At 67.1% G+C, this 56820-nt stretch carries 51 protein-coding genes (1 of these 51 running past the window's edge); 16 read left to right on the forward strand and 35 right to left on the reverse strand.

Going from position 1 to position 56820, the window contains the following annotated elements:
- Positions 1-33: 33 nt before the first annotated feature.
- The gene (locus WS95_RS02825; RefSeq protein WP_059783138.1) at positions 34-408 is read left to right on the forward strand and encodes a hypothetical protein; all 375 of its coding nucleotides are present in this window, start codon (positions 34-36) and stop codon (positions 406-408) included.
- Positions 409-510: 102 nt separating this feature from the next.
- On the opposite strand, the gene WS95_RS02830 is transcribed toward WS95_RS02825, so the two are convergent.
- The 3 genes from WS95_RS02830 to WS95_RS02840 form a co-directional block, all read right to left on the reverse strand.
- On the reverse strand, positions 511-1269 hold the full coding sequence (locus tag WS95_RS02830) for an SDR family oxidoreductase (protein WP_059822171.1): 759 nt from the start codon (positions 1267-1269) through the stop codon (positions 511-513).
- Between the two features lie 182 nt (positions 1270-1451).
- On the reverse strand, positions 1452-2390 hold the full coding sequence (locus WS95_RS02835) for an alpha/beta hydrolase (protein WP_059822172.1): 939 nt from the start codon (positions 2388-2390) through the stop codon (positions 1452-1454).
- A 61-nt stretch (positions 2391-2451) separates the two neighbouring features.
- Positions 2452-3549, reverse strand: coding sequence for an OpgC domain-containing protein (locus WS95_RS02840; protein ID WP_034206162.1), 1098 nt, complete (start codon positions 3547-3549; stop codon positions 2452-2454).
- 380 nt (positions 3550-3929) lie between these two features.
- On the opposite strand from WS95_RS02840, the gene WS95_RS02845 reads away from it, so the two are divergent.
- Entirely contained in the window at positions 3930-5084 is a 1155-nt protein-coding gene (locus WS95_RS02845; RefSeq protein ID WP_034204645.1) for a porin, read from the forward strand.
- 45 nt (positions 5085-5129) lie between these two features.
- Here the strand turns inward: WS95_RS02845 and WS95_RS02850 are convergent, their stop codons facing one another.
- Complete coding sequence (locus WS95_RS02850; RefSeq protein WP_034204646.1) at positions 5130-6035, reverse strand: LysR family transcriptional regulator; 906 nt, start codon at positions 6033-6035, stop codon at positions 5130-5132.
- Between the two features lie 141 nt (positions 6036-6176).
- On the opposite strand from WS95_RS02850, the gene WS95_RS02855 reads away from it, so the two are divergent.
- Entirely contained in the window at positions 6177-7178 is a 1002-nt protein-coding gene (locus WS95_RS02855) for an aldo/keto reductase (RefSeq protein ID WP_034204647.1), read from the forward strand.
- 131 nt (positions 7179-7309) lie between these two features.
- Positions 7310-8050 carry a sulfite exporter TauE/SafE family protein gene (locus WS95_RS02860; protein ID WP_059822174.1) on the forward strand — a complete coding sequence of 247 codons (741 nt, stop codon included), beginning with the start codon at positions 7310-7312 and terminating at the stop codon, positions 8048-8050.
- Positions 8051-8134: 84 nt separating this feature from the next.
- On the opposite strand, the gene WS95_RS02865 is transcribed toward WS95_RS02860, so the two are convergent.
- The gene (locus WS95_RS02865; RefSeq protein WP_059822176.1) at positions 8135-10297 is read right to left on the reverse strand and encodes a hypothetical protein; all 2163 of its coding nucleotides are present in this window, start codon (positions 10295-10297) and stop codon (positions 8135-8137) included.
- A gap of 39 nt (positions 10298-10336) precedes the next feature.
- Between WS95_RS02865 and WS95_RS34605 the strand changes: the two genes are divergently transcribed.
- Positions 10337-10729, forward strand: coding sequence for a hypothetical protein (locus tag WS95_RS34605; protein ID WP_156444424.1), 393 nt, complete (start codon positions 10337-10339; stop codon positions 10727-10729).
- A 77-nt stretch (positions 10730-10806) separates the two neighbouring features.
- Here the strand turns inward: WS95_RS34605 and WS95_RS02870 are convergent, their stop codons facing one another.
- On the reverse strand, positions 10807-11193 hold the full coding sequence (locus tag WS95_RS02870) for an ester cyclase (RefSeq protein ID WP_034204650.1): 387 nt from the start codon (positions 11191-11193) through the stop codon (positions 10807-10809).
- Between the two features lie 46 nt (positions 11194-11239).
- A complete protein-coding gene (locus WS95_RS02875) occupies positions 11240-12136 on the reverse strand; it encodes a LysR substrate-binding domain-containing protein (RefSeq protein WP_059822178.1) in 897 nt (298 codons plus the stop codon).
- A gap of 499 nt (positions 12137-12635) precedes the next feature.
- On the opposite strand from WS95_RS02875, the gene WS95_RS02880 reads away from it, so the two are divergent.
- The 3 genes from WS95_RS02880 to WS95_RS02890 all read left to right on the forward strand — a co-directional run bounded on the left by WS95_RS02880 (position 12636) and on the right by WS95_RS02890 (position 15581).
- Entirely contained in the window at positions 12636-13493 is an 858-nt protein-coding gene (locus WS95_RS02880; RefSeq protein ID WP_059822180.1) for a peptidoglycan DD-metalloendopeptidase family protein, read from the forward strand.
- 199 nt (positions 13494-13692) lie between these two features.
- Positions 13693-14592, forward strand: coding sequence for a class A beta-lactamase (gene bla, locus WS95_RS02885; RefSeq protein ID WP_059822181.1), 900 nt, complete (start codon positions 13693-13695; stop codon positions 14590-14592).
- 116 nt (positions 14593-14708) lie between these two features.
- Positions 14709-15581: a LysR substrate-binding domain-containing protein gene (locus WS95_RS02890; RefSeq protein ID WP_059822183.1), complete on the forward strand. Its 873-nt coding sequence runs from the start codon at positions 14709-14711 to the stop codon at positions 15579-15581.
- A gap of 64 nt (positions 15582-15645) precedes the next feature.
- Here the strand turns inward: WS95_RS02890 and WS95_RS02895 are convergent, their stop codons facing one another.
- The 13 genes from WS95_RS02895 to sapR all read right to left on the reverse strand — a co-directional run bounded on the left by WS95_RS02895 (position 15646) and on the right by sapR (position 30158).
- A complete protein-coding gene (locus WS95_RS02895; protein ID WP_059822185.1) occupies positions 15646-15981 on the reverse strand; it encodes a hypothetical protein in 336 nt (111 codons plus the stop codon).
- Between the two features lie 577 nt (positions 15982-16558).
- Positions 16559-17545: a fimbrial protein gene (locus WS95_RS02900; RefSeq protein WP_059822187.1), complete on the reverse strand. Its 987-nt coding sequence runs from the start codon at positions 17543-17545 to the stop codon at positions 16559-16561.
- A gap of 352 nt (positions 17546-17897) precedes the next feature.
- Positions 17898-20546, reverse strand: coding sequence for a fimbria/pilus outer membrane usher protein (locus WS95_RS02905; protein WP_059822189.1), 2649 nt, complete (start codon positions 20544-20546; stop codon positions 17898-17900).
- A 214-nt stretch (positions 20547-20760) separates the two neighbouring features.
- Complete coding sequence (locus WS95_RS02910) at positions 20761-21516, reverse strand: fimbrial biogenesis chaperone (RefSeq protein ID WP_059783158.1); 756 nt, start codon at positions 21514-21516, stop codon at positions 20761-20763.
- 134 nt (positions 21517-21650) lie between these two features.
- The gene (locus WS95_RS02915; RefSeq protein WP_059822191.1) at positions 21651-22193 is read right to left on the reverse strand and encodes a fimbrial protein; all 543 of its coding nucleotides are present in this window, start codon (positions 22191-22193) and stop codon (positions 21651-21653) included.
- Positions 22194-22893: 700 nt separating this feature from the next.
- Complete coding sequence (locus WS95_RS02920; RefSeq protein ID WP_034204657.1) at positions 22894-23148, reverse strand: GlsB/YeaQ/YmgE family stress response membrane protein; 255 nt, start codon at positions 23146-23148, stop codon at positions 22894-22896.
- A 129-nt stretch (positions 23149-23277) separates the two neighbouring features.
- The gene (locus tag WS95_RS02925; protein WP_034204658.1) at positions 23278-24054 is read right to left on the reverse strand and encodes an ABC transporter ATP-binding protein; all 777 of its coding nucleotides are present in this window, start codon (positions 24052-24054) and stop codon (positions 23278-23280) included.
- Positions 24051-24965 (reverse strand): ABC transporter ATP-binding protein, encoded by a 915-nt coding sequence (locus tag WS95_RS02930; protein ID WP_059822193.1) that lies wholly within the window; start codon positions 24963-24965, stop codon positions 24051-24053. Before WS95_RS02930 ends, WS95_RS02925 begins: the two co-directional genes overlap by 4 nt.
- Before the next feature lies 1 nt (position 24966).
- Entirely contained in the window at positions 24967-25881 is a 915-nt protein-coding gene (gene nikC / locus WS95_RS02935; RefSeq protein WP_034204660.1) for a nickel transporter permease, read from the reverse strand.
- Between the two features lie 66 nt (positions 25882-25947).
- Entirely contained in the window at positions 25948-27018 is a 1071-nt protein-coding gene (locus WS95_RS02940; protein WP_034204661.1) for an ABC transporter permease, read from the reverse strand.
- 10 nt (positions 27019-27028) lie between these two features.
- A complete protein-coding gene (locus tag WS95_RS02945) occupies positions 27029-28630 on the reverse strand; it encodes an ABC transporter substrate-binding protein (protein WP_059822195.1) in 1602 nt (533 codons plus the stop codon).
- A 62-nt stretch (positions 28631-28692) separates the two neighbouring features.
- Positions 28693-29256: a D-alanyl-D-alanine dipeptidase gene (ddpX, locus tag WS95_RS02950; protein WP_059822774.1), complete on the reverse strand. Its 564-nt coding sequence runs from the start codon at positions 29254-29256 to the stop codon at positions 28693-28695.
- A 17-nt stretch (positions 29257-29273) separates the two neighbouring features.
- The gene (gene sapR, locus WS95_RS02955; RefSeq protein ID WP_034204663.1) at positions 29274-30158 is read right to left on the reverse strand and encodes a sap1 transcriptional regulator SapR; all 885 of its coding nucleotides are present in this window, start codon (positions 30156-30158) and stop codon (positions 29274-29276) included.
- 247 nt (positions 30159-30405) lie between these two features.
- On the opposite strand from sapR, the gene WS95_RS02960 reads away from it, so the two are divergent.
- The 4 genes from WS95_RS02960 to WS95_RS02975 all read left to right on the forward strand — a co-directional run bounded on the left by WS95_RS02960 (position 30406) and on the right by WS95_RS02975 (position 35060).
- The gene (locus tag WS95_RS02960; RefSeq protein ID WP_059822198.1) at positions 30406-30651 is read left to right on the forward strand and encodes a helix-turn-helix domain-containing protein; all 246 of its coding nucleotides are present in this window, start codon (positions 30406-30408) and stop codon (positions 30649-30651) included.
- A gap of 3 nt (positions 30652-30654) precedes the next feature.
- Positions 30655-31989: a type II toxin-antitoxin system HipA family toxin gene (locus tag WS95_RS02965; RefSeq protein WP_059822200.1), complete on the forward strand. Its 1335-nt coding sequence runs from the start codon at positions 30655-30657 to the stop codon at positions 31987-31989.
- Between the two features lie 412 nt (positions 31990-32401).
- The gene (locus WS95_RS02970; protein ID WP_059822202.1) at positions 32402-33658 is read left to right on the forward strand and encodes an oxalate decarboxylase family bicupin; all 1257 of its coding nucleotides are present in this window, start codon (positions 32402-32404) and stop codon (positions 33656-33658) included.
- A 94-nt stretch (positions 33659-33752) separates the two neighbouring features.
- Positions 33753-35060 carry an Nramp family divalent metal transporter gene (locus WS95_RS02975; RefSeq protein WP_059822204.1) on the forward strand — a complete coding sequence of 436 codons (1308 nt, stop codon included), beginning with the start codon at positions 33753-33755 and terminating at the stop codon, positions 35058-35060.
- 18 nt (positions 35061-35078) lie between these two features.
- Here WS95_RS02975 and WS95_RS02980 read toward each other — a convergent pair whose 3' ends face one another.
- The 5 genes from WS95_RS02980 to WS95_RS03000 all read right to left on the reverse strand — a co-directional run bounded on the left by WS95_RS02980 (position 35079) and on the right by WS95_RS03000 (position 41683).
- Complete coding sequence (locus tag WS95_RS02980) at positions 35079-36332, reverse strand: hypothetical protein (protein WP_059822207.1); 1254 nt, start codon at positions 36330-36332, stop codon at positions 35079-35081.
- A 146-nt stretch (positions 36333-36478) separates the two neighbouring features.
- Positions 36479-38068, reverse strand: a complete 1590-nt coding sequence (locus tag WS95_RS02985) for an ABC transporter substrate-binding protein (protein ID WP_034204669.1) — start codon at positions 38066-38068, stop codon at positions 36479-36481.
- A gap of 135 nt (positions 38069-38203) precedes the next feature.
- Positions 38204-38536, reverse strand: coding sequence for a hypothetical protein (locus tag WS95_RS02990; RefSeq protein WP_034204670.1), 333 nt, complete (start codon positions 38534-38536; stop codon positions 38204-38206).
- A gap of 280 nt (positions 38537-38816) precedes the next feature.
- Positions 38817-40376: a DHA2 family efflux MFS transporter permease subunit gene (locus WS95_RS02995; protein WP_059822210.1), complete on the reverse strand. Its 1560-nt coding sequence runs from the start codon at positions 40374-40376 to the stop codon at positions 38817-38819.
- Positions 40377-40780: 404 nt separating this feature from the next.
- A complete protein-coding gene (locus WS95_RS03000; RefSeq protein WP_034204672.1) occupies positions 40781-41683 on the reverse strand; it encodes a LysR family transcriptional regulator in 903 nt (300 codons plus the stop codon).
- Positions 41684-41829: 146 nt separating this feature from the next.
- Here WS95_RS03000 and WS95_RS03005 point away from each other — a divergent pair, with 146 nt between their 5' ends.
- Positions 41830-43881, forward strand: coding sequence for an FUSC family protein (locus tag WS95_RS03005; RefSeq protein ID WP_059822212.1), 2052 nt, complete (start codon positions 41830-41832; stop codon positions 43879-43881).
- Here WS95_RS03005 and WS95_RS03010 read toward each other — a convergent pair.
- Positions 43874-44794, reverse strand: a complete 921-nt coding sequence (locus tag WS95_RS03010) for a bestrophin family protein (protein ID WP_059822215.1) — start codon at positions 44792-44794, stop codon at positions 43874-43876. The two genes, WS95_RS03005 and WS95_RS03010, sit on opposite strands and share 8 nt — an antisense overlap.
- A gap of 12 nt (positions 44795-44806) precedes the next feature.
- A complete protein-coding gene (locus WS95_RS03015; RefSeq protein ID WP_059783279.1) occupies positions 44807-47131 on the reverse strand; it encodes an FdhF/YdeP family oxidoreductase in 2325 nt (774 codons plus the stop codon).
- Positions 47132-47282: 151 nt separating this feature from the next.
- On the opposite strand from WS95_RS03015, the gene WS95_RS03020 reads away from it, so the two are divergent.
- The gene (locus WS95_RS03020; protein WP_059822217.1) at positions 47283-48704 is read left to right on the forward strand and encodes an aminotransferase-like domain-containing protein; all 1422 of its coding nucleotides are present in this window, start codon (positions 47283-47285) and stop codon (positions 48702-48704) included.
- Positions 48705-48752: 48 nt separating this feature from the next.
- Here WS95_RS03020 and WS95_RS03025 read toward each other — a convergent pair whose 3' ends face one another.
- Positions 48753-49994, reverse strand: coding sequence for a mechanosensitive ion channel family protein (locus WS95_RS03025; RefSeq protein ID WP_059822219.1), 1242 nt, complete (start codon positions 49992-49994; stop codon positions 48753-48755).
- A 201-nt stretch (positions 49995-50195) separates the two neighbouring features.
- Complete coding sequence (locus WS95_RS03030; protein ID WP_156444425.1) at positions 50196-50483, reverse strand: hypothetical protein; 288 nt, start codon at positions 50481-50483, stop codon at positions 50196-50198.
- Here WS95_RS03030 and WS95_RS03035 point away from each other — a divergent pair.
- A complete protein-coding gene (locus WS95_RS03035; RefSeq protein ID WP_059822224.1) occupies positions 50482-52200 on the forward strand; it encodes a SulP family inorganic anion transporter in 1719 nt (572 codons plus the stop codon). The two genes, WS95_RS03030 and WS95_RS03035, sit on opposite strands and share 2 nt — an antisense overlap.
- 12 nt (positions 52201-52212) lie before the next feature.
- Here WS95_RS03035 and WS95_RS03040 read toward each other — a convergent pair whose 3' ends face one another.
- A complete protein-coding gene (locus WS95_RS03040; RefSeq protein WP_059822226.1) occupies positions 52213-53088 on the reverse strand; it encodes a LysR substrate-binding domain-containing protein in 876 nt (291 codons plus the stop codon).
- A gap of 96 nt (positions 53089-53184) precedes the next feature.
- Between WS95_RS03040 and WS95_RS03045 the strand changes: the two genes are divergently transcribed.
- Positions 53185-53784: a LysE family translocator gene (locus tag WS95_RS03045; protein ID WP_082746839.1), complete on the forward strand. Its 600-nt coding sequence runs from the start codon at positions 53185-53187 to the stop codon at positions 53782-53784.
- 31 nt (positions 53785-53815) lie between these two features.
- Here the strand turns inward: WS95_RS03045 and WS95_RS03050 are convergent, their stop codons facing one another.
- From WS95_RS03050 to WS95_RS03070, 5 genes are all read right to left on the reverse strand, one after another.
- Complete coding sequence (locus tag WS95_RS03050) at positions 53816-55273, reverse strand: DHA2 family efflux MFS transporter permease subunit (protein ID WP_059822228.1); 1458 nt, start codon at positions 55271-55273, stop codon at positions 53816-53818.
- On the reverse strand, positions 55270-55833 hold the full coding sequence (locus WS95_RS03055; RefSeq protein WP_059822230.1) for an isochorismatase family cysteine hydrolase: 564 nt from the start codon (positions 55831-55833) through the stop codon (positions 55270-55272). The genes WS95_RS03050 and WS95_RS03055 overlap by 4 nt, the downstream gene beginning before the upstream one ends.
- Positions 55834-55898: 65 nt before the next feature.
- Positions 55899-56354: a MarR family winged helix-turn-helix transcriptional regulator gene (locus tag WS95_RS03060; RefSeq protein ID WP_059822232.1), complete on the reverse strand. Its 456-nt coding sequence runs from the start codon at positions 56352-56354 to the stop codon at positions 55899-55901.
- 79 nt (positions 56355-56433) lie between these two features.
- Entirely contained in the window at positions 56434-56667 is a 234-nt protein-coding gene (locus WS95_RS03065) for a DUF7661 family protein (protein WP_034204682.1), read from the reverse strand.
- A 44-nt stretch (positions 56668-56711) separates the two neighbouring features.
- Positions 56712-56820: the final stretch of a serine hydrolase gene (locus WS95_RS03070; RefSeq protein ID WP_059822234.1), read on the reverse strand. Its footprint extends 974 nt past the window's final position; the window shows 109 of its 1083 coding nt (coding positions 975-1083); the start codon falls outside the window, past its right edge; it ends in the stop codon at positions 56712-56714.

The following is a 56820-nucleotide window of genomic DNA, read 5'->3' on the forward strand; positions in this document are numbered from 1 at the left end:
TGGGATCACGTAACCGCGGCAAGGACGACAGAAATGGCACAACCGTTGAGCATCAAGATGATCGAAGAGCGCGGCAAGCCCGTCGTGTTGATGTCGATCGAACGGGGCGCGGCGGTGCTCGATCCGGAAGACGTGGACGCAGTCATCCAGTACCTGAGCCTGTTGCGCGCGTCGATGCAGCCTGCGGTGCCGGAACGTCCGCCGCACGCGCAGCAATTCGTGACGGAGATGGATCCTTGCTGGTATGCCGAGCGCCATCCGCTGGAGGGCGGCGTGGTGCTGTTGCTGCGTCATAGCGGGCTTGGCTGGGCCAGCTTCGCACTCCCGCCGCGCAGCCTCGAGCGGTTGCAGGGTTCGCTGACGCAGCTGCTCGAGGACGAGCAGCAAGCGATCGGCCTGCCTCACTGAATGTGCGTCGCGAACGCGCGGGCATTCGGCGCCGTCGCCAGGGATCGGTTTGGCAGCGGCCCGTGCGTGAACGCCGTCGTCCGCGCGGGCGCGCACCACGCGCTATCCGCGCCCGACGAACGGCATCGCGGTCGCCATGATCGTCATGTTGAGGATGTTCGCGTCGAGCGGCAGATTCGCCATCTGGACGACCGCATTCGCGACATGCGCGACGTCCATCCGCGCCTCGGGCGCGAGGCTGCCGTCCGCTTGCGGGACGCCTTGCGTCATCCGTTCGGTGAGCGCGGTGGCCGCGTTGCCGATGTCGATCTGGCCGCACGCGATGTTGTACCGGCGGCCATCCAGCGCGAGCGACTTCGTGATCCCGGTGACCGCGTGCTTGGTGGCCGTGTACGCGATCGTGTCGGGGCGCGGCGCGTGTGCCGAGATCGAGCCGTTGTTGATGATGCGGCCGCCCTGCGGCGTCTGCGTTTTCATCAGTCGCCACGCGGCCCGCGCGCACAGAAAGACGCCGGTCAGGTTCGTCGCGACGACGCTGTTCCACACGTCGAGTTCGTATTCGTCGAGAGAAACGACCGGAGCATTGCGGCCGGCGTTGTTGAACAGCACATCGAGCCGGCCGAACCGTTGCGCGATCTGCGCGAACGCGTGATCGACCGAGGCTTCGTCGGTGACGTCGACGGGAAACACGTCGGCGTCGCCGTCGGCGGCGCGGATGGCGTCGTGCGTGTCGCGCAGCGACGCCTCCGTGCGTCCGAGCAGCGCGACGGTGAAGCCGGCCCGGGCGAGCGCGATGGCCGCGGCGCGACCGATGCCGGAGCCGGCGCCCGTGACGGCGGCGAATTTCTTCGAGTCGGACATGGCTGGATTCCCTGCGGATTGAGTGACGGGAGAGGTGGCCGGTCGATGCCGTCGCCACTTCGGCACTGTAGTCGAAATGCGCGATGCCCCGGATTCGGGCGACATCGTGAAACGTGCTCCACGAGACGGCGGCGCCCCTTTCTTCCGGCCGGGCGCGGCTTTCCTGCCACGCCCGCCGGCCGTCACTTCACGCACTCCAGCGCATACTTCAACCCCTGCCCGAGCAGCCCGCGCCAGACGTCCCACGTATGCCCGCCGTCGACGATGCGCAGCTCGGCCGGGTTCTGTGCACGGCGCAGGTGCGTGTACAGCACGCTCGATTCCGCCTGGATCGTCAGGTCGTCGTCGCCGGCCGCGATGAACATCGGCACGCGCCAGTTGCGCGCGAAATAGCCGCGCAGCAGCGCCGGATAATTGAGCTCGTGCCACACGCGCGAATCGAACTGGCGGTCGCCGAACACGCCGACGTAGCGCGCGGCGGAATTGAGCGGCGGCTCGTTCGCATAGATCGCGGGGCTCAGCAGCATCGCGCCGCAGAACAGGCCCGGTTCGAGCAGCGAGAAGCGCAGCGCGCCGAAGCCGCCCATCGACACGCCGCCGATCGCGCGGCCCGCGCGCTGGTTCGACACCGCGAAGTGCGCTTCGACTTCGGGCAGCAGGTCGTTGAGGAACGCGCTCTGCATCTTCTCCTTGCGATCGACGTACCAGTCGGTGCCGCCCTGCGGCATCACGATCACGACGGGCGGGATGTCGTGGCGCTCGATCAGCGTGTCGGCGGTGGCCTGCAGCCGGCCCTGCGTGACCCAGTCGTTCGCGTTGCCCGCGTTGCCGTGCAGCAGGTACATCACCGGGTAGCGGGCGCCTTCCGCGTTGTAGCCGGGCGGCAGGTAGACCGTGTACGACCAGTCGCGCTTCAGCGACGCCGACCGGAACGTGCGCAGCACGACGCTGCTGCCCGGATTGACGGACGGCTCCGGCGCGGAGGACGGCGTCGTCGCGGTCTGGACGGCCGGTGGCGCGGTCGATACGGCCGGAGCAGGCGCCGCCGGCGGCGCGGCATGGGCGGTGGCGATGGCGCCGGCGAACAGGGCGAGGGCGAACGGAAGGGCAAGTCGGCGCATGGCGAATCGTTTCAGAAGAGGCGCCGGCTATCGTAGCAGCGGCGCGTGACGGCGCGGCGCGTCATTGCCGCGAACGGAACGACAGCCGCGCGACGAGCGGCCCGTAGAGCTTGGCGACGAGATACAGCAGCCCCATCGCGACGGCGTCGGCGGTCAGGCCCAGCGGCACGTCGAGATAGCCTTCGGTCGCCTGGTAGAGCAGCGAATCGACCGCGAGCGAGATGCCGGTGCCCGCGACGAAGCACAGCAGCCCCTGCCGGCCGATCGTGCCGATCCACGGCATCGCGTGCGCGACCTTCTTCATCCAGCCGAGGTGCACGAGCTTGGCGGCGAGCCACGCGATCGCGAGGAAGTTCACGAGCCGCAGCACGCCGAGGTTCTGCTTGATCGACGGATCGGTGGGGAACGGCTCGATACGCAGCCGGTAGTACGCGCCGGCCGCGACGATCGCGAGCGACGCGGCCGTCAGCAGCCAGCCCTGCGGCTTGGGCGAGAGCGTCTGGTAGACGGGCTGGCAGCGTGCGATCACGCCGAGCACGAACAGGAATTGCCACGCGAACGGATTGAAATCCCACGGCGCGCCTTCGACGGTCGGCAGGAAGCGTGCGACGTGCGGCGCCGCAAACCATAGCGATCCGCTGAACGCGAGCATCAGCCATGGCTGCGTGCGCGCGAGCGGCAGCGCGAGCGGGACGAGCAGCGCGAAGAACGCGTACATCGGCAGCACCGACGCAAGGTACGGCTGGCGGCGGAACAGCAGGATGTCGCGCAGCGCGGCGAGCGGCTTGTGCAGCAGCCCGTCGAGATCGTTGGTCGGCATGTTCGGGCCGTCGATCGCGAACGCATTCAGCACGGCCGTGATCAGCAGCATCAGGCCGGCCGTCACGAGGAACGCGCGGTAGATCTCGAATGCACGCCGGATGAAACGCTGGCGCGCGGCGGCTTCGTCGTGCCGCTCGGCGAGCGAGTTGTACGCAATGGCGGTCGCGAAGCCGCCGAGGAACACGAATACCTCGGCCGCGTCGCACAGCGCGTACGCGTGCAGCGTGACGCGCGACAGAATGCTGCCGCCGATGTGGTCGACGACGATGACGAGCAGCACGAGGCCGCGGAAGAAATCGAGCTCGGCGTAGCGGCCGGCGCGGGCCGGCGCGGTCATCGGCGCGCCTTCCGGCGCGGGCCGCGGGTACGGCCGGCGCGCGCCGCGCATGAATCGGGGTGAAGCATGACTTCGTGAAGAAATGACGAACGGATGCGCATTGTGCCACCGATGCGACGCCCATCGGGTTTACGCGGATGGCCGGCCGGCGTGCCGCTGCCGATAAGCCCGGTCAGGCTCTCCGCGCAACGGGGCAGTTGGACGAGCGCAACGCTTTGCGCGCGACGACCCGCACCCGATGGACGGAAGGTTTGCGACGTGACACCATTTTGTCCTCACGCGGCCGCACACCGCGTCGTCCGCCCTGCGGGCCACCCATACACAGACCAAACATTCGCCGGGCGTTCGGCCTGCCCGGCCCTCGGCTCCGGAGATCCGTCATGAAGAAGCACGTCATTTTTGCCGCCGCGCTCGCTGCATTCGCCGCGCCGGCCTTTGCCGAGAGCAGCGTGACGCTGTACGGCGTGATCGACGAAGGCTTCAATTACACGAACAACGTCAACGTCAATGGGGTCGGAAAGACGAATTACCAGCTCGCGAGCGGCTATGCGCAGGGCAGCCGGTGGGGCCTGAAGGGCAGCGAGGATCTCGGCGGCGGGCTGAAGGCGATCTTCACGCTGGAAAACGGGTTCGACGTGAACAACGGCCGGCTCGGCCAGGGCGGCCGCATGTTCGGCCGTCAGGCGTTCGTCGGGCTTTCCGAGTCGCGCTTCGGCACGCTGACGCTCGGCCGCCAGTACGATTCCGTCGTCGACTATCTCGCGCCGCTGACCGCGAACGGCAACTGGGGCGGCACGCTGTTTTCGCACCCGTTCGACAACGACAACACCGACAACTCGTTCCGCGTCAACAACACGGTCAAGTACGCGAGCCCCGACTGGAACGGCCTGACGTTCGGCGGCACGTACAGCTTCAGCAACGGCACGGGCTTCTCGAACAACCGCCAGTACAGCATCGGCGCGCAATATTCGCTGGCCGGGCTGCAGGTCGCGGCCGCGTACCTGCAGGCGAACAACCCGGGCATCGGCAGCGCGGGCGCGATCGCGGCCGACGACGCGAATTTCGTCGCCGATCGGCTGCGCATCTTCGGCGGCGGCGTCAACTACACGTTCGGCCCGGCCACGGTCGGCATCGTCTATACGAAGACCGACGTGAAGAATCCCGTATCGACGGTCTACCTGCCGGCGTCGACGTTCGCCGGCCTCGGGCTGACCGCGACGAAGTTCCAGAACTTCGAGATCAACGGCAAGTACCAGCTCACGCCCGATTTCTACCTCGGCGCGCAGTACGTGTATACGGACGGCAAGTACGATGCCGCGGCCGGCTCGTTCAAGCCGAAGTACCACACGGTCGGCCTGATGGCCGACTACAGCCTGTCGAAGCGTACCGACGTGTACCTGCAGGGCGCGTGGCAGAAGGTGGGCGGCGACAAGACGGGCACGGCGGCCGACGGCGGCTATGTCGTCGGGACGGACGGCCCGTCGGCGTCGTCGAACCAGTTCGCGGTGCGCGCCGCGATCCGCCACAAGTTCTGACCCGGGCGCCGGCGGCCGGGGCGCAAAACCCCGGCACTGCCGCCGTCAGTCCGCCCGGCCGCCGAGCGTTTCCGCGAGCCAGTCGACGAAGATCCGCACGCGCGGCGCGAGATGCCGGCCGTACGGAAACACCACCGACACGGGCAGCGGCCCGGCATTCCATTCCGGCAGCACCTCGACCAGCGAACCGTCGGCGAGCAGCGGCGCGAGCCCGTCGCGCGGCGCCTGGATCAGCCCGAGGCCCGCGATGCAGCACGCGAGATACGCCTGCGAGCTGTTGACCGACACGATGCTGTGCATCTTCACCGTGTGCATCTCGCCCGAATCCATGTCCGCATATTCCCAGTCCAGCTCGCGGCCCGTCCGGCTCGAGAAATAGCCGACCGCGACGTGGTCCGGCAGCTCGTCCGGCGAGCGCGGCGTGCCGTGGCGCGCGAGATAGGCGGGCGACGCGCAGTTGATCTGGGCCATCTCGCCGACGCGCCGCGCGACGAGCGACGTGTCGGACAGCACGCCGACCCGCACCGCGCAGTCGATGCCGTCCGCGACGAGATCGACGAAGCGGTCGGTCGTGCTGATCGCGACGCGCAGATCGGGGTAGCGCGCGTGAAAATCCGGCAGCGCCGGAATCACCCGGGTCAGCGCGAAACGTTCGGGCAGGTCGACGCGGATCACGCCGCGCGGCGACGCGCCGGCATCCTCGAACAGCGTTTCCGCATCGTCGAGATCGGCCAGCAACTGCACGCAGCGCTCGTAATAGGTCGCGCCCTCGGCGGTCAGCGCGACGCGCCGCGTCGTGCGTTGCAACAGGCGGATCTTCAGGTGCTTTTCCAGATACTGGACGGCGTTGCTGACCGTCGGGCGCGGCAGCTGGAGTTGCTCGGCCGCTTTCGTGAAGCTGCCGAGATGGGCGACGCGCGCGAAGATGCGCATTGCTTGCAGGTGGTCCATGCGGGCGAGGGCCTTGGCGGAAAACGGAAAGACTCCATTGTTAATCAGCGTCGAATGGTTTGGTGGCGCGTTTCGCGTTTATCGCGCGGCGTCGCGCGTCCAGAATCCGTTTCATCCACTCACCATTCGAAGGAAACGGACATGGACTTGCGTCAACTGGGCCGCACCGGCCCGCAGGTATCGGCGATCGGGCTCGGCTGCATGGGGATGTCGGATCTGTACGGGCCGGCCGACCGCGACGAAAGCATCGCGACGCTGCACGCGGCGCTCGACCACGGGATCACGTTGCTCGATACCGGCGACTTTTACGGCATGGGCGACAACGAGATGCTGATCCGCGACGCGCTGCGCGGCCGGGCGCGCGACCAGGTGCTGATCAGCGTGAAATTCGGCGCGCTGCGCGATCCGGCCGGCGGGTTCGTCGGCTACGACGCGCGGCCCGCGGCGATCCGGAACTTCGTCGCGTACTCGCTGAAGCGGCTCGGCACCGACTACCTCGACATCTACCGCCCGGCACGCGTCGATCCGGCGGTGCCCATCGAGGAGACGGTGGGCGCGATCGCCGATCTCGTGAAGGCCGGGTACGTGCGGCATATCGGCCTGTCGGAAGCCGGCGCGGACACGATCCGCCGCGCGGCCGCCGTCGCGCCGATCGCCGATCTGCAGATCGAATACTCGTTGCTGTCGCGCGGGATCGAGGCCGGGATTCTGCCCGTATGCCGCGAGCTCGGCATCGGCGTGACGGCCTATGGCGTGTTGTCGCGCGGGCTGCTGGGTGGGCGCTGGAGCGCGGCGCGGCAGGGCGAGCGCGATTTCCGCGCGGCGAGCCCGCGCTTCCAGGGCGAGAACCTCGCGCACAACCTCGCGCTCGTCGATGCGCTGCGCGCGATCGCCGACGAGAAGGGCAGCAATCCGGCGCAGATCGCCATCGCGTGGGCGCTGTCGCGCGGTGCCGACATCGTGCCGCTGGTCGGCGCGCGCAAGCGCACGCAACTGCAGGACGGTTTGCTGGCGACTGAATTGCAACTAACGGTCAATGATCTCGCTCGCATCGAAGCGGCGGTTCCCGCCGGGGCGGCTGCCGGCGAGCGCTATCCGGCCGCTCAGATGGCTCACCTCGACAGCGAGCAGGGTCGGGGGTGATTCACGGGGCCGGATCGACCGGCCCGAACACCCGTCCGACGGGCCCGAGCCAGCCTCAGGCAAAACCAGATGGCGGGCGGCATGACGGGCAGGCACCATCGGCGCCGTACTCACCGGACGGAATGCCTGCCATGCAAACTCATACGCTGACGATCGTCGTGCTGGTTTTCCTGCTGGCCGGCGCGGTCAAGGGCATGATCGGACTCGGGCTGCCGACGATCGCGATGGGGCTGCTGACGCTCGCGATGCCGCCGTCGGCCGCGGCGAGCCTGCTGCTCGTGCCGTCGTTCGTCACCAACGTGTGGCAGTTGGGGCTCGGCCCGTCGTTCGGCGCGCTGCTGCGCCGGCTGTGGCCGCTGCTCGCGGGCCTGACGGTCGGCACGCTGACGGGTGGGCTGCCGGCGCTCGCGGCCGGCAGCACGTGGACGCATGCGGCGCTCGGCGTGGTGCTGGTGCTTTACGGGCTGTGGGGGCTGGCGGCTGCGCGGCTGCCCGCGCCGGTCCGTCACGAAAAATGGCTGTCGGCCGTGGTCGGCTACCTGACCGGCGTCGTGACGGCCGCGACCGGCGTGTTCGTCGTACCTGCCGTGCCGTACCTGCAGGCGCTGCGGCTGTCGAAGGACGATCTGATCCAGGCGCTCGGGCTGTCGTTCACCGCGTCGACGATCGTGCTCGGCCTGCAGTTGCGCGTGACGGGCGCACTGCAGACGGTCGACCTCGGCGTGTCGGCGCTCGCACTCGTGCCCGCGCTGGCGGGGATGGCCGGCGGGCAATATGCGCGGCGCGTGATGAGCGAGAAGACGTTCAAGCGCTGCTTCTTCGTCGGGCTGATTGCGCTCGGCGCGTATATGGCGGGGGCGGGGTGGAGGTGAACGCGCGTCCGGCCGCCGAATGATCCCGAAGCCGGTTTCGGCAACCGGCTTCGGGGATCGGTCACGGGATCGCGGTCACGCCGCTTACGCCGGATCGGCGTACCTCAGCGTCCATCCGACCGTGCGGGTCGCGCCCGCGCCGAGTGCGAACGGCTTCGTCGTGCAAGCGAAGTTCGAATGCAACTGCCCGATCGGCGTCGTCGACAGCGGATTCGTCGTGCCGTTTGCCGTGTCGAAGGCGGACAGCGTGCAGTTGTCGAACCCGGATGCCGCATAGCCAGTCGCGGCGCTGTTCGCATACGTCACCGACACGCCGTCCCCGTTGGCCTGGGTCGACGCGAAATCCGCGAACGACGTGAAGTCCGTTTCGACCGCGAGGTTGCCCGCGAGCGTGCCCGAACTCAGCGTATCGCTGCGCGAGATCGTGCCGTGCGCGAACGTCAGCACCGTGTGCACCTGCAGGTCGAGATCCGTCGTGTAAGCGGCGTTCTTCGACGCGAGGCGGAACTTCGTCGTATCGAACGACACGATCACCTGGCCGTTGCTTTGCTGCACGTTCAGGTTCTTGTAGTACGTGACGGGAATGTAGGTCTTCGCGTTGTACGTCACCTGCGGGAGCAGCAGCGCATAGCCGAGGTCGGTCGTGCCGTAGATCAGCTTGTCGGAGAACGGCACCGGGTAATACGGTGTATACGAGTTGTAGTCGGGCGCCTGGCTGAGGTTCAGGTTGATCACGCGCCGGCCGTCGCGCACGGTGAGCAGCGCGGCGCTGTACGGATGCGCGGCGTCGCCCGGCTGGTTGTACCAGGTAAGCGTGTAGCGCGGCAGCGCGTCGAGCCACGCGCGGTAGTCCGCATCGGCCATCGGCGCCTGACCGCCGAAGCCGAGCTTGTTCCACCACGCGTTCACGTACAGGTACTGATGCAGCAGGCTGAAGTTCTCGCCCATCACGCGCGGCTTGCCGCGATACGTGTCGGTGCCGCGGCCCTTGACCCACATGTTGACCGACGGCGTCGGCAGCGACGGGTCGTACCAGTACGTGTCGAAACGACGCGCGGCCTGGTAGATGAATGCATACGCAACCTGTTTCTCGCGATCGGTCAGCACGCCGGCATTGGCCGCGGCCGTCAGCACCTCCATGAACGCGGAATCGCCGTACGGGCCGATCGAGCGGCCGTAGTTGAAGCCCTGGCCGTCGGCGTTCAGCTGCGGCAGGATCAGGTCGACCGACTTGCGCAGATAGCCCTTCAGCTCCGGCGTGAGATTCGCTTCGTTGCCCATCTCGAACGTGCGCTCGACCACTTCGCCGATCAGCAGCGTGCTGTAGCGGTCGAAGCGCGCCTGATCGTAGTAGGTCGTGTGCGTGTTCGACGCTTCGTCGGAGAATCCGCCCGACGAGTCGTTGCGGATGTGGTTCGTCAACGTGTACAGCAGTGCGTCGCGCGCGCTCATCGTCGCGACGGTCGGATCGGTCTTCGACGCGAACGTCGGGCTGCTCCAGCCGAGCTTCTGGCGCAGCCCGGCGATGCCGTAGGACACCGCATAGTAGTTCTGCGCGGTGTTGAGCGACGCGATGTCGATCGGCGTGCCGGCGGCCGGGCACGTCGTGGTCTTGCCACTCGCATCGGGGCCGAACATGTCGCAGAAGGTGAGCCGCTGCTGCAGCGTCGCGAGCATCGCATCGCTGAAGACTTCGTTGAGCATCCCGTGCGCCTTCAGGTTGTTCAGCGCGACGAGGTAGTAGTACTCGCCCCACGACGTGTTCGCATACGTGTAGTTGCTGCCCGACTGCGCCATCATCGCGGTCGTGATCGTCTGGTACGTCGCGAGGTAGCTCGCGTATTGCGGGTCGTTCTTCGACTTCATGTCGATCAGGATGTACGACAGGCCGAGCGCGAGCTTGCCGGGCAGGAATTTGTCGCCGGTATTCGTGTCGAGCACGTGGACGGGCGTGCCGTCGCCGAGATCCATCACGACCTGCGTGAAGTCGGGCGATTTCCGGATCAGGTCGAACAGTGCGCGCATCTGCCCCATCATCGTGAGCGGAACGTTCGTGCCGGCCGGCACGCTGGTGTCGGGCGCGCCGTAGACGAGCGCCTGCAGCGAGTTCGCTGCGAGCGCGGGCGGGGTGGACGAAGGGGGCGACGGCGGCGTGTCGGTCACGTCGTTGCCGCCGCATGCGCTGACGAGCACGACGGAAAGGGCGCTGAGCGCGGCGCCGAGCGCGAATCTGCTGCGCTGATGCATGGTGTCTCCGGTTTTGAATAGTGGTGAAGGAACGGGCGCGTGTGGCCGATGCCGCGCTCGATGCCCGTACCCGGCTTCCGCCTTGCAACCCTGTTCCCTGAGGACGGACGGCCTGAATCGCAAATCGAGCGGGCAAGCGTTTCCCCTGCGCGGGCCGAGACCGGCGTCGCACTTTGGTATTGGAAAACGTTTTCCAAATTTAGGCATCGATCTGCGCGATGTCAATCAACTTTCACATCGGAGACGCCGGTAGAAACCCGAATGGCGGGAGCGGAGGCGGCGAAATGGAATGAGGATTACGACGGAATCGTCGGGGCTTTTCTTGACGATCGAGTGTTCGTCGCGCGGGAGGGAGCGGCTTTACAGCGGCGCAAGGGCGCATCGCATGGAAACGGGTTCGCGATGGATGACGAGAGAAAACGTTATCCATAAGAATCGAAATGCATTGAGCCGCCGCTGCCCACCGGCCGCCGCGGCCGCCGCGGGCGACGCCCCCGCTTCGACGAGGTTCAAAGCTGCTTTTCGATCGCCGCCTTGTCGATCACCGACCACACCTGGCGGATCTTGCCTTCGTGAAACTCGTAGAACACGTTCTCGGCGAACGTGACCTTGCGGCCGTCGACGGCGAGCCCCATGAACGTCCCTTTCGGCGAACACGCGAAGCGCAGGCGGCACGCGACGTGCGGCGGGTCGCACGCGAGCAACCGGATCTCGAAACGGAGATCGGGAATGTCGCGGAAGTCCTGTTCCAGCATCGCGCGGTAACCGGCGAGGCCCAGCGGCCGGTCGTTGTGGATCACGTCGTCGGACACGTACTCGCCGAGCGCCGCCCAGTCCTGCCGGTTCAGGCAGTCGATATACGCGCGATAGCGGGTTGCGAGATCGATATCGGTCATGGCGATGTCTCCGTATGTCGATGGGACGAGTCGGGCGCGGCGCGCGTTACGGCGGCGGTGTGTCGCCCGACAGGAACGTGACGAACTCGCGCGTGTACTTCGGCAGCGCATCGAACGACCGCGCGCAGAGCGTCAGTTTCCGATGGCTCCACGGATCGGACAGTTCGACGAGCCGCACGTCCATCGTCTGCATCGCGCGCTCGGCCGCGTGCCGCGACACGATGCCGATGCCCACGCCGCTCGCGATCACGCGGCAGATCGCGTCGAAGCTCTTCAACTGCACGCGATAGCGGATCCGTTTGCCGAGCGCGCGTGCCTGGTCGGCCAGATGCACTTGCAGCGCGCTCCCGTCGGTGAGGCCGATGAAGTCTTCGCCGGCGATGTCGTCGAACGCGACCTTGTCGCGCGACGCGAGCGGATGCGCGGCCGGCACGACGGCGATCAGCCAGTCTTCGCGGAACGGCTTCTGTTCGAGCCCGCCGAGCCCGACCGAATCGGCGACGATGCCGACCTCGGCCGTCTTGTTGCGGATCGCATGCACGATCTCCTGGCTCGAGCGTTCCTCGACGCTGATCGACAGCCTGGGGTGATGCGGCAGGTACTCGGCCAGTGCGTCCGGCAAGTATTCGCTCAGCGACGCGGTGTTGCACAGCAGCCGGATATGGCCGCGCAGCCCCTGGCCGTATTGCTGCAGTTCGCCGCGCATGTGATCGATCTGCTGCAGCACGGTGCGTGCGTGATGTTCGAGCGCGCGGCCCGCATCGGTCGCCTGCGCGCCCGACTTGGTCCGGTGCAGCAGCGGCACGCCGAGTTCGTCCTCCATCCCGCGAATGCGTTCGCTCGCCGCCTGCAGCGTGATGTGCGTGCGTTCGGCGCCGCTCGTGATCGTGCCGGCTTCGCAGATGTTCAGGAAAAGCCGCAGGTCGGTCAGGTCGAAGCGCATGATGGGCGAAGCGATGGAGAGAATGGCCGATAAGTTAGCAGGAACCGCCGTGCCGGTCTCAGGGGCAGCCTGAGACCCGGTTCGCCGCTTCCGCATTTTCGGGGTGCGATCGATGGCCGATGATGGACGCACATCAATCGAGGGAGCCCGTCATGCAGATCGATTCGTCCTGGGGCGTGTCGTTCAAGATCGCGCTGCATCTGGTGTTCCTGTGCATCGGCGTCGCATGGGCCGGCGCGGAATTCGTCGCATGGTTGCGATGAATGGCGTGGCTTGCGCCTATTGAAACATCCTGGCCATAGTTTTCGGCCACGAAAATTCTTCCGTTTTTCTGCGAAAAGACCATCAAGTTTTTCCGGATCGGACCGTATTACCGGTAGCGAATGCCGGCCGGCATCCGGTCCGTGATCGTTTGTCATCATTGTTTGCATCCGGTTACACGTCGGCCGTTCCGTTTTTGAGATGCTTGAAAGATTGTCAAACCGGAGTCGGATCGTCCATGAAAACGCGCGAGATTCACCGCAAGGCGGCGTGGCTGTCGGGCCTGGCCGCCGTGCTCGTGATGGCCGGTTGTGCAAGTCCCCAGTCCGTTCCGCCGAGCGACACGCTGGCGGGACAGCCTTCCGATGCGAGCCCGCCCGTCGCTCCGTCGGCCGCCGCGATGCCGCCTGCGCCGATTCTCGTCGCGCAAAAGTACGTCGTGAAACGCGGCGACACGCTGACGGGCATCGCCTCCGCGAACGATTGCAGCGTGGCCGACTTGCGCACCTGGAACAAGCTGACCGCCAACGGCAGACTGCGCATGGGGCAGGTGCTGCGCATCGTCAAGCAGCAGCCGCTGCCGCCGGCGCGCGCGGCGGACACGCAAGCCGTGGCGAGCAATGGCGCGGTGGGTAACCAGGCCACCGCGCAGGCCAATTCGTCAGCCGCCGCGTCGACCGCGAGCGATCGCGAGGTCGTCAAGGAAACCAGGCGTCATGCGGGCCGCGTCGCGCTCAAGTGGCCCGCGACCGGCAAGATCGTCGACGGGTTCCGGCCCGGGCAGAACCGCGGCATCCAGATCGCCGGCCGGCCGGGCGACCCGGTTCGCGCCGCGGCCGACGGCCGCGTGATGTATGCGGGCACCGGCCTGAACGATTACGGCAGCCTGATCATCGTCCAGCACAACGCCGATTTTCTGACTGCCTATGCGCACAACCGCAAGTTGCTCGTGAAGACCGGCGACATCGTGCATCAGGGCGATGCGATCGCCGAGATGGGCGATCTCGACAACTCGCGCGTCGCGCTGCTGTTCGAGGTGCGACGCGACGGCAAGCCGGTGAATCCGATGCCGTATCTGCCTTCGTCGCAAGGGTGAAGCGCGGCCGTTTCGCTGGAACGCGACGGCCGTCGCTGCTACGCTAGGGAATCCCGCCTTCGCGCGGGGCCGATGGGCGTCTTTCGGGGATGCGCGGCGAATGCCGTCGCGGGCCGCCCGTCGGCGTGAACGGTCGCGCGTCGCCGAGGCGCGGCCGCGTTGCTTCGAGCCATCGTTTCCGACAGAACAGATCTCATTCATGGAACACTCTCCGACACGCCGCTCGCTGTTGCTCGCCGCCGTTGCCGCGCCGTTCGTTGCCGCGTGCACGTCCGCGCCGGTCGCCGACCAGGGGCGCGCCCACACCGCACAAGCCGAACTCGCCGCGCTCGAAAAAGCATCGAACGGGCGGCTCGGCGTCGCCGCGCTCGATACGTCGAACGGCGTGCGCATCGCGCACCATGCGCGCGAGCGCTTCCCGCTGTGCGGCACGTATGCGGTCATGGCGGCCGCCGCGATGCTCGCGCGCGGCTCGCTCGACGCATCGCTGCTGCCGCGCCGCATCCTGTACCGCCGCTATGAAATCGTGTCCGGCTCGCCGATTACGGAAAGCCACGTCGACACCGGCATGACGATCGCGCAGCTGTGCGCGGCGATGCTGCAGTCGGGCGACAAGGGCGCGGGCAACCTGCTGATGGGCGTGCTCGGCGGCCCGCAGGCCGTCACCGCGTTCGCGCGCGAAAGCGGCGACACGACCTTCCGCCTCGATCACTGGGAACCCGAACTGAACCAGGCGACGCCCGGCGACGAGCGCGACACGTCGACGCCGGTCGCGATGGTCGACACGCTGCAGCGGTTGCTGCTCGGCGACGCGCTGCGCGAGCCGCAGCGCGCGCAACTGACGGAATGGATGGTCGGCGGCGCACGCGGGGCGACCGGCATCGCGGCGGGCGTGCCGCCCGGCTGGCGCGTGGCCGACAAGGCCGGCAACGGCGGCTTCGGCACGACGACGGACGTCGCGGTGCTGTGGCCGCCGTCGCGCGCACCGATCGTGATGGCCGTGTCGTTCACGCAGCCGGAGGCTGCCGCCGCCGCGCGCGCGGATGTCGTCGCAGCGGCGGCGCGCATCGCGGCGGGCGCGCTGACCGCGACGGCCTGAGCATTCAGCGTCTCGCGCAAAGCCGGCGTTTGGCTTATCGTGTCGAACAGCGCGCGTCGGCTCGACGCGCGGTCCTTCCGTGCCGTTTCCTCGCCGTTTCCTGTTTCCCGTTCGCCATGCGCCGACTTCCGCCCCTGCACGCGCTGCAGATCTTCTCGACGGTGGCTCGCCACCGCAGCTTCACGCGTGCGGCCGAGCAGCTGTGTCTCACGCAGGGCGCCGTGAGCCGGCAGATCCAGACGCTCGAGGCGCATTACGGTTTTCCGCTGTTCAAGCGGCATGCGAAGGGCCTCACGCTGACGGCCGAGGGCGAGCAGTTGTTGCCGGTGGTCGACGAAAGCTTCGCGCGCATCGAGGACATCTCGATGAAGCTCACGCGGCAACGCACCGATCTCGCGCTGAAGGTGCCGACCTGCGTGATCCGCTGGATGCTGCCGCGCATCATGCGCTTTCAGGGCGAGCATCCCGATCTCCACGTGCAGATCACGACCGCGTGGCAGCACGTCGTCGATTTTTCGAGCGAGCCGTTCGATGCGGCGATCGTCTACGGGACGTCGCCGGGTCCGGGCGTCGTCGCGCTGCCGCTGTTCGACGAACGGCTGACACCCGTATGTGCGCCCGAACTGCGGCAGGCGTCGCCGCTCGACGCAACCGGCGATCTCGCGCGCCATACGCTGCTGCATCCGACGCGCGACCATCGCGACTGGCGCGCATGGCTCGAGCATGCGGGCGAGCGTCGTGTGGATCCCGCGCGCGGGCCGACGTTCGACACGCTCGATCTCGCGACGAACGCGGCGATGCAGGGCTTCGGCGTCGCGATCGGCGACGTGACGCTCGTCGACGACGACGTCAGCGCGCGCCGGCTCGAACGGCCGTTCGACATCGTGCTCGAAACCGGCGCACGCTACTACTTCGTCTATCCGGAGAACCTCGGCAGCCAGCAGAAGATCCGCGCGTTCAGCGACTGGATCGCCTGCCATCGCGACTGACGGGCGATTTCACGGCGCGAACCGGACGCGCGGAACCTCCTGCATGCCGCACCGGCGTCGGGTGTTACTGATACGTGACGACCGCGATCATCGGCGCCAGATCGTTGCCCGGACGGTTCGGTAAAACGATTGCGCGCGAGGCCTGGGTGAAGGTCGTGGTCTTCACGGCCTGCATGCTCGCCGCATCGACGAACGCGATCTGCCCGGTCGCGGGGCGCGGGCAGTCGGCGCGCACGCGCGCGGGCGCGGTGCCGGCCGCGTCGAGCGCGAACGAGCACGGAGGCTCGACGATCATGCCGGTGAAGTAGATGATGCCGGACGTGCCGGCGGCAAATGAAGAGGACGTGGCCAGAAGCGAGGCAGCCAGGGCGAACGAGGCGGCGAACAGGCGATGCTTCATGACAGGCTCCAGAGAAGAAGCGCGTCGCAGCGGGGCCGCTCGAATGGCAGTCCGTCAACGCTGCGGTGCTGAATGCGTAAACGGCAACTTCATCGAACCTCTTGAATGAAAATCCGGAAATAGCGGGAATACGCAAACGACGGCGTATTCCTTCAATCAATTTATCTCAAATTTATGCGGGCGCAAGGGAGGGTATGGCCGGAGGGGTGAAGCTGGGCGGAAGACCGTTGGCAGCATCTGCTGCTGGTTTCGCAGGTGAATCGGATCGAGGCCTACAAGTCGGCGGCCCTACAACCTGTCGTTCGCTTAAAGAAAACGGACGCTGGTCAAGATGAGCGGTCGTTCGAGGATGCGGTGAGGGCAGGTGCCACGTTGGCGCATGGGTGACCACGATGATGCAGGATTTGAGGGCTGACGCTTTACCCGACAGGTGGGCTCGGCCGTCGCGACATGCGCCACGGTGTCTTCGTTGCGGGTGCGGCTGGACCAGCTTCGTGACGCGAGTGCTTCACGATGGCTGGTCGCCGCATGCCTTTCGACGATGCCGCTGCATTTTGCTGCGGGATCGCTAGTCCCGTTATTGATAGCTGAACGTAAAAGTCGCACGCGCGTTCGCTCTACCAGCCGAGACCTTGGCGCCGGTTTGTAGATATCGCGCGCTCAGTGGAATGGTCAGTCCGGCTTGCCCCTGCGCGATCGTGCCCGCGTACCATTGATTGATGTTGCCGACTGCGGCCGAATCCGGCCCGAAACGCAACAGTGCATCACCTTTCAGAATCTGGACACCGATCCCGGACGCTGTCGAATCCTTCGACATGGACAGCGTCGTCGATGTATTGCCTGGTGTGGTCGCGTCGGTGAGCGTCACGTGCGCGTTGGTTGACGTTCCCGCGCTCCCGCCGGAGCAGGTGAGCGAGATGCTGAACATGCGTGGGGGCGTCGTTGTGCCAACTCCTTGAAACGAGTGCATGTGGACCGTACCCATCGGTACGGTGATCAGTGGCGTCGCAACCTTGCAGGTCGGTACCTTTGGCTGAATCAACACGGGCTGCGAAAATCGATAATCGACGAGAAGCTGCCCGTTGGCCGAGTTTACTCGATATTGTGCGTACGAACCACTCAGTACGCCGGCAGCCGTGATATTGCCTGTTTTGACCAGTTCGATCGTCAGAACATAGTTCTGGTCCCACGTGACGTTAGTGGCCGATCCCGAAGCAAAGGGAAGTATCCGATTGCTGGAGAATAACCGCATGCCGATATTCGGAACTGATGTTGGATAAATATTATTTGCCGATGGAGTTCCAACTCCACCTATATGGTTTGCAAACGATTGGTCGCATTTGGCCGACGCTTGACCGCTGGCATTAATGAACGTCGGGGTTCCGCTGGCCCTATATATTACTCCTCCAATCGGAATCGAAGTTGGATCGAAAGGTGGTGGGGCGAATCCAGAAACGTTCGCTATAAAATAGTTTAAGCCATCGGTGGTGTTTGATGTGCAAGCCGCCCACGCAGAATGTGAAATGCTTGTTGAAATCAAAGCCAGCAGAATAGGTAGTCTCATCGGAGTGTTTGTCCTTGTAACCCAGCCAGATCTCGCGTGGGAAGTAAAAAATTCAGATTGGTACGTGGGCGACGTTGTGTTTGAGCGATACGTGGCGATTTTTTGTCTGATTTAATTTTGCGGTTTGATATGATTTGCTATCACTAAGGGGGTATTTGTGATGACGCAATCAATGAGATTTTTAAAAAATGGCAATTAAAATTATTCAAAATTGTTAGGGCTGGTGAAGCGAGGCCGGTGAGAGTGACGGGTTTCAATGTGGAATCCTCAAATAATTCGACCAGAGGGTGGCCGGCGCAATCGCATGCCGTAATTTTCAAACCGGGCACGCGGCCGACTTGCCGGCGCGGCGTCATTGCGCCGCGCCGGCAAGTCGAGATGGGACGACGTTCAGTGCATGGGAAACGCGTGCCGCTGCGCAAGTTCCGTTCACCCGCAGCAGGTCCTGTGACTTGCGCCCTTTCTCGCGCAACGGCAGCGCGTACGCGATACGGCAAATTGAAGAAGCGTCTTCACCCCATTTGACGGTCAGTTCGCCCTTGTTCTGCAATCCGCGCGCAAAGATCTTGCTTGCCTGGCCGACCGAACCGATTTCGGTGCCATGCTCGTCGAGCACCTGCGCGCCGAACGGCAGCGGCGTGCCGTCGGACTGCGACGCGCGAATCAGCGCCGAGCGGCCCGATACCGTTGCAAACTTCAGCAGCGTCACGGACCCGGCACGCGGTGCAATCTGCTGGCTGCTCACCTGCAGCTCGACGTCGGTCGACAAACCCTTCGGATCGATTTCGACGGTGTTCATGCTGTACGGCGTCAGATAAGGCACCACTGCATATCCGCGGCTGTTCACGCGCACGCCCGACGCGTTGATCACGCGTGCACCTTCGGCGTCAGGCGCTTCGATGATGCCGATCGTGTCCGACAGCGGCTGCGATAGCGTCACGCCGCCCGGATGCGCGACCACCGCGCCGCGAATGCCGATCGACCCTTGCGAGTAGCCGGTGCCGGTGCCGACCGCTCCGCTGAATTCGGCATACGGGCTGCGATACAGCGCATTCACGCTTCCGCCGGTGGTGGAACTGCCCATTCCGCCCGACGCAGGGTTCACGGTCACGCCATAGGACAGATTGTTGTCGGTGCCGAGCGAGCCCGACAGCATGGTCTGCGCCTGTGTGCGGCCGCTGGATTCGTGCGAGACGTTCCCGGTCATCGTCATCGGGGTCGCCTTGCCCAGCGGAATCGTCACGCTTGCGTAGTACAGGGTGTCCGCCGTACCGATCGCATTGCGCTGGCGATTGGCCGAAATGCTGTAACCGATGTTCCGGAACGTGTTGTTGTAGCCGATGGTGTAATTGACATCCGATCCGCTGCGGTTCCAGTAATTGACGGTGGACGCCGTCAGGTTCAGTTGCCCCCAACGCTCTCCGAGCCGCTGGCTCATCGTGACCGACGCACGGCTGCGTTGGCGCCACACGTTTTCGATCGACAGGTTTTGCGCGGCCAGATCGCGCGCGCGCATTGCATCGTTCAGCCCGAGGAACCCGCCGGTCGAGTAACGATAGGCGGCGATCGCGACGTTGGTGCCGGTCTGCGCGACGTCCTTCATGTAGCTCAAGCGGAAGCTGGCGCCGCTGAGGCGGCCTTGCCCGTGCAGCGCGGTGCTCGCCTGCGTGACGTCGGCGCCGATCGCGCCGAGCGGCGTATTGAATGCGCCGCCGACCATCGCCGATACATAGCCTGCCGACACCGTGACGCCGCCATAGCCGGTCAGCAGATTCGTCAAGCCGCGTTGCCACGTGCCTTGCGCGAACAGCGGATGAGACGAAAGCTGCGTGTCGCGCAGCGCGCCGACGACGAAGCTGTAGCGGCTGACGCCCGGGCGCAGCGACAACGGCACGGCTGCATACGCGACCGAGAACGAATGCGTGTTGCCGTCCGCCTCCTGGACGGAAACGTCCAGGTCGCCGCCATAGCCTGTCGCGTACAGATCGTTGATCTCGAATGCACCGGGAGCGACACTGGTTTCATAGATGACCATGCCGTTCTGGCGAATCGTGACCTTCGCGTTGCTGTTCGCGACGCCGCGCACGGTCGGTGCGTACCCGCGCAGCGAGTCGGGCAGCATGCGGTCGTCGGACGCCACGCGCATGCCGCGAAACGCGGTGGAGTCGAACAGTTCCCCGGTGGTGTAGGCCTCGCCGAGCGTCAATTGCGACGCTAGCGACGGCAGGTCGCGCTGCACGTAGGTGTTGATGTCCTGATACTGGCGGTTGCCGCGCGAGTCGAACATGAACGACCCGTCGTGGCGGAAGTGCCAGTTCCCGAGGTTCACGCCGCCGTTCACGCCGAGATAACCCTGCGTCTGCGTGCCGTCGCCCTGGCCGCTGTTGTGGGTGCCGTACAGATTGAAGTTGTAGCCCAGCATCGCCGCGTTGATACCCGAATCCCACAGCTCGGGGCTCACGTATCCGCGCGCGTTGCGGGCGAGCGAAACCTGCGGAATGCTCAGGTCGAGACGCTGCTCGCCGAAATCGAAGCGGCTGGTCGCCCCGCCGACCAGTTCGTCGATCGGCAGGCATGCGTCTTCGCCTTCGCCCGAGATCCTGGCGAGCAGTTCCGGAGTCAGCTTCTTCCAGGCGACGCCGACGCGCTCGAGCAGCTTTGCATCGAAACAGGCTTGCGCGTCCATGTTCGTCTCGACGGCCTTGAACGGCACGTCGCCGCGGGCGACGCGGTTCTGGTTGACGTAGATGTCGACGCTGTACGTGCCGGGCAAGACGGTATTGCCTTTTTCGAAGCGGGACACGTCCACGCTCTGGCTTCCGCCTTGGGGGAAGAAGTGCTGGTCGAATTCGACCTGAGCCAACTTCGCCGGCCGAGCGGGCGCGTCGTTGGCCTGCGCGTCCAGCTGATACGTGGCGAACGTCGACAGCAGGAGCGCGCACAGCGGTTTGATGCGGGGCGCTACGCTACAGGCGGCGTGGTTCGACCGTTTCGAAATCATGCATGACACTCCGAGGTGCCCGTCGATACGTATCGCGGGCGATCAGGGCAAAGGGATGCCGCCAGAGGCGTTGTCAGCCTCTGATTGCCGCCTCGTCGGAGGCACGAATTGGGGCAAACCGTGGGATGGGCAGTCGACCGGCGGAAGGCGCGAACGCGCCTCCGGTTACTTCAGCGGGTCGGGTGCCAGGGAACGCGACGGAATCGCGGTGTCGTCAGGGCGTGTTCTTGCCGGACGACACCGGCTGCGTGGCCTTGATGCCGCCGCCCCAGTCGTTGATGCTCGTGTAGTCGACCTCGGCGCCGGGTTCCGCGCCAGCCGTCAGGCCCTGGACCGGAAACAGCGCGGAGTCGCCGGGCTTGATATAACCGGCGCCGGCATCGAGCGCCTTGCCGCCCGACCGAAGCGTGACGCTGCCCAGGTTGACGAAGTACGGCGTCGGATTGGTGGCCTTCAGTGCATAGCCCTTGCCGTCGCGGACCACCTGCCATTTCGTCTGTACGGGTGCTTCGTCCGCCTTGCCCGGCAAGTTTTGCGGACGAAAAAATACCTTGATGCGCGTGCGAAACGCGAGTTGCAATCGACTCGCGTCTTCCGCGTTTTCCGCCTTGGGCGGCACTTCCAGCACGTTCAGCCAGAACATCGTCTCCTTGTCCTGCGCGAGCGGCTCCTTCGTGTAGATCAGCCGCAAGGTCTGGCCGTTGCCGGGATCGAGGCGGAACATGGAAGGTGTCACCGTAAAGGGCGCGTCGATCTTTTCCGGCGATGTGTTCGCGTCGCCCTTGTCGATCCAGGTTTGAACCAGGGCCGGCGTCTGTCCGTCGTTGGTGAGCTTGATCGTGACTTCGCGCTCGTTGGCGGGGAAGATCACGCGCGTGCCGGCGATCACGATGCTTGCGTGCGCATTCGCGGCGAACAGGCTGGCCGCGATGGACGCGGCAGTGAATAGTTTCCGGCAGAGGTATTTCATGTGAATCCCTTCTCCAATTCGATATAGATCGATGCGTTGTCTTGCGAAGCCGACTCGCGAATCCCGGAGACGGCTTGACAAGCCAACGTGGTTCGAACGGCGGCCCTGACTTAGCGACCGCCGAACGCTACGCTTTACTGATAGCTCATCGTGTACTGCACACGCGAATTCGCGGGGCCGGCCTTCAGCGCGGTGCCGAGCGATTCGTACTGCGCGTAGTAGTTCAGCGTGGCGGCGCCGCCCGTGATGTCCACGACCTGGGAGTTCTGGGAGTTGTATGCCGCGCCAGCCGCGATGTGCTGGAACGAATCGTTCAGCAGACCGATTTCCACGCCCTCGGCGCCACCGGCGTCGACCATGAGGCGACCGGTGGCCGTGTTGATCGTCGGACCCGATTCGAAGAAGGTCGCAACCTTGCCGGTATCCGGCTGGTAGTTCGTCAATTTCAGCTGGAACGGCGTGCGGCCGGCCGTCGATCCCGCTGCTTTCAGTGCGTCGGTCGACACGGGCGGCAAGGCCACCGTGAAGTTGTTGGCGCTACCGCCGCCGTTGATCGTGCAGGTCGTCGCGACGATCGAGCCGGTGAAGTCGATCGTGCCGTCGAACGCGTGTGCTGCCGGCGCCATTGCGACGATGCTTGCTGCTGCCAGTGCGGCGGAAATGATGGTTTTGGTCATTCGAATACCTAATTGTTAAATATGCTTAACATAGAGGGAGGTGAAATCGCTCGCTTCGATTCTCTTTATTCCGACCGGGGGAAATTGAGGTCTGCACGAGGCTGAATTCAGGACAATTTATCGAGTGACCCAAGATTTTGGGGAATTTGACGAATTCGAATTCGAATTGATTTTTTGTAGTACAAGTACTAAGAATTTATGCCTCTTTCGGAGGCGAGATGATTGCGCGGAGGTCCGGATCCTTGTGATGCAAGGATCTGGGCGGTTTTGCAAGGGTTTTGCCGTTCGTGGATCAGCACACGCCGTCGTGGTTCGACGAGCGTTTGACGTTCATGTGCATGTCATAATTTCGGCAGATGTTGTCGCTCGAACTGTTCGATTCCGCGACGAATGGTGAATGCCATATTGCGGTATCACGATCGGCGATGTGATGCCCGACGCAGACGGCTTCAATGCAAGCGGGCTTGTAGGGCCGCGATCCCGGACACGAAAGCGCCACTCCGCGGAAAGCGTGCGGAACCCGCGGTGGACGGCGTCCGCGATGGCGTGAAGGGGCGGTCACGATCGCCATCGTCGGCCCATGCTCGTTGCCCGGATGTGGCATCGACGAGTCGGCGCGCCGGCGAATGGCGGTTCGCCAAAGAAAACGGCCGCTCATCGAGATGAGCGGCCGTGTTGTACCGGATTCGCAGATCCGCGATCAACCCGCGCGCTTGCGCACCGCGCCGACGATCACGAGCAGCACGATCGCACCGATGATCGACGCGATCCAGCCGGCGCCCTGGCCCGGCGCATACCAGCCGGCCGCGCGGCCGACATAACCGGCGACGAGCGAGCCGACGACGCCGAGCACGATGGTCATCAGGATGCCCATCTTGTCGTCGCCGGGCTTGAGCGCGCGGGCGAGGAGGCCGACGATGAGCCCGACGACCAGGGTTTCGATGAATTGCAGCATGAACGCCTCCCTATTGCGATTGAGCTGTTGACGAAAGGAAATTGACCCCTGCGGTGCGCACGGGTTCCATGCGGCGGCGAGCCGGCGCGTGGCGTGCGCAGTATCGCATGCTCGCGCGTCCGGCGGATGTCACGTGGCGGACGCGTCGGCCACCGGATCGAGGCGGCGGTAGCCTTCGGTCGCGTTCAGCAGCGTGCGCGTGTAGTCGCGTGCGACCTGTCCGGCGCGAACGTCCTCGATGCGCAGCTGTTCGACGATCTGGCCATGCTGCATCACCGCGACGCGCTGGCACAGGAAGCCGATCACCGCGAGGTTGTGGCTGACGAGGATCATCGTCAGATTGCGCTCGCGATGCAGGCGGCGCAGCAGGTTCAGGATCTCGGCCTGCACGGACACGTCGAGCGCCGACGTCGGTTCGTCGAGCAGCAGCACGCGCGGCTCGACGATCAGCGCGCGTGCGATCGCCACGCGCTGGCGCTGGCCGCCCGACAACTGGTGCGGGTAGCGGAAGCGGAACGCCGGGCCGAGCCCGACCTCGGACAGCGCGCGGGCGATCCGCGCGTCGGCGTCGCCGATCGCATGGATCGACAGCGGCTCGCGCAGCGTCTGGTCCACGGTGAAGCGCGGATGCAGCGACGCGTACGGATCCTGAAACACCATCTGCACGTGGCGGCGGAACGCACGATCGGGCGTGCCGCCCACCGGGCGGCCGTCGATCGACAGGCTGCCGGACGCGAGCGGCGCGAGGCCCGTCAGCGCACGCAGCAGCGTCGACTTGCCGGAACCCGATTCGCCGACGAGCCCGAACACTTCGCCGTCGCGTACCGCGAAGCTCGCGTCGCGCACGGCGTCGACGTGACCCGTGCGGGTCGGGAAACGGATCGATGCGTGATCGACGTCGATCATCGTGAGGCCTCCTGTCGATCGGTGCGTACGGCGGCCGGTGGCGCGGGATCCAGCCATGCCGGGTCGCGCCGCAGCACCGGCAGTTCGTCGGGCGGGTTCGCGAGCGGCGGATGCGCCGCGAGCAGCCCGCGCGTATAGGGATGAGACGCATCGCGCAGGTCGCGCGCGGCGCAGGTTTCGACCACGCGCCCGGCATACATCACCGCGACGCGGTCGCAGAACGACATCACGAGCGGCAGGTCGTGGCTGATGAACATCAGGCCGGTGCCGTGTCGCGCGATCATCGCGTCGAGCACCGCGAGCACTTGCATCGACACCGCAACGTCGAGCGCGGAGGTCGGCTCGTCGGCGATCAGGAGGCGCGGACCGGTCGACACCATCATCGCGATCATCACGCGCTGGCCCATGCCGCCCGACAGCTCGTGCGGATACGCATCGGCGACGCGCGCCGGGTCGCGGATCTGCACGGCAGCGAGCGCGTCGACGATCCGCTCGCGCAGCGCGCGGCCGCGCAAGCCCGGCTCGTGCAGCCGAAACGCTTCGCCCATCTGCTTCGCGACCGTCATGACCGGGTTCAGCGAATATTTCGGGTCCTGCAGGATCATGCCCATCTGGCTGCCGCACAGCCGGCGGCGTTCGCGCGGCGACATCGCGAGCAGGTCGTGGCCCGCGAAGCGCATCGTGTGCGCCGACCAGCGCGCGGCGTCGGGCAGCAGGCCGAGCAGCGCACGGCCCGTCAGCGACTTGCCGGAGCCCGATTCGCCGACGATGCCGAGCCGTTCGCCCGGTGCGAGCGTCAGCGACAGGTCGCGCACGGCGTCGGTGACGCTGCCGTCGTGTCCGCGGAAACCGATCTTCAGCCCGTCGATCTCGCAGAGCGGCGCCGGCGCGGCGGTGGAATTCATCGGCATGTCATGCTCCATGGCGGGGATCGAAGACGTCGCGCAGCCCGTCGCCGAGCAGGTTGAACGCGAGGCTCACGAGCAGGATCGCGATGCCGGGCAGCGTCGCGACCCACCACGCGTCGAGCAGCACGTTGCGGCCCGACGCGACCATGAAGCCCCATTCGGGGCTCGGCGGCTGCGCGCCGAGGCCGAGAAAGCCGAGGCCCGCGACGGTCAGGATGATGCCGGCCATGTCGAGCGTCGCACGCACGATCACCGACGACATGCACAGCGGCATGATGTAGCGCAGCAGGATGCGCGGTCCCGACGCGCCTTGCAGCCGCGCCGCATGGATGTAGTCGGCCTGCGCGATGCGGATCGTCTCCGCGCGCGCGAGCCGCGCATACGCGGGCCATGCGGTGATCGAGATCGCGACGACCGCGTTGATCACGCCGGGGCCGAGCGCGGCCGCGAATGCGAGCGCGAGCACGATCTTCGGGAACGCGAGCGCGATGTCGGTGATGCGCATCAGCACGCTGTCGACGAAGCCGCCGCAATAGCCGGCCGTCGTGCCGATCAGCAGACCGATCGGCACGACGATCACGACGACGAGCAGCGCGATGCCGAGCGTCAGGCGCGACCCCGCGATCAGCCGCGAAAGGATGTCGCGGCCGAGCTGGTCGGTGCCGAACCAGTGCGACGGCGAGCCGGGCGGCAGCAGCCGGTCGGCCAGCACCTGGCGCAGCGGATCGTGCGGCATGATCAGCGGGCCGACGATCGCGACCGCGATCAGCGCGGCCAGGATCGCGAGCCCGAACAGGTTGAGCGGATTCGCGGCGAAGCGGCGCCAGCGGCGGTACGCGAGGCCGAACGCGGCCTGCGAGCGCGACGCGGGCGCATCGGAAAGAAGCCACGCGCGCAGCGTGAGACGCTCGGCATTCATGATCGGGCGGCCTTCGGGGTGGACGGGGAAAGAAGCGGGGCGGAAGCGGTCATGTCGAAGCGGCCCTCAGCGCGCACGCGGATCGAACACGCGGTACAGCGCGTCGGTCAGCAGGTTGACGGTGATGAACATCGCGCCGATCACGAGCGTCGCGCCGAGCACCGCGTTCATGTCGGCGTTCAGCAGCGCGCCGGTCAGGTACGAGCCGAGCCCCGGCCACGCGAACACGATTTCGGTCAGCACCGAGCCTTCGAGCAGGTTGCTGTACGTGAGCGCGATCACGGTGAGCAGCGGCACCGCGATGTTGCCGAACGCGTGCCGCCAGATCACGCGCCGCTCGGACAGGCCCTTCGCGCGCGCGGTGACGATGTATTCCTGGCTCAGCTGGTCGAGCATGAACGAGCGCGTCATGCGGCTGAGATACGCGACCGAGTAGTAGCCGAGGATCGCGGCCGGCAGCGCGATGTGCGACACCGCGTTGCGCAATACGTCCCACTCGCCGGCGAGCGCCGCATCGAGCAGCAGGCTGCCGGTGCGCGGGTCGACCATCCCGTCGTACACGGGATCGAGCCGGCCGGGGCCGCCGACCCAGTGCAACCGCGCATAGAACAGCAGCAGCCCCATCAGCCCGAGCCAGAATACCGGCACCGAGTTGCCGATCAGCCCGACGAAGCGCGCGATGTGATCGATCGGCCGGTTGTGCTTCACGGCGGCCGCGACGCCGAGCGGCACGCCGATCGCGATGCCGATCAACGTCGCGATCGTCGCGAGTTCGAGCGTGGCCGGGAACACGCGCCGGATGTCGTCGAGCACCGGGTTCGCGGTCAGCAGCGACACGCCGAGGTTGCCGTGCAGTACGTCGCGCGCATAGATCAGGAATTGCGTGACGAGCGGCTTGTCGAGCCCGAGCGCGATGCGCTCGGCCGCATAGGCGTCGGCCGATGCGCGATCGCCGAGAATCGCGAGCACGGGATCGATCGGCACCTTGCGGCCGATCACGAACGTCAGCGCGAGCAGCCCCGCGAACGTGACGGCGAGCGTGAGCGCCCAGCGCAGCACGCGCAGGGCCCAGCGCACGGCCGGGCGCCGCGCGGGCAGCGTGCGCAGGGCTTCGAGGGAGGAGGCGGGAGTCGACATGCGGCGAATCTTATTGCTTCTTCAGGTTGCGGTACGACACGAGATCGTTGATCGGCCCGACTTCGAGCCCGCTCACCCCGGGCCGCGTCGCGACCTGCGCGACTTTCTCGAACATGATCACGAACGGCGAGCGCGCGAGCACTTCCTTCTGCATCGTCTGATACAGCTGCGCGCGTTTCGCGGCGGTCGGCTCGGCGAGCGCGGCGTCGGTTTCCTTCGTCAGTTGCGGGATGTCCCAGCTGTTGCGCCAGGCCAGCATTTTATAGCTCGACTTGTCGGAGTTGTCCGGATTCCACGCAAAACCTTGCGCGTTGCTGTGCGGGTCGATGTAGTCCGCCGACCATTCGCCGATGTAGATGTCGTGCTGGCGCGCGCGGTATTTCGCGAGCGTCTGCTTGTTGTCGCCGGGGATCAGCTGAACCTTGACGCCCGCCTGCGCGAAGTTCGCCTGCACGGCCTGCGCGATCTCCGTGTACGGATAGTCGTTGCGCACGTCCATCGTCACCGAGAAGCCGCCGGGCACGCCGGCCTTCGCGAGCAGCGCCTTCGCCTTCGCGACGTCGAGCTTGTACGGGTTCGTGTTCAGCGTGCCGAGGAAGCCTTCTGGCAAGAAGGTCTGGTGCACCTTGTAGGTCGTCTTCACGACGTTGCTCTGGATGCCCGCATAGTCGACGAGCCATTTCAGCGCTTCCTGCACGTCGGGTTTCGCGAGCGTCGGGTTCTTCGTGTTCAGGCCGAGATACAGCAGCGTCGCCTGCGGCGATGCCGCCACCTTCGCCTTGCCGGACTTCACCACCGACGCGAGATCGTCGGGGCTCAGGTCGCGCGCCGCGTCGACGTCGCCGTTTTCCAGCAGCAGGCGCTGGCTCGCGGCTTCGGGCACGTGGCGCAGCACGATGCGCTTCATCGCGAGCGGCAGCCGGTAGCCGTCGAAGCGTTGCAGCACGAGGCTGTCGCCGGCTGTCCACTTGACCAACCTGTATGCGCCGGAGCCGGCTTCGTTGGTCTTCAGCCACGCGTTGCCGAAATCGTTGCCCTGCTGATGCGACAGCAGCAGCTTCTTGTCGAGCACCGATGCGGGCCACGAGCCGAGCACGTTCAGCACGAAGGTCGGCGCGTACTTGCGGTCGGTCGTGATCGACACCGTCGCGTCGTCGAGCTTCTTCACGTTCGCGGCGACGTTCGCCTTCGTGAGGCCGATGCCGGTCAGCACGGCGGCCGGCCCCTTGTCGAGCAGCACCGCGCGCTGGATCGACCACGCGACGTCGTCGGCCGTCAGCGAGTTGCCCGAGTGGAACTTGAGGCCGGTGCGCAGCTTGAACGTATAGGTCAGGCCGTCGGCGCTCACCGTCCACGACTGCGCGACGTCGCCGTTGAATTTCGACGGATCGCGCAGGTCGACGCGCACGAGCCGGTCGTACGTGTTCGCGACGTATTCCTCCGGCACCAGCTCGTAGATCTCGCCCGGGTCGAGCGTCGTGAATTCGTCGAGCAGCGTCGCCATCACGAACAAGTCCTTCGGCGTTTCCGCATGGGCGGCGGAAAGCGGAACGGCGGCGAATGCGGACGCGGCGGCCAGCGCCGCGACGAGCCGGGATGTCGGGAATTTCATGTGCGCTCCATCGGTCGTTGAAGTCGTTGAACGTGAACGGAAAAGGGGGACGTGCTTCGTCGTTACATCAGGCGCCACGGGCCGCTCGCCGCGTTGTCGATCTGCGGCAACGCGCGAGAGCCGGGCAGTTCGTAGTGCCACCATTCGCTGTCGATGTGCGCGAAGCCGGCCGCGTGCATCACGCCGAGCAGCAGCAGGCGGTTGCGTTGCACCTGCTCGGGCAGTCCCGCGTGAAAGTGGCCCGATGCGGCGACCATCTCGTCGAAGCCGGTGCCCATGTCGAGCGGCGCGCCGTTCGCGCCGACGAGCGTCAGGTCGAGCGCGGTGCCGCGGCTGTGATTCGAGCCGCGGCCGAGATCGGCGACGAAGTTCGGATCGGGCAGGAAATCCCACAGGACTTGCTGCGCCTGCGGCGGCCGGTAGGCGTCGTAGATGCGCAGCATGAAGCCGGCCTGCGCGGCGACGTCGACCGCGCGGCGCAATGCGGCTTCCGCCGGCTCGAGCAGCAGACAGTGCGCGTTGCGGTAGATCGGCTTGCCGGTCAGATTGCGCTCGGTCGCATAGACGAGATCGATATCGACGCGATGCGTGGCGGGCGTGATTTCGACGAGACGGTGATCGTTCATCGGCAGGGTGGGCTCGCTCATGATTCGAATTGGTCGAACGTGCGCTGCAGTTCGCGGTTGCGCGCGACGCGCCGGTCGATCGCGGGGCCGAGGCGGTCGACCACGGCCGTGATCAGCAGGTTGAACAGACAGGTGAGCGGTGCGAGCGAATCCCAGAACTGGCCGACGTCGGTCTTCACCTGCAGCAGGTCGGCCGGCCATTCGCGCGCCCACGGGCACGACAGATCGGTGACCAGCGCGAACGGCTGGCCGAGCTCGGCGGCCGCCTGGCAATAGCGGCGCGCGCTGCGCGAATACGCGCGCGTATCGGTGACGACGCAGTACGGCCGCTCGAATTCGGAATTCAGCGAATCGACGTACGAGCCCGACTGGCCGTCGGAATAGAACACGCGCGGGCGCAGGTATTCGAGGTAGCTGCTGAATGCGTTGCTGATGCCGCGCGTCGACTGGATGCCGAGGATGAACACGGCGTCGGCCTGCGCGATGCGGTCGGCGACCTGCGCGAACACCGGGCCTTCGGCCAGGCGGTACACGTGGCGGATCGCGTCGAGCTCGCGCTCGAGCGACGACGCGAGCGGGCCGTCACTCCCGTTGCCGCGGTTGCGTTCAGCCGGTTGCGTGCCCGCGACGCGGCGGTATTCGTCGAGCCGGTCGGTGATCATCCACGGTCGATCGCCGCCGCCGCGCAGTTCGCGCTTCAGGTCGTCGAGATTGCGGTAGCCGACGCTGCGAAGAAAGCGCCCGACCGAGATGCCGCTGGTGCCGGCCTGCTGCGCGATCTGGTCGGCCGTCTCGAGCCCGAGCCGATCGAGGTTCGCGAGCATGTAGCTCGCGATGCGCTTGGCCGTCGGCGTCAGCTCGGCAAAGCGGGATTCGACGGTACGGGCGAACGCGCAAGTCATCGGATGTTAGATTGTTGTCGTCGATTGATCGAATGTCATCCATCTAACAAAGCCAAAATCATTCGCGCCAGCGGATAAAAACTATGGTGTGAGGATGACTGATAGGGTCGGTCCAAAAGCGGGATGTCGGCGCGCAGGCCTCTTTTTATGCCTGTCATGCATATTTTGCGTTTATGCGTGTGAGGAATAATTTGTGTTTATGCCTGTCAGGAATATACTGCGCATATTGCCTACAGGAATACGCGCCGTGAATTTCATCGTCAATACGCCCGTGCAACTGGGCCAAATCCTGTCTTCGGCGCGTCAGGCCAAGGGCCTGACGCAAGCCGAAGCGGCCGTGCGAATCGGCGTGGGCCAGTCGCGGCTGTCGCTGCTCGAGACCACGCGTACCGAAAGCCTGTCGCTCAGGCAATTGCTGGAGTTGACCGCGCTGTACGGTCTTGAACTCAGCATTCGCACCAAGGACGGGCGCGACGCCGCCGCCGAGTGGTAATCGATGGGCCGCAAATCGCACACGCGCGCGCTGTCGATCTGGACGAACGGTAAGAGGGTCGGCACATGGCGGATTCCCGTGCGCGGCGACATGGAACTGCTGTACGACGCCGGCTGGAAGCAGTCGCCCGTCGGCCGCCCGTTGTCGTTGTCGCTGCCGTTCGGTGTCGGCGATGCCCCGTTGCGTGGCGAACGCGTCAATCATTACTTCGACAACCTGCTTCCGGACAGCGACGCCATTCGGCGCCGATTGGCCGCCCGGTTCGGCACCGCGACGACCGAGTCGTTCGATCTGCTTGCCGCGCTCGGTCGTGATTGCGTCGGGGCGGTGCAATTGCTCGGCGAAGACGATGCGCCAGCCGGCCTCGATCGCATCGACGGCACGCCGCTGTCGGACGAGGACGTCGCACGCGTGCTCGATCAGGCGAGCGGTGTGGCGACGGGGGGCGAGGACGACGACGATTTCCGGCTGTCGCTCGCCGGCGCGCAGGAAAAGACCGCACTGCTGTTTCACGACGGGCGCTGGATGCGCCCGCACGGCGCCACGCCGACGACGCATATTCTCAAGTTGCCGCTCGGGCTGGTCGGCAACAAGCGGGCCGATCTCACGGCCTCCGTCGAGAACGAGTGGCTGTGTCTCGCGATCCTGCGCGCGTTCGGCCTGCCGGCGGCGCGCGCGGAAATCGTGCGTTTCGGCGCGCACAAGGTACTGTCGGTCGAACGGTTCGATCGGGTGTTGCATCGCGACGGCGGGTGGCTGTTGCGCTTGCCGCAGGAAGATTTCTGCCAGGCGCTCGGCGTGCCGCCTCACCTGAAGTACGAGTCGCACGGCGGCCCCGGCGTACCCGATCTGGCCGGCCTGCTGCGCCGTTCGGAGACGGCGCGGGAGGATCTCGACACACTGTTCGCCGCCCTGATCGTGTTCTGGATGCTCGCTGCACCAGACGGGCATGCGAAGAATTTCAGCCTGCGCCTGCTGCCGGGCGGCCGTTTCCGCCTCACGCCGCTCTATGACGTGATGTCGATCTGGCCGGTCGAAGGCGATGGCGCGAACCAGTGGTCGTGGCACAAGGCGAAGCTCGCGATGGCCGTGCACGGCAAGCGCAAGCACTATGCGATGCGCGATATCACGCGACGGCACTTTGCCGCGATGGCCGAATATTGCCTGCTCGGCGATATCGCGACACCGATCGTCGAACGGCTCGTCGCCGCGACGCCGAACGTGATCGAGTCGGTCGGCGCGGCATTGCCTCCCGGCTTTCCGGCCAGGGTCGCGGAGCGCATCCTGGGCGGATTGCGGTTCGCCGCGCAGCGGCTCGCCGACATGCCGCGGGAGTAAGCCGCGCCCGACGCGGCCCGGTTAGCCGGTGGTCGCTGGATCGGCGTTCACCCGTTTTCCGTTTTTCACGATCGGTTCTCCGAATCGGCTGCATCGCATCGGCGATGGCACGTGGCGCGCCTCGATCGTTTCCCGTCGCCATCCGCGACGTCACGACCTGCCGCGGTCGTATTTCCGCATTCACCGCACCTGATTCGCCGACATCCGCCGCCACTCGGCGTCCCTCCGCACCGCAATAATTACAAAATTAAAGTCGATCAGATTAAATCATTAATTCAGGTTAATAATTCATTTAAGTTTTTATGTGATTTGGATTTAACTTGCGTCACGGGATGTTTGATTTTCGATAATCCGAAAACGACAAGTATTCCGTAACCGGAATTCTCTCGATCGCAAGAATGAAGAGGAAATCATGACTAATCTTTCTCGACGCAGGATGCTGGCGGGTACGGCCGGCGCCATTGCCGCCGCGGGCATCGCGGTATCGGCCAAGGCCGCCTCGTTCGGCAATCCGGACAGCCCGCCGGAAGGCGCGGTGAATGCACGCAATCGCCAGAGCCTGACCGACCCGGGGCCTAAAAATCCGGCCATCGCCAATCAATTTCCGTCTTTTCAGGATCCACCGGCCACCGATATCAACGGGATGCCGTTATTCTGGGCGTCTTTCAATAATGCCCATAAACGCATTCAAAATGGCGGCTGGGCGCGCGAAGTGACGCAGGACGATTTCGCGATTTCCGAAACCATTTCCGGCGTCAACATGCGGCTGACGCGCGGCGGCATTCGCGAGATGCACTGGCACCAGCAGGCCGAGTGGGCCATCATGCTCGACGGCCGCTGCCGGATCACGGTGCTCGACGAGCTCGGCCGGCCGTCGGTGCAGGACGTCAAGACCGGCGATCTCTGGTATTTCCCGCCCGGCCTGCCGCATTCGCTGCAGGGCCTCGGCAGCGACGGCGCCGAATTCCTGCTCGCATTCGATAACGGCCGCGCATCGGAATTCAACACGCTGTTGCTGACCGACTGGATCGCGCATACGCCGCCCGACGTGCTCGCGCTCAACTTCGGCGTGCCGGCCGACGCATTCAGGAACGTGCCGCTCGACAACCTGTGGATTTTCCAGGGCGACGAGCCGGGCCCGCTCGCGGACGCGCAGCGCGCGTCGGCCGCGTCGGCCGGTGCGCCGCCGCATCCGTTCGTCTTTTCGCTCGGCGACATGAAGCCGGTCAGGAAGACGCGCGGCGGCGAGGTGCGGATCGCGGACAGCACCAACTTCACCGTGTCGACGACCGTCGCGGCGGCGCTCGTGACCGTGCATCCGGGCGGCATGCGCGAGCTGCACTGGCACCCGAACGCCGACGAATGGCAGTACTACCTGCAAGGCGAGGCGCGGATGACGGTGTTCGACACGGGGCCGAAGGCGCAGACGGCCGACTTCCGCGCGGGCGACGTCGGCTATGTGAAGAAGAGCCTCGGTCACTACGTGCAGAACACCGGCCGGACCGACCTCGTGTTCCTCGAGATCTTCAAGACCGACCGCTATGCGGAGGTGTCGTTGTCCGACTGGCTCGCGCATACGCCGCCGAAGCTCGTCGAAGCGCACCTGAACGTCGCGCCGGACGTGATCGCGCAGTTTCCGCGCAATCGTCCCGACGTCGTGCCGCTGTAACGCCGCCATCGTCCCGCCACGGCCGGCGGCCGGCAAGCCGGCCGCCGGCACGTGCGCCCGAATCGGTCTTACTCATTCGAACGGAAACTCCACCATGCTTCCCGTCCCGAGCAAACCTGCCGGCGGCTTCGCGCTGCCGGGCCGGCCCACCGAGCACGCCGACGGCGCGGCGCGCGCCGCGCTGGAAGGGCGCCGCACCGGCGTCGCCGCGCTGCTGCCGTTCGTCGGCCCGGCCGTGATCGCATCGATCGGCTACATGGACCCCGGCAACTTCGCGACCAACATCCAGGCCGGCGCCGCATACGGCTACCGGCTGCTGTGGGTCGTGCTGGCCGCGAACGCGATCGCGATGCTGTTCCAGGCGATGTCGGCGAAGCTCGGCATCGTGACCGGCCGCAATCTCGCCGAACTGTGTCGCGACCGCTTTCCCGCGCCGGTCGTGTGGGCCATGTGGATCGCATCCGAGATCGCCGCGATGGCGACCGACCTCGCCGAATTCCTCGGCGGCGCGCTCGCGTTCGGATTGTTGTGCCACCTGTCGCTGTTCGCGGGGATGGTCGCGACCGCGTTCGCGACCTGCGCGATCCTCGCGCTCGAAAAGCGCGGCTTCCGGCCGCTCGAAGCGGCGATCGCGGCGCTGGTCGGCGTGATCGGCGCGTGCTATCTCGGCGAGTTGCTGATCGCGCCGCAGGACTGGCGTGCGGCCGCGTTCCACCTGGTGGTCCCGCAGATTCCGGATCATGCGGCGCTGACGATCGCAGTCGGGATCATCGGCGCGACGATCATGCCGCACACACTGTATCTGCATTCGGGCCTCACGCAGGATCGCACCGCGCCGCGCGACGACGCGCAGCGGCGGCGGCTCGTGCGTTTCTCGAACCGTGAGGTCGCGATCGCGCTCGGGCTTGCCGGATTCGTGAATCTCGCGATGGTGATGATGGCGTCGTCGGCGTTCCACGTGGCCGCGCCGGGCATGACCGACATCGGCGATGCGTATCACACGCTGGTCCCGGTGCTCGGGCCGGCGGCCGGCGCGCTGTTTCTCGTCGCGCTGCTGACGTCGGGCGTGTCGAGCTCGGTGGTCGGCACGATGGCCGGGCAGGTCGTGATGCAGGGCTTCATCCACCGCCGCCTGTCGATCTGGGTGCGGCGCGCGGTGACGATCGCGCCCGCGTTCGCGGTGGTCGTGCTCGGCTGCGACGTGACGCGCGCGATGGTGGCGAGCCAGGTCGTGCTGAGCTTCGTGTTGCCGATGCCGATGATCGCGCTGGTGGTGCTGTCGGCGCGCAAGGACGTGATGGGCGCTTACGCGATGCGGATGCCGCTGCGAATCGTCGCCGGCGCGGCGACGGTCGTGATCGTCGGGCTGAATGCGTACCTTGTATGGGCCGCGTTCGATTGAATGCGTGCGTGCGGGCGCTTACTGCTGCATGTCCGGCGCTTCGCGCAGCCGCCAGATCGCGTTGCACTGCTGGCCGCCGAGGCTCGTCGCGCGCAGCGTGACGACGGCGCCGGCCGCTATCCGGTACCAGAAATGCGCCATCAGTTCGGTGCCTTTGCGCTGCGGGTGGCCGTCGACCCGCACCTCGCACAGCAGCGGCGACGGCGAGCCGGACGGGTGCGTGACGTAGACGTTCAGCCGTGCGATGTCGCGGGTCGCGGCGAACACGATTTCATGGTTTCCGCTGCCGACGAGCATCGTGCCGCCCGGTTCGTCGATCGCCTGCAGGTAGGCGCCCGCGCTCGTCTCGAGCGCCGCGGACGCAACGGTCAGCCCGGCCGAGCGCACGTAATCCGCCGCCGCGATGCGTGCGGCGAGCGCATCGGACGGGGCCGGCGTGCCGTCCGACAGCGCGAACGGCGTACCGTCGCGCAGCGCGGCATCGGCGTGGTTCGTGTAGTAGCGCCACCGGTCGAGGAAGCGGATGTCGCCGGTCATGTGCAGTGCACGGATCGGCTCGCCGTGATACCTGAGCGTCGTCTTGCCGCTGCCCGCATCGAACGATTCGTGAATGCCGTACTTGCTGACGAAGTTCTGGACCGGGTCGAGCAGCGCCGTTTCGCCTTGCGCGCTCCACAGATGCAGGAACGTCGTATCGATGCCGAAGCATTCCTGGAAATCGGTGCCGATGCGGGCGATGCAGTCGCGCAGGTGGTCGGCATAACGCGCCCATGCGTCGGCGGTGCCGGCGACGAGCCCGGCCTGCAGCGCACCGCCGTGGCGCGCATTGACTTCGTCGACGACGAGGCGCCAGTGATGGTCGCGCCGCTCGCCGATCAGCGGCGTGACGACGAACGTGCAGAACAGCGGGTCGGGGCACACGTGGATGCGGTCGTCGCCGATCCGCGAGAACAGGTCGAACTGCGGCGCGCAGAACCAGATGTCCGCGTCGTACAGCGCGAGCTTGCGAATCTGAGGATGGCGCGCGCAATACTCGGCGGCCTCGATGAAGCGGCCGACCGGCAGCGCATAGGCGCTCGACGCGTCGATCACGTCGACCGACTGGCTCGCGAGAATCTGCCGCTTGTGCTCGGACAGCCCGTAGCCGATCACCGCGATCCGCCCGTCGTAGCCGGCGTGCCGCAGCGACAGCAGGAACGGCACGAGCATTTCGTACCACGCGCGGTTGTTGTCGTTGATCGCCACGCACACTGCGTGCTCGCTCGAATGCATGTTCTCGTCCCGTTACGTGTGCCCGGCGCGGTATCCGCGCGATGCAGGTCATTGTAGATCGCCGCCGCCGCACGGGCCGGCGCCGGCCCTGCGGCCCGCGGCGATTACCTGCACGGCGGTGTGGCCGCGCGTGCAGGCGGCCGCGATTATTTCGCGAGCGTGCGGTATGACACGAGGTCGTTGATCGGCCCGATTTCCGGTCCGGTCGCGCCGGGGCGCGTGGCGACCTGCACGACCTTCTCGAACATGATGATGAACGGCGAGTTCGCGAGCACGGCCTTCTGCAGCGCCTCGTAACGCTGCGCGCGCTTCGCGGGCGACGGCTCGACGAGCGCGGCCTCGGTGTCCTTCGTCAGTTGCGGAATGTCCCAGCCGTTGCGCCACGCGAGCATCTTGGTCGGCGACTGGTCCGAGTTGTCCGGATTCCATGCGAAACCGCGCGCGTTGCTGTTCGGGTCCATGTAGTCGGGCGACCATTCGCCGATGAAGATGTCGTGCTGGCGCGCGCGGTACTTGCCGATCGCCTGCTTCGCGTCGCCGGGGATCAGCTTCACGCGGATGCCGCCCTGCGCGAAGTTCGCCTGCAGCGCCTGCGCGATCTCGAGGTACGGATAGTCGTTCGGCATGTCCATCGTCACGTCGAAACCGTTCGGCAAGCCGGCCTTCGCGAGCAACGCCTTCGCCTTCGCGACGTCCTGCTTGTAGGGCCGCGCGTTCGACGCGCCGAGGAAGCCCTCGGGCAGGAAGGTCTGATGCACCTTGTAGGTCGTGCTGACGATGTTGCGCTGGATGCCGTCGTAATCGACGAGCCACTTCATCGCCTGCTGGACCTCGGGCTTCGCGAGGTTCGGGTTCTTCGTGTTCAGGCTCAGGTACAGCAGGGCCGACACCGGCCACGACGCGACCTTGATCTTGCCGGCCTTCGACAGCGCGGCGAGGCTGTCGGGGCTCAGGTTGCGCGCGGCGTCGGCGTCGCCGTTCTCCAGCAGCAGCCGTTGCGCGGACGCTTCGGGCACGTGACGCAGCACGACGCGTTTCATCGGATACGGCGTGCGGTATTTGTCGAAGCGCTGCAGCACGATGGATTCGTTCGGCGTCCACTTGACGAGCTGGTACGGGCCCGAGCCCGCGTCGTTGGTGCGCAGCCAGCCGCTGCCGAAATCGTTGCCTTGCTGGTGCGACAGCAGCAGCTTCTTGTCGAACACCGATGCCGGGCACGCGCTCAGCACGTTGAGCACGAAGCTCGGCGCGTACTTGCGGTCGGTTTCGAGCACGACGGTTTGCGGATCGATCGCGCGCACCTTTTGCATCACGTTCGCCTTCGTGAGGCCGAGATCGGCGAGCACGCCGGCCGGCCCCTTGTCGAGCAGGATGGTGCGCTGCAGCGACCACGCGACGTCGTCGGCGGTGACCGGGTTGCCGGAGTGGAACGTGAGGCCCGGGCGCAGCTTGAACGTGTAGGTCACGCCGTCTGCGCCGACCGTCCACGATTGCGCGATCTGTCCGTCGAAGCGCGTCGGGTCCTTCAGGTCGACGCGCACCAGCCGTTCGTAGGTGTTCGCGACGTATTCGGACGGCACCAGCTCGTAGATCCCGCTCGGGTCGAGGGTCGTGAATTCGCCCAGTTGCGTGGCGACGACGAAGATGCCGGGCGGCGTGGCAGCCTGCGCCGGCAGCGCCGGAACAAGCGCGACGAGCGCGGCGCTGACGAACAGCCGGGACAGCAGGTGCTTCATGCGGGCTCCATTGAAAAGGAATCGTGGTGCGATTCTCTCATCGACGGGCGCACGGATGAAAATATTCGGCAGGTGCGCCGGTTGGCGCACAGCGTTGGGCAGGCGGACCGGGCGGGTGCCCGGCGCCGGCGGGCGTCAGATCGCGCAGCGCGCGACCGCGTAGCGCATCGCTTCCTCGGCCGGTTCGCTGCCGGAGCCGCGCACGACCTTGATCACCGAGCCGTTGCCCGACGGCGTCAGCGTGACGAAGTACGAATTCGAACCGACCGCGATGTCGGTCACGCCGTTGTGCTGCGATTGTGCGGTGCCCGACAGGCGGCTGTCGAGGCAGTTCGCGATCGCGTAGGCCGGGCGTTGCGACGACACGTAGATCATCGGTGCCGCACCCGAGCCGGCCGAGTCGGACGACGGAGCGGAACCGCAGGCGGCGAGCAGGGCGGCGGGAAGAAGCAGCAGGAATCGTTTCATGGTCGGTCGTCGGGTGTCTCGTATCGAGGCTGGAACGCGGGGTGGCGAAACGCGAAGCTTCGCGACGAAACCGCCCGGAATCGGGCCGCTTGTGACGGACGACGATGCAACGGGCGGCTGACGACGGAGTATACCCGCAGCATTCGACACCGTCGGCGCGTTGAAACGATTCGATACAAAGCGCCCGCTGCCGGCCGGGCGCTTGCGTCGGTCGTCGCCGTGATCGGCGCATCTCGCGTCGTCGCGATGCCGGCGCGCAGTCCGGCGCCGTGCATGCGGATCAATGCGCGCCGGCCGCCGCCGCATCGGCATCGCCGCCGCCCGAGCGCGCCGGTTTCGTGATCCAGATGAGCGGGATGATCGCGATGAAGATGATCGCCGACACGTAGAAGATGTCGTTCAGGCCCATTACGGCCGCCTGCGAATCGACCGACGCATTGAAGAACGCGAGTGCCGAATCGGGGCTCAGGTGCAGCAGCGAACGGCTCGTGTCGAGCTGTTGCGCGAAGACCGGATTGGTGACGCTCGCCTGTTCGGTGAGCCGCACGTGATGCAGGATCGTGCGGTCGTTCCACGCATTGCCGATCAGCGACGTCCCCACCGCTCCGCAGAACGTGCGGCCGAAATTCGACAGGCCGGCCGCGGCCGGAATCTTTTCCGGCGGCAGCCCGGACAGGATGATCGACGTCAGCGGCACGAAGAACATCGCCATCGGAATGCCCTGCAACAGCGTCGGCAGCACCAGATCCCGGCGCGACACGTCGGTATAGAACGTCGTGCGCATCATGAACACGGCCGCGAAGCCGACGAACGCGAGCGTCGCGATATAGCGCGGATCGGTGCGCGGCAGCAGACGCCCCATGACCGGCGTGAGCAGGATCGCGAAGAATCCGAGCGGCGCGGTGGCCAGCCCCGAATCGACCGCGCGGTAGCCGAGATAGCCCTGCATCCATTGAGGCAGCAGCACGAGCGTGCCGAAGAACATCCCGTACGCGACGGAGATCGCGATCGTGCCGCCCGCGAAGTTGCGCTGCGTGAAGAGTCGCAGGTCGACGATCGGGTTGGCTTCGTGCAGCTCCCACACGAGGAAGAACGCGAAGCCGATCAGCGCGACGATGCCCAGCGCGACGACCACCGGCGAGTTGAACCAGTCGAGATCCTTGCCCTTGTCGAGCATGATCTGCAGCGACGCGACCCACAGCACGAGCAGGAGCAGGCCGACCGTGTCGATCGGCATGCGGCGCGTGGCCGATTCGCGATCGCGGAACACGAACCACGTGACGGCGGCCGCGAAGAAGCCGACCGGAATGTTGATGTAGAAGATCCACGACCAGTTGTAGTCGTACGTGATCCAGCCGCCGAGCGACGGTCCCGCGATCGGGCCGACGAGCGCCGTCATCGACCACAGCGCGAGCGCCGTCGACGACTTCTGCCGTGGCCATGCGCCGAGCAGCAGCGCCTGCGACAGCGGCGCGAGCGGCCCCGCGACCGCACCCTGCAGGATCCGCGCGGCGAGCAGCGTCGGCAGGTTCGGTGCGATTCCACACAGCCACGACGCGAGCACGAACAGCAGGATCGACGCGACGAACAGGCGTACCTGGCCGAAGCGCTGCGTGAGCCAGCCGGTCAGCGGAATCGACACCGCGTTGGCCGCCGCGAAGATCGTGATCACCCACGTGCCTTCGTCGACCGACACGCCGAGGTCGCCCGAGATCGTCGGGATCGCGACGTTCGCGATCGACGAGTCGAGCACGTTCATGAACATCGCCAGCGATACCGCGATCGTGCCGATGACGAGCCGGCCGCCCGACAGCGGGCCTGAAGACGAGGGAGAGGACATGGCGTTCCTGCGTAATGGACGAAGGTCGTGCGGTGCGCCCCGTACGCCGCGCCCGCCCGTGAGGGGCAGGCGTGCGGCCAAGTGCGGCGAAGCGCGGAACGGACGGACGCACGCGCGCCGCACGGCGGCCCGACGAGCGGTGCCGTCGCGTGCGGTGGTCGGTTCGATCGGTGAATCGGAATGGCGAAGCCGGGGCGGGCGTCGCGGGGCGGGCTGTCGCCGGTCAGGAGGGCGCGACGCGCGTGACGCGTCGGCGGGCAGCGGGCACGTGGCTGCCGTAGCGGGTGTGGTCGTTTTTCATCGCCACAGGCTAACGATGCGGCGCACGACGATCAACGCTTGCGCGCTCATTAATTCCTTTCCTGCACCGCAATAATGTAGCCGCCGTGCATCGATTGCCGGCCCTACGGCATGGTCCGCCACGCCGTGAAGACTTCGGTCAGGAACTCGACGAATGCGCGCACCTTGCTGTCGAGCGTCGCGCGTTTCGGGTAGAGCGCGTGCAGCTCGACGTCGTCGGTGCGATGCCAGTCGGGCAGCACGATTTCGAGTTCGTTGCTCTCGATCCGCCGTGTGGTGAAGTGGGTCGAAATCAGCGCGATGCCGCCGCCGCTCGCGGCCTGGCGCAGCACCGTCACCGATTCGTTCGAGATCAGCACGGGCCGCACCGGCACGTCGGCGACGTCGCCGGCCGCGTTGGTGAGGCGCAGCGTCAGGCCGGGCGCGTCGCGGCCGACGAACAGGATGTCGTGATCGACGAGATCCTGCGGCGTGTGCGGCCGGCCGGCGCGGTCGAGATAGTGCGGGCTGGCCGCGAGCTTCGCGTGCGACCAGCCGAGCGAGCGCGCGACATAGCCGGAATCGGTCAGCACGCCGGTGCGCAGCGCGACGTCGAAGCCGTGTTCGACGAGGTCGAGCGCGCTGTTGTCGTAGATCAGCACGAGCTGGACCAGCGGGTAGCGCCGGCGAAACTCGGCGAGCGCCGGTTCCAGTTCGAACAGGCCGATCGCGTAAGGCACCAGCACGCGCAGCGTGCCTTCGGGTTCCGTGCGCAGCGCGCGCACCTGACGATCCGCGTCGAGCAGGATCTCCTCGGCGCGCAGGCAGCGTTCGTAATAGTCGCGGCCGGCTTCGGTGACGGACACGCGGCGCGTCGTGCGGTACAGCAACTGGACGCCGAGGTCGTCCTCGAGCTGCCTGATCTTGCGGCTCGCGCGACTGAGCGGCATGTCGATCTGCGTGGCCGCGGCGGTGAAGCTGCCGCGTTCCACCACGCGCAGGAATATCCGGATGCTCTCGAGGTCCATGCGGTTCGTTTCGGTGTTTGGCCTGCGTGCATCTTACCGTCGCGGGCCGGAACGTTGCGGATCGAGCCGATTATCCTGCCCGGCGCAATAACGCATCCTGCCCGCGCCCCGTAGTGGCGGCTGCCGCGCGACCGTATGCTCGCCGGATGAAATTCGCTTTCCCCAGCATGCCGCCGCTCGCGGCCGTCCGGGCCGCGCTGCGCGACGCGCGTCCGACGCTGCCGCCCGGCGCGCTTGCATTCGCACTCCGCAATACGGCCGCGTCGTTGACCGCGCTCTATATCGCGTTCCGGATGAATCTCGACGATCCGATTTGGGCCGCCTCGACCGTGTGGATCGTCGCGCAGGGCAGCCGCGGGATGGGGCTGTCGAAGAGCCAGTACCGGATTCTCGGCACCGCGATCGGTGCGGCCGTGGCGCTCGCGCTGACCAGCGCGTTCGCGCAGACGCCCCAGTTGTTCCTGCCCGCGCTCGCCGCGTGGATCGGCCTGTGCGCGGGCATCGCGACGTTCCAGCGGAATTTTCGTGCGTATGCGGCGGTGCTCGCAGGCTATACGGCCGCGATCGTCGCGATGGACGCGGTATCCGCGCCGCTGCATGCGTTCGACGTCGCCGTCGCGCGGTTTTTGTACGTGGTGGTCGGCATCCTGTGCGGTGCGCTGTTCGAAACGGTCTTCGCACCCGGCGCGCCGCTGAAGGATGTCCGCACGCGACTCGCGCGCTATCTCGACCGCGCGGTGGCGGTCGGCGCGGGCGCGCTGCGCCGCGAGCCGAACGACGCGGCCGTGCACCGGCTGTTCGCGGACGCGCTCGAACTCGATACGGCGGCCGAATATGCGGCGGCCGGCGCGCCGCCGGTGCGCAACATGATCGGCCATTTGCGCGTGGCGGCGCTCGGCGTGCTCGCCGCGCAGGCCGCGGGGCAGGCGATCCGCGAGCATGCGGCGCGCGGCGGCGATACGCCGGAACCGCTCGTCGACGAGGCGGCACGCGTGCTCGACCGGGTCGCCGTATCGGGCGACGCCGGGCACGAGATGGCGGCGCTGCGCGCACGCGTGGACGACGCACTGCGGGTCGAAGCGGCCGCGCCGGCCGGCCCGGACACGTCGCGCCTGCTCACGCTCGATCGGCTGTCGGCGCTGCTCGGCGGCTTCGACCGTGCATTCGCGAGCCAGGCATTGCTCGACCGGCCGGTGCCGCCGCCTGCACGCGTGCGCTATGCGTTCCACCGCGATCCGGTGCTCGCGTGTCACAACGGCGTCCGCGCGTTCATCGCGGTGCTGGCCGCGTCGGCGACCTGGATCTTCACCGCGTGGCCGGTGGGCGGCGGGTTCGTCGCGATCACGGCCGTGGTGAGCGCGCTGTTCTCGACCCGTCCCAATTCGGTGCGTGCGATCGTCGGTTTCCTGAAAGGCACGGCATGCGCGGCGGTCGCGGGCGTCGTCTGCAACTTCATCCTGCTGCCCGCGGTGTCGGGCTTCGAGATGCTGGCCTACATCCTCGGCGTGTTCCTGATCGGCACCGGCCTCGCGATACGCCATCCGCGCACGGCCGCGATGGGCAGCGCGTTCTCGATCTTCTTCTGGAATTTCACGTCGCCGAACAACACGACGCGGATCGGCGACGCCGCGTTTCTGAACAGCGCGCTCGCGACGCTGCTCGGCATCGCGTTCGGCGCTTTGGTATTCGCGCTGGTGTTTCCCGGCGATCCGGGCACGAGCCGGCGGCGGCTGCATCGCGCGGTGCGCCGCGATCTGGCGCGGCTCGCGCGCGAGCCGCGGGCGTGGTCGGCGAGCGCGTGGCTGAGCCGCACGGCCGACCGTCTTGCACGCGAGCTCGGATTCGCGGGTAGCGTGCCGCAGACACGGATCGAGCACGACATGCGCGATCTGCTCGCGATCTGGGGAATCGGCGACAGCCTGCTGTCGCTCGCCGAACTGGCCACGCGCGAGCCGGCCGCGCGCCGCGCGGCGGCGGCGGTGCGTGGGCGCGTCGCACGGGCGGATTTCGCGCGACTCGAGCAGACGTGCGACGCCGCGGCCGGCCTGTTGCGACGACGCGTGGCCGCGCGCGACGGCGACGACGCACATGCGTTGCTGCACGGCGTGGTCCTGCTGCGGCGGATCGCGGATGCGGCCGCCGCGCATGGCGATTTCCTGCGCGGCCGCAGCGATCGAACAGGATGGCCGCTCAGGTGAGGCGGTAGGCCGGGCCGGGCGTCACCTCGGCCGGCAGCGGCTCGCGGTTCAGTTCGAGCAGCGTGCGCTCGATCTGCCGCGTCATCGCATCGAGCGCGAGATGGTTCGGGCCGTCGCCGAACGGTTCGGCGATCGCATGCGCGATGGCGTCGAGCGCGATCAGCGTATAGGCGACGAAAACTGTCACAAAAGGTGTCGCCGCACCGATCGAATCGACGAGACCGAACGGCAACAACACGCAATACGCGTAGATGGTCCGGTGCAGCAGCACGTCGTATGAAAACGGAATCGGCGTCGATGCGATGCGCTCGCAGCCGCTCACCATCGCGACGAGATCGTCGAGGCGCGCATCGAGCATCCACAGGCGCGTGTCGGCGAGATGGCCCGCATCGGCACGCGCGGCGAAGGCTTCGCGCAGCGCGTGCACGATGACGATCGGGCGAAACCGGGAAGCGGCGACGCGCGCGTAGGTGGCGCCGTCGAGCAGCGCGCGCAGGTCCGCGGCCGGATCGGTACCGCGCAGTTGGTGCTTGAGCGCGTAGACGAACGCGACGACCGTGCGCACGAACGCGCGGCGCGAGGCGTCGTCGCGGTCGAGCGCGCCGTAGCAGAGCGCCTGCGACACCAGCGTGCGCGTGGCGGTCAGCACGCCGCCCCACAGCTGCCGGCCTTCGCGATAGCGTTCGTAGCTGGCGTTGTTGCGAAACCCGGCGAAGATCGCGAGCGTCAGGCCGATCAGCGTGAACGGCGTCGGGTTCAGCGGCACCTTCTCGCCCAGCACGCGGCCGCCGCTCCAGACCGCGACGACGCTGATCGCGAGCGTCAGCACGAGCTGCGGCAGGATGGTCGGCAGCACCGAGCCGTTCCAGACGAGCAGCATCCGCAGCCAGTGCTCGCGCGGACGAACGATCATCGTCGCGCTCCGTCAGGCGGCGATCGAGGCGGGCGCCGCCGCGCGATGCAGCAGCACGGGCACCGATTTCGACGTCGGCGTGTTGCACACGTCGCCGACGCTGTCGAGCGGCACGAGCGGGTTGGTTTCCGGGTAGTACGCGCCGATGCAGCCGCGCGGAATGTCGTACTCGACGAGCAGGAAGCCGTCCGCGCGCCGCTCGATGCCGTCGTGCCACACGGTTTCCATGTCGACCCATTCGCCGGCCTTCAGGCCGAGCATCGCGAGATCGTCGCGGTTGACGAACACCACGCGGCGCTGGCCGAACACGCCGCGATAGCGGTCGTCGAGCCCGTAGACGGTCGTGTTGTACTGGTCGTGCGAGCGCGTCGTCATCAGCGTCATCAGCCGGTCGCCGTGCAGCGCGCGGGCGCGCTGGATCGGCGTGTCGGTCGGCAGCGCGTGCGCGATGAAGTTCGCCCTGGCCGTCGGTGTCAGCCATTCGCGGTCGCGCGATGCGACGCGCAGGTGGAAGCCGCCGGGCCGTGCGATGCGTGCGTTGTAGTCGTAGAAGCCGTCGACGGTCGCCTCGATCGCGTCGCGGATCTTCGCATAGTCGTTCTTGTACGCGAGCCAGTCGATCGTGCCGCTGCCGAACAGCGCGTGGCCCATGTGCGCGACGATCGCGGGCTCCGACATCAGGTTCGGCGAGGCCGGCTTGTTCATCCCGTACGACACGTGGACCATGCTCATCGAATCCTCGACCGTCACGCCTTGCGCGACGTCGTCCTGCAGGTCGATCTCGGTGCGGCCGAGCGTCGGCAGGATCAGCGCGTCGCGGCCGTGGATCAGGTGGCTGCGGTTCAGCTTCGTCGTGATGTGCACGGACAGTGCGCAGCGCCGCATGCCTTCCCACGTGCGCGGCGTGTCGGGCGTCGCCATCGCGAAATTGCCGCCCAGACCGATCAGTACCTTCACACGGCCGTCGAGCATCCCTTCGATCGTCTCGACGACGTCGTAGCCGTGATGGCGCGGCGGTTCGAAATCGAACACGTGGCCGAGCCGGTCGAGGAACGCCTGCGACGGCTTTTCCTCGATGCCGACCGTGCGGTTGCCCTGCACGTTCGAATGGCCGCGCACCGGGCACAGGCCGGCGCCGGGGCGGCCGATGTTGCCGCGCATCAGCATCAGGTTCGTCAGCATCTGCACCGTCGCGACCGAATGCTTGTGCTGCGTGATGCCCATGCCCCACGTCGCGATCACGCGTTCGCTGCGTGCATAGCGCTGCGCGAGCGCGTCGATCTGCTCGTACGGCACGCCGCTTTCGGCCGTCAGCGCGGACCAGCGCTCGGCGCGCAGATCGTCGGCGAACGCGTCGAAACCGGCCGTGTGCTCGCCGATGAACGCGGTGTCGACGACGCGCGGCGCACCGGCGGCGCGCGCGGCGTCGTCGAGTTCGAGCACGCGCTTGGCCATCCCCTTGATCAGCGCGAAATCGCCGCCGATCGTCGGCTGGATGAACGTCGATGCGATCTTCGTGCCCGACATCGTCAGCATCTCGAGCGGGCTTTGCGGATCGGCGAAGCGTTCGAGGCCGCGCTCCTTCAGCGGGTTGATCGACACGATCGTCGCGCCGCGCTTCGCGCACTCGCGCAGCTCGCCCATCATCCGCGGATGGTTGGTCGCGGGGTTCTGGCCGAAGATCAGCAGCGTGTCGGCATGCTCGAAATCGTCGAGCGTGACGGTGCCCTTGCCGACGCCGACCGACGCAGGCAGCCCGCGGCTCGTCGCCTCGTGGCACATGTTCGAGCAGTCGGGGAAGTTGTTCGTGCCGTACCGCCGCACGAACAGCTGGTACAGGAACGCGGCCTCGTTGCTGGCGCGGCCGGACGTGTAGAACGCGGCCTGGTTCGGGTCCGGCAGCGCGCGCAGGTGGCGCGCGATCAGCTCGAACGCGTCGTCCCACGCGATCGGCACGTAGCGGTCGGTCTGCGCGTCGTACACCATCGGGTCGGTGAGCCGCCCGTGCTGTTCGAGCTCGAAATCCGACTGTTCGAGCAGTTCGGTCACCGTGTGCGCGGCGAAGAAGTCCGGCGTCACGCGCTTGCTCGTCGCCTCCGCGGCCACGGCTTTCACGCCGTTCTCGCAGAATTCGAACGTCGATGCGTGCTGGCGGTCGGGCCACGCACAGCCCGGGCAGTCGAAGCCGTCCGGCTGGTTCTGGCGCAGCAGCGTGCGGTAGTTGCCGCCGGCGACCTTTTCCTTGATCAGGTTGATCGTGACGGCTTTCAGCGCGCCCCAGCCGGCGGCCGGATGGGTATACGGTTCGATGCGCGCGGTGGCGGATTTCTTTTTCATGATGCGGGTGTCGGGGTCGATGCGTGCAGAGTACGCGCGGCGCCCGTGTCGCTGTGTGTACACCTGTTCACTTCAAAAAAGAGTACAGTTTCGGCCATCCATACCATGCGGATCGCAACTGTGTTGCTGAAGGGAAGCTGAAAGGAGGCACGTGAAGCGTTACGAACAACTGGCCGACGATCTCCAGGCGCAGATCGAGCGAGGCGTGTACCGGCCCGGCGAGCGGATTCCGTCGGTGCGGCACGCGAGCCGGCAGCAACAGCTCAGCGTCACGACCGTGCTGCGTGCGTACCTCGTGCTGGAAAGCCGCGGCCTGATCGAAAGCCGGCCGCAGTCGGGCTACTTCGTGCGGGCGCGCGCGGCGGCCCCGGCCAAGGCCGAGCTGCATGTCTCCGCGCCGGCCGCCGAGCCGTCGGCCGTGGACGTGAGCCGGCTCGTGCTGTCGACGCTGCGCTCGATTGCGCGCGACGACGCGGTGCCGCTCGGTTCGCCGTATCCGGACGCGTCGCAGTTTCCGGTGCAGCGCCTCGCGCGCTATGCGCAGACGATCGGGCGGCGGCGCACGCGCTGGGGCGTGATCGACGACCTGCCGCCCGGCAATCAGGAGCTGATTCGCCAGATCGCGCGGCGCTATGCGGAGCGCGGGGTCGCGGTCGAGCCGGGCGAGATCGTGATGACGATCGGCGCGACCGAGGCGATCAACCTGTGCCTGCAGGCGGTGGCGAAACCGGGCGACACGATCGCGGTGGAGTCGCCGACGTTCTACGCGATGCTGCACGCGATCGAGCGGATGGGCATGCGCGCGCTCGAAATCGCGACGCACCCGGGCGACGGCATCGATCTCGACGCGCTCGAGCGCGTCCTCGCGCGCGAGCCCGTCGCCGCATGCATGGTGATGCCGAATTTCCAGAATCCGCTCGGCTTCCAGATGCCCGATGCGCGCAAGCGCGCGCTGGTCGAACTGCTCGCGAAGCACGGCGTGCCGGCGATCGAGAGCGACGTCTATCACGAGCTGCACTTCGGCGACACGGCGCCGAGCGCGCTGAAGTCGTTCGATCGCGACGGGCTGGTGCTGCATTGCGCTTCGTTCACGAAGAGCCTGTCGCCGCGCTACCGGATCGGCTGGGCGATGCCGGGCCGTTATCGCGACCAGGTCGAGAAGCTGAAATTCCTGAACACGCTCGCGACGCCCGCGATCGAGCAACTCGCGATCGCCGAATACCTGAAATACGACGGCTACGATTTTCATCTGCGGCGCATGCGCAAGCAGTATGCGCAGCAGGCGAGCCTGATGAGTGCGATGGTGCGGCGTTTCTTCCCGGAAGGCACGCGGCTGTCGCAGCCGCAGGGCGGGTATGTACTGTGGGTCGAACTGCCGCCGCAGGTCGACGCGATGAAGCTGTACACGCTGGCGCTCGCGCAGCGGATCACGGTCGGGCCCGGGCACATGTTCTCGGCCGGCACCGACTACCGGCATTTCATCCGGCTCAACTACAGCTATCCGTGGTCGCGGCAGATCGAGGACGCGTTGAAGGTGCTGGGGCGGCTCGCGTCGGAGTGCGCGGCGCGGTGAGCGCCGCCGCCCGACGGCGGGGCAGGCGGCCTGCCGCCGTGGCCGGTATCAAGCCGCGCGCGGCGCGTGCACGCCCGCTTGCGCGGCGTCGACCATCTGCCGCATGTCGAAGCCCGACGGATGCTGATACACGCGCAGCCCGAATTCAGGCAGCACCGCGATCAGGTGGTCGAACAAGTCGGCCTGGATGGTTTCGTAGTCGACCCACGTCGTCGTATCGGTGAAGCAGTACAGTTCGAGCGGAATGCCCTCGGCGGTGAGCGGCAGTTGTCGCGCCATGTTCGTCATGTCGCGGCGAATGCGCGGATGGCCCTTCAGGTAGTTCGCGACGTACGCGCGGAACGTGCCGAGATTCGTCAACTGGCGGCGGTTCGCCGGGCAGTCGCCGGCCGCGCCGAGCGTGCCGTTCCATTGCTCGATCGCGTCGACCTTGTCCTCGAGATAGTCCTTCAGCAACGTCAGGCGTCCGAGCCGTTCGATCTCGTCGTTCGTGAGAAAGCGCACGCTCGTCGCATCGACGAACAGCGCGCGCTTGATGCGGCGGCCGCCCGCTTCGGTCATCCCGCGCCAGTTCTGGTAGCTCTCGGTGATCAGCTTCCACGTCGGCACCGTGATGATCGTGTGATCGAAGTTCGCGACCTTGACGGTGTTCAGCGTGATGTCGATGACCGTGCCGTCCGCCCCGGCCGACGGCATCGTGATCCAGTCGCCGATCCGCAGCATGTCGTTCGACGACAGCTGCACGCCGGCGACGAGGCCGAGCAGCGTGTCCTTGAAGATCAGCATCAGCACCGCGGACATCGCGCCGATGCCGGACAGCAGCAGGCCGATCTGCTTGCCGGTCGCGTCGCCGATCACGACGAGCGCGGCCGTGATGAACATCACCAGCTTGACGAGCTGCATCGCGCCTTTCAGCGACAGGCGCGGCTGGTCGCGCTGCGACGTGCGGTGCGTATGCTCGAGCGCGGACAGCGTCGCGCTGATGGTCATCGTCACGAGGAACACGATCAGCGCGAACAGCACCTTGTCGGCGACCTGCGCGACCAGGCCTGGCATGCCGGGCACCGCGCCGAGCCCGAGCTTGATCACGACGAACGGGACGATGCGGTTCAGCCATTTGAACGCGCCGAATTCGAACAGCGCGTCGTCGACGCGCGTGGCGGACAGCCGCGCGAGACGCGCGACCACGCGAAACAGCAGGAAGTGGACGACAGCGGCGATCGCGCCGGCGGCGGCGAGCAGGACGACGATGCCGACGAGCGGCGTCAACCAGGATTCGTTCAGGGTCATAGGGGCGGACTGGGGCCTTCTTGTGCGTTGAATCGGCGCCGCGAGGCGGCGTGCACCCGGTGAAGGGTGCATGAAAGGGACCGTGATTGTGCCATCGGGTTCCGGATGCGTGCGGTGAGGGCCGGTCGATCGGCTCCCGAATCGGCTCACCATTGAGCAGGTATCCTCTGCATCGAGGTGCGGGCGCTCGGCGAATCCGCATCACCGCAAGCCGGCGCGCGCGCCGGTTGCCGGTTGCCGGATGCCGGGTACACCGGGATGCGATGCGCCCGAAGCGATGACGCAGGCCGTCGCGGTTCGATGCGCGCGATCGGCGATCCATGCAATCATGCGGACGTCGCGGACGTCGCGGACGTCGCGGACGTCGCAGACGTCGTCGGTGTGCCGCCCGCGTTGGCGTGCGGCTCGTCCGGCGACGGCGAGCGACACGCGGCATCGTCGCGCACCCGTTCGCGGCCCCGTCATTTCGATCTCGCGCATTTCACGCATGCAAGATTCCAACGAAAGCCGGCCGCCACGCGTGCGGCTGCTGAAAGGCATCCTCCCGATCCGCCGCGCGGGCGCGATCCGCGACATCTTCGCGGGTATTTCGCTCGCGTCGATGGACATCCCGCAGGTGCTCGGCTATGCGCGCATCGCCGGCATGCCGGCCGTCACGGGCCTCTACACGGTGTTCCTGCCGCTCGTCGCGTTCGCGTGCTTCGGCGCATCGCGCCATCTCGTGGTCGCCGCCGATTCGGCGATCGCGACGATTTTCGCGAGCCGGCTGTCGTCGATGGCGCCGGCCGGCAGCGCCGATTATGCGGCGCTGGCCGGCATGGTCGCGTTGCTGACCGCCGCGATGCTGCTGCTCGCGCGGATCTTCAAGCTCGGCTTTCTCGCCGATTTCCTGTCGCGCACGGTGCTGGTCGGCTTCCTCGCCGGCGTCGGCGTGCAGGTGTCGATCGCGATGCTCGGCGACATGCTCGGCCTGTCCGTGCCGTACCCGGCGTCGCGCAGCCTCGCGCAACTCGACTATGTCGTCATGCATCTGGGGCACGCGCACCGGCCGACGCTCGCGCTCGCGGCGCTCGTCGTCGTCGCGATTCTCGCGTGCAAGCGGTTCCTGCCGCGCGTGCCGATGCCGATGATCGCGGTCGCGGGCAGTATCGCCGCGAGCGGTGCGTTCGGCTTCGCCGCGCACGGCATCGCGGTGCTCGGGCCCGTGGCGGGCGGGCTGCCGCCGCTGCGCTGGCCGTCCGTCACGTGGCAGCAATTCCTCGATCTCGTGCCGGTCGCCGCTTCCTGCTTCGTGATGATCATCGCGCAGAGCGCGGCCGCCGCGCGGGTATTCGCGCAGCAGTACGACGAGGACGTCGACACCAATGCCGACATCCTCGGGCTCGCGGCCGCGAACGCGGCGGCGGCGCTCGGCGGTGCGTTCGTGGTCAACGGCAGCCCGACGCAGACGGCGATGGCCGATGGCGCGGGCGTGCGCAGCCAGATCGGGCATCTCGCGTTCGCCGCCGTCGTGGCCGTCGTGCTGCTGTTCTTCGGCCCGTATCTGCAGTATCTGCCGCATGCGGTGCTGGCCGGCATCGTGTTCACGATCGCGCTCGGGCTGATCAACGCGCGCAGCCTCGCGGCGATCCGCCGGGAAAGCCCCGGCGAATTCACGCTCGCGTTGGTCACGGCCGCGGCCGTCGTGACCGTCGGCGTCGAACAGGGCATCCTGCTGGCCGTCGCGTTGTCGCTGATGCGGCACGTGCGCCACAGCTACCGGCCGCACACGATGGTGCTCGAACCCGTCGCCGGCAACGGGCGGTGGCAGCCGGTGCCCGCCCGGCGCGGCGCGATGACGGCGCCCGGGTTGATCGTCTACCGGTTCGGCGCCGACCTGTTCTTCGCGAACGATCATCTGTTCGCTGCCGAAGTGACCGCGCTCGTCGATGCGGCGCCGGTGCCGCCGCGCTGGTTCGTCGTCGATGCGGGGGCGATCACCGATGTCGACTATTCGGCCGCGCGGACCCTGGCCGATCTCGTCAGGACGCTGCATGCGCGCGGGATCGGCGTGCTGTTCGGGCGCGTCAACCGCTATCTGCGTGCGGACATGGATCGTCATGGGATCACCGACGTGGTCGGTGCGTCGTGCATCTTCGCCACGCTGCATCAGGCGCTCGAGGCGGCGGGCACGACGCCCGCGCCGCAGGAGCCGGGCACGGTGTAGCGGGCAGCGGCGCTACGCGACCGCGCGCAGCCGCGCGAAACCGTTGCGCAGGTGGCGGGCCAGCTCGGTCGCGGCGGGCGTGCGCTGGCCGCGCGGCACGTGCAGGTCGATCGAGAAATTCGGCAGGGCGGGCAGGCCGCTGCCGGCCGGCAGGATGTCGAGATCGGGCGGCACGGTGGACGCGAGCCAGACGGTCACGGCAAGATCGGCGCGCACGGTCGCGGCCGTTGCATCGAGGCTGCCGTTCTCGAACACGGTGCGCCACGGGCGATCGCAGCCGCGTAGTGCGTCGAGCACCGTCGGGCGGAATGCGCAGGTCTGCGCGACCATCGATACCGGCAGCGGCGAGTGCCGATGCGCGATGCCGCCTTTCGCGCCGACCCACACCAGCCGGTCGACGGCGATGCACTCGCCGCGCGACGACCCGACCGGCGCCTCGATCAGCGCGACGTCGAGCTCGCCGTGCTTGAGCCCGCGCCGCAACTCCGGCGACGCCGCGCACACGAGCGTGAGTGCGACCTGCGGATGCGCGTGCGCATAGTTTTTCAGGATCGGCGCGAGACAGGTGCCGACCAGATCCTGCGGCGCACCGAGACGCACCGCGCCTTCCACTGCGCCGGCGCTCAGGTCGGCGAGCAGCGCATCGTGAGCGGCGAGCAGCCGGCGCGCCTGTTCGAGCAGCCGCTCGCCGGCCGCCGTCAGCAGCAGGTTGCGATGCTCGCGAACGAACAGCGGCCCGGACAGCGCTTCGAGCCGCGCGACCTGCTGGCTGATCGCGCCTTGCGTCAGGTGCAGCGCGTGGCCGGCTGCCGTCATGCTGCGATGATCGGCGACCGAGACGAATGCGCGCAGCAGCGCGAGGTCGAGATTGCGTGCCATGCGTCGCATTATGAACGCTAATGGATGCCATAAAAAGCTTTCGCTGTCGTAATGGCGAAACCGCAGGTAAAAACAGGGTTTCCGTGACGACGACCGGGAGCCTTCGTGCCGCTTCATGACTATTTGCCGCTGATGCTGTTCGTGATCGTGTCCACCGTGACGCCGGGCGGCGCGACGACGCTCGCGACCGCGTCGGGCGCCCATTTCGGCTATCGGCGTTCGTTGCCGTTGATGGCGGGCATCGCGGCTGGCCTCGCGTCGATGGCGGCGGCGGCTGCCGCCGGACTCGGCAGTGTGCTGCTCGCGCTGCCCGCGTTGCAGCTCGTGATGAAGACGGTCGGCTCGGCATACCTGATGTGGCTGGCCGTGCGCATCGGCCGTGGCGGCAAGCCGCGGCTCGATGTCGACGTGCAGCGGCCGCAAGGGTTCATGAGCGGCGTGTGGATGCTGTGGCACAACCCGAAAGGCTGGGCGATGACGCTCGGCGCGGCCGCATCGTTCGCGGCGCTCGCGTCGGGGCCGGCGCGGCTCGGCGTGCTGCTCGGTTTTGCATTCGGCGTGGCTGCGATGGCATCGTTGTCGCTGTGGTGTCTCGCCGGGCTGCTGTTCGCTCGCGTGTTGCGCACGGAACGGCAGTGGCGCTGCCTGAATGCGGGGCTCGGCTTGTTGCTCGTGGCGTCGATCGTGCCGATGTGGTTGCCGTAGCGGGAGGCCGCGCACGCGGCGCGGCCCGTCTTCAGCGCGAACCGGCCGGTGTGTGGCGGGTTCGTCCGTCGCCGCCTGCGCCAGCCGAGCGCAACGGCAGCCGCAGCGTCGTCGCGAAGCTCGCCGCATGCAGCGCGCACAGCAGGCCGAACGCCCACGCGTACGCGACGGCCTGCGTGCCGCCCGCCGACGTCGATTCGGCCTGCAGACGCCACGCGAGAAACAGCGTGCATAGCGTCGTGAACGTCGGGCCGCCGAGCCGTTGCACGATGTTGAGCGACGTGGTCGCCATCGGCAGGTTGCGGCGCTCGACCGACGCATACGCGGCGGAGATCGACGGTGCGCCGATCGCGCTCTGGCCCATGCCGCGCAGAAACAGCGCTGGCACGAGCACGAGCGGATCGTAGCCGGTCAGCGCGAGGAACACGAACGGCAGCGTGGCGACGAGTGCGAGCAGGGCGCCGGCCGCGGCCAGCCGACGTACGCCGAACCGGCTCGTCAGCGCGCCCATCGACGGATAGGTGACGAGCATGCCGAGCCCGAGCGGCGCGAGCAGCCAGCCCATTTCGCCGGGCGATCGCCCGCACGCCTGGATCAGAAACACGGGAATCAGCATCTGGCCTGCATACAGCGCGCCGTTCGACAGGAACTGCGTGCCGGCGGCCGCGCCGAACACGCGCGAGCGAAACAGCGCGAGATCGATCAGTGCACGCTCGCCCTGGCGGCGCTCGAAGCGCAGGAACGCGCCGAGCAGCAGCGCCGAGCTCGCGACCGCCACGATGCCGGGCGTCGAGCCGATCCGCTCGACGCCGTACAGGAACAGCACGAGGGCCGGCGACAGCAACGCGAGGCCGATCCAGTCGAGTTCGCGCCGCGGCGCATCGTCCCGGTCGCCGGGCAGGAACCGCGCGGCCAGTGCGAGCGCGAGCGCGCCGACGGGCAGGTTCACCAGAAACAGCCAGCGCCACGACGTGTGCTGCAGGATCGCGCCGGCCACGACCGGGCCGAGGATCGGCGCGAGCAGCACCGGCACCGCCGCGTAGCCGATCACGCGCGCCATCTGCTGGCCGGCGACGCGCGCGATCATCATCTGCGCCATCGGCGCGAGCAAGCCGCCGCTGACGCCTTGCAACACGCGGAACGCGATCAGCGACGGCGCGGACCACGCGAGCCCGCACAGCGCCGACGTGAGCGTGAACGCCGAGAAGCACCACAGGTACAGCGCCTTCGCGCCGATGCGGTCGACGAGCCAGCCGTTCAGCGGCAGCACCAGCGTCAGCGCGAGCAGGTAGCCGCTCGTCACCCACTGGATCGTCGACAGGCTGGCATGCAGGTCGGTCGCGAGGCTCGACAGCGACACGTTGACGATCGTCGCATCGAGCTGCGACAGCAGCGAGCCGAGCGTCGCCACCGCGCTGACTTTCCAGATCGACGGATCGAGCCGGCCCGGCGCGTGGCCCGGCGCCGGCCGGATGCGCTCGTCGCTCACGCGCCGCGCCGGTCGAGCAACGCGACGATGTCGTGCGTCGTGCCCGTTTCGCCGAGGCGCGGGAACAGCCGCTCGACGCTGTTGACGTGCGCGTCCGCGTTGAGGTCGGTCATCGCGTCGACGGCGAGCGTCACGTTGTAGCCGAGTTCGTGCGCCTGCCGCGCGGTCGATTCGACGCCGATGCTCGTCGCGACGCCGGTCAGCACGATCTGCGTGACGCCGGCCGCCTTCAGATGCGCGTCGAGACCGGTGCCGGTGAAGGCGCCCCAGGTCTGCTTCGTCACGACGTGGTCGTTCGGCTGGCGGTTCAGCTCGGGCACGAGTTCGGTCCAGTCGGCGGGGAACTGCGCCGTGCGCGGCGGTTGCTCGGTGCGGCCCGGTGCGCCGCCCGCGACGTTGACCAGCACGACCGGCAGGCCTCGGCTGCGGAATGCGTCGAGCAGTTCGCGGGTGCGGGCGATCACCGGTGCGACCGGGTGCGCGGTGGGGAGGCCGACGATGCCTTTCTGCAGGTCGATGACGACCAGCGCCGTGTTCGTGTCGAGACGGGTTGCGCTCATGATGGGACTCCGGAGGAGAGGGCGAGGAAAACCGTGCGCGGATGCCGCGTGGCGCACGGGCCGGTTCATTGGTCGCCGATGCGGCGAATCAGCGGGATGGCCGCGGCAAGCGTGTCGATGTCTTGCGGATCGAGCTTCTCGATCGCGGCGGCGAGCCACCGGTGTTTCGCGGCGTTGCGCTTGCGTCGCGCGGCGAGGCCGGCGGCGGTGAGTTTGAACAGGATCTGGCGGCCGTCGGTCGGATGCGGTTCGCGCTCGACGAGCGCGTCTTCCTCGAGGCTCGCGAGGATCGCCTTCATCGACTGAGGCTTCATCGCCTCGGCGCGCGCGAGATCGGCGGTCGTCATCGGCCCGTGCCGTTCGAGCCGGGCGAGCGCGCTCGTCTGGGACATGCCGAGCCCTTCGGAATCGATCTCGGCGCGCAGCCGACGGATGAGCTGGCCGACCGCGAGGGTCAGGTCGGCGGCGACGGTTTCGGCGGAAACGCCGGGTTTGCGTGGCGGGTTCATGCGGCGAAGCATAGAACACGACAGTTAAACTTGCAAGTTTAACTGTTGAATTGATCGCCGGATGGCGGCGCCTACCGGCGCGACTACGTGACTACGTGCGTCGATGCGCGATCGGTACGACGTCGCTGTATCGCGGGGTCGCGTTTTCGTGCAGCAGATCGCCGAGGTACTGGGCGAGTTCGTGGGCGGCGAGCGTCGACGGGATCTGCAGATCGGCCGGGCGCCGCTTGCCGTCGGCGCCGAGATCGAACACGGCCCAGCGGCCGTTCGTGCGCACGACGGCGAGCAGCCGACCGAACGCGTTGAAGCGGTATTCGTGCTGCATGACGTCGCTCCCGTAGCGTGAACGCGCCGGCTGCCCGGATGCGCTTACCGGATCGAGCAGGACAGCCAGCGATGGATCCGGATGGCGTCGCTCGATACGCCGGCACGCGTCGGTGCGCCGAGCAGCACGACCGTTTCGCGGCGGCCTTTCACG

This window comes from Burkholderia sp. MSMB1826 (assembly GCF_001526325.1).
Taxonomy (GTDB): Bacteria; Pseudomonadota; Gammaproteobacteria; order Burkholderiales; family Burkholderiaceae; genus Burkholderia.

Bases quoted from the DNA above. Each gene is read 5' to 3' on its own strand.
- WS95_RS02825 (WP_059783138.1), top strand. From the start codon at position 34: ATGGCACAACCGTTGAGCATCAAGATGATCGAAGAGCGCGGCAAGCCC.
- WS95_RS02830 (WP_059822171.1), bottom strand. From the start codon at position 1,269: ATGTCCGACTCGAAGAAATTCGCCGCCGTCACGGGCGCCGGCTCCGGC.
- WS95_RS02835 (WP_059822172.1), bottom strand. From the start codon at position 2,390: ATGCGCCGACTTGCCCTTCCGTTCGCCCTCGCCCTGTTCGCCGGCGCC.
- WS95_RS02840 (WP_034206162.1), bottom strand. From the start codon at position 3,549: ATGACCGCGCCGGCCCGCGCCGGCCGCTACGCCGAGCTCGATTTCTTC.
- WS95_RS02845 (WP_034204645.1), top strand. From the start codon at position 3,930: ATGAAGAAGCACGTCATTTTTGCCGCCGCGCTCGCTGCATTCGCCGCG.
- WS95_RS02850 (WP_034204646.1), bottom strand. From the start codon at position 6,035: ATGGACCACCTGCAAGCAATGCGCATCTTCGCGCGCGTCGCCCATCTC.
- WS95_RS02855 (WP_034204647.1), top strand. From the start codon at position 6,177: ATGGACTTGCGTCAACTGGGCCGCACCGGCCCGCAGGTATCGGCGATC.
- WS95_RS02860 (WP_059822174.1), top strand. From the start codon at position 7,310: ATGCAAACTCATACGCTGACGATCGTCGTGCTGGTTTTCCTGCTGGCC.
- WS95_RS02865 (WP_059822176.1), bottom strand. From the start codon at position 10,297: ATGCATCAGCGCAGCAGATTCGCGCTCGGCGCCGCGCTCAGCGCCCTT.
- WS95_RS02870 (WP_034204650.1), bottom strand. From the start codon at position 11,193: ATGACCGATATCGATCTCGCAACCCGCTATCGCGCGTATATCGACTGC.
- WS95_RS02875 (WP_059822178.1), bottom strand. From the start codon at position 12,136: ATGCGCTTCGACCTGACCGACCTGCGGCTTTTCCTGAACATCTGCGAA.
- WS95_RS02880 (WP_059822180.1), top strand. From the start codon at position 12,636: ATGAAAACGCGCGAGATTCACCGCAAGGCGGCGTGGCTGTCGGGCCTG.
- bla (WP_059822181.1), top strand. From the start codon at position 13,693: ATGGAACACTCTCCGACACGCCGCTCGCTGTTGCTCGCCGCCGTTGCC.
- WS95_RS02890 (WP_059822183.1), top strand. From the start codon at position 14,709: ATGCGCCGACTTCCGCCCCTGCACGCGCTGCAGATCTTCTCGACGGTG.
- WS95_RS02895 (WP_059822185.1), bottom strand. From the start codon at position 15,981: ATGAAGCATCGCCTGTTCGCCGCCTCGTTCGCCCTGGCTGCCTCGCTT.
- WS95_RS02900 (WP_059822187.1), bottom strand. From the start codon at position 17,545: ATGAGACTACCTATTCTGCTGGCTTTGATTTCAACAAGCATTTCACAT.
- WS95_RS02905 (WP_059822189.1), bottom strand. From the start codon at position 20,546: ATGATTTCGAAACGGTCGAACCACGCCGCCTGTAGCGTAGCGCCCCGC.
- WS95_RS02910 (WP_059783158.1), bottom strand. From the start codon at position 21,516: ATGAAATACCTCTGCCGGAAACTATTCACTGCCGCGTCCATCGCGGCC.
- WS95_RS02915 (WP_059822191.1), bottom strand. From the start codon at position 22,193: ATGACCAAAACCATCATTTCCGCCGCACTGGCAGCAGCAAGCATCGTC.
- WS95_RS02920 (WP_034204657.1), bottom strand. From the start codon at position 23,148: ATGCTGCAATTCATCGAAACCCTGGTCGTCGGGCTCATCGTCGGCCTC.
- WS95_RS02925 (WP_034204658.1), bottom strand. From the start codon at position 24,054: ATGATCGACGTCGATCACGCATCGATCCGTTTCCCGACCCGCACGGGT.
- WS95_RS02930 (WP_059822193.1), bottom strand. From the start codon at position 24,965: ATGCCGATGAATTCCACCGCCGCGCCGGCGCCGCTCTGCGAGATCGAC.
- nikC (WP_034204660.1), bottom strand. From the start codon at position 25,881: ATGAATGCCGAGCGTCTCACGCTGCGCGCGTGGCTTCTTTCCGATGCG.
- WS95_RS02940 (WP_034204661.1), bottom strand. From the start codon at position 27,018: ATGTCGACTCCCGCCTCCTCCCTCGAAGCCCTGCGCACGCTGCCCGCG.
- WS95_RS02945 (WP_059822195.1), bottom strand. From the start codon at position 28,630: ATGAAATTCCCGACATCCCGGCTCGTCGCGGCGCTGGCCGCCGCGTCC.
- ddpX (WP_059822774.1), bottom strand. From the start codon at position 29,256: ATGAACGATCACCGTCTCGTCGAAATCACGCCCGCCACGCATCGCGTC.
- sapR (WP_034204663.1), bottom strand. From the start codon at position 30,158: ATGACTTGCGCGTTCGCCCGTACCGTCGAATCCCGCTTTGCCGAGCTG.
- WS95_RS02965 (WP_059822200.1), top strand. From the start codon at position 30,655: ATGGGCCGCAAATCGCACACGCGCGCGCTGTCGATCTGGACGAACGGT.
- WS95_RS02970 (WP_059822202.1), top strand. From the start codon at position 32,402: ATGACTAATCTTTCTCGACGCAGGATGCTGGCGGGTACGGCCGGCGCC.
- WS95_RS02975 (WP_059822204.1), top strand. From the start codon at position 33,753: ATGCTTCCCGTCCCGAGCAAACCTGCCGGCGGCTTCGCGCTGCCGGGC.
- WS95_RS02980 (WP_059822207.1), bottom strand. From the start codon at position 36,332: ATGCATTCGAGCGAGCACGCAGTGTGCGTGGCGATCAACGACAACAAC.
- WS95_RS02985 (WP_034204669.1), bottom strand. From the start codon at position 38,068: ATGAAGCACCTGCTGTCCCGGCTGTTCGTCAGCGCCGCGCTCGTCGCG.
- WS95_RS02990 (WP_034204670.1), bottom strand. From the start codon at position 38,536: ATGAAACGATTCCTGCTGCTTCTTCCCGCCGCCCTGCTCGCCGCCTGC.
- WS95_RS02995 (WP_059822210.1), bottom strand. From the start codon at position 40,376: ATGTCCTCTCCCTCGTCTTCAGGCCCGCTGTCGGGCGGCCGGCTCGTC.
- WS95_RS03000 (WP_034204672.1), bottom strand. From the start codon at position 41,683: ATGGACCTCGAGAGCATCCGGATATTCCTGCGCGTGGTGGAACGCGGC.
- WS95_RS03005 (WP_059822212.1), top strand. From the start codon at position 41,830: ATGAAATTCGCTTTCCCCAGCATGCCGCCGCTCGCGGCCGTCCGGGCC.
- WS95_RS03010 (WP_059822215.1), bottom strand. From the start codon at position 44,794: ATGATCGTTCGTCCGCGCGAGCACTGGCTGCGGATGCTGCTCGTCTGG.
- WS95_RS03015 (WP_059783279.1), bottom strand. From the start codon at position 47,131: ATGAAAAAGAAATCCGCCACCGCGCGCATCGAACCGTATACCCATCCG.
- WS95_RS03025 (WP_059822219.1), bottom strand. From the start codon at position 49,994: ATGACCCTGAACGAATCCTGGTTGACGCCGCTCGTCGGCATCGTCGTC.
- WS95_RS03035 (WP_059822224.1), top strand. From the start codon at position 50,482: ATGCAAGATTCCAACGAAAGCCGGCCGCCACGCGTGCGGCTGCTGAAA.
- WS95_RS03030 (WP_156444425.1), bottom strand. From the start codon at position 50,483: ATGCGTGAAATGCGCGAGATCGAAATGACGGGGCCGCGAACGGGTGCG.
- WS95_RS03040 (WP_059822226.1), bottom strand. From the start codon at position 53,088: ATGCGACGCATGGCACGCAATCTCGACCTCGCGCTGCTGCGCGCATTC.
- WS95_RS03055 (WP_059822230.1), bottom strand. From the start codon at position 55,833: ATGAGCGCAACCCGTCTCGACACGAACACGGCGCTGGTCGTCATCGAC.
- WS95_RS03060 (WP_059822232.1), bottom strand. From the start codon at position 56,354: ATGCTTCGCCGCATGAACCCGCCACGCAAACCCGGCGTTTCCGCCGAA.
- WS95_RS03065 (WP_034204682.1), bottom strand. From the start codon at position 56,667: ATGCAGCACGAATACCGCTTCAACGCGTTCGGTCGGCTGCTCGCCGTC.